The sequence below is a fragment of the Bacillus sp. GbtcB14 genome (assembly GCF_019091205.1).
In the GTDB taxonomy this organism is placed as follows: Bacteria; Bacillota; Bacilli; order Bacillales; family Bacillaceae_G; genus Bacillus_A; species Bacillus_A cereus_AG.
In genome coordinates this window covers 14,187-71,857 of record NZ_JAGXJT010000011.1, presented here as the reverse complement: position 1 = coordinate 71,857, position 57,671 = coordinate 14,187, and the positions used below count along the sequence as shown (strand labels likewise).

Genomic DNA, 57,671 nt, shown 5'->3' with positions numbered 1-57,671 from the left:
TAACAGAAGCCCATCCAATAATAATTTGATCCACTTTAGCTACAATACATGTCTTAAGATCACGGTTCATTTTCCATTTATACCAATCCGGACATTCTGTCTCAAAAGTAGCTGTTTTAGTTAAAATACCCTTCAAGTAAATATCACTAACCTGAGGCCAATCCTTTTCTGTTAGCTGAACAATACTATACTCCATAACTTTCATCCCTTCTACTATTTTGCTTTGAAATATTATAACTACGTTTTAAGGCCCTTAGTCAATATGCTAAGGACCTTAAAGTAATTATTTATTCAAAACTTTCAAAACGGATTCCATTTGAGGCTTTGTAGCAAAACTCACTAATGTTCCATTCACCACTACCGCCGGTGTAACGTAACGCAATACAGAATCTTCACTAATATTCCCAAAGCCACGCTCTTGGATTAACTGACTTAATTTCTTTTGAGCTAATACGCGATCCATTGACAATTCATAGTTATACAAATGAACATTAACCAGTTTATCGAAGTGTTCTTTTAATTGTTCCTTTAATTCTAAACTTTCTTCAAAAAATTGATTGCTCTCTTCGCAGCAACCCTCTTCTGAATTATTATCACTGTCACAACAGTCAGTTTGGTTAGTAACAACGCTAGGAAAAATCTCTATTAAATCATTTTTATTCATAGTCATATCCCCCTTAAACTGTCTCATATAAACGATGTACTGGCTTAGGTGGTAATGGACTAAAACATTCATTGTATGTTTCACTCCAATTACTACCTAACTCTTTATTAATAGCACCGATAGAATCTGCTACAACTAAGTTAAGGATAGCAGGAGTTGCCTCAATACGAATATTTAATACGATTCTAAATTCTTTTCCTTCTTTTACATTTTCAACTGTAAATGTAGGTGCATCACCTGTTTGAACCATACTAGCTTTTACATAGCCACCTTCAAATCCTACATGTACTTTTAAATGAGCGATAGCCATTTTTTCACGGATAAAGTGCTTATTAAGATTATCCAACAATTTTTCAGCCCATTCACGAGGGTTTATATCTTGCTCTGCTTTGATATCTCCTAAAATATTCATCCAAGCTAACTGCGCTTCACCCTCAGCATACAGTTCATAGTCAATATCTAAAACCTTATCTCCGCCTAAATCAGTCGTCAGCCATGTATGAGTTAAAGCTTCTAAGTTATCTCCTCTTTCAGCAGAAAAAGTTTGAATGATAGTTTGCGGGTACCTCTGTTGTAAATATGCTTTCAGTTTAGCAATCTCCTCTTCAGAATAGCGGTCTACTTTATTTAAGGCAATAATATCAGCTTCAGCTAATTGCTTTTCAAAAATATAACTAACTGATTGAGAGAAGAACGGTTTCGTATTTTCATCAAGATTAAGCTCATGTAGCAACCTTGCTGGCTCTACTACAATAGTTAATGGTGCTGTCTTAAACTTATCTGCATAATACTGTTTTAACGGTTGAATAACAGTGGCAGCAAGATCCGTACAGCTTCCAACAGCCTCTGCAATAATTACATCTGGTTGTTTTTCTTTCATTAAAGTATTTAAGTTATTGTATAAGTCATCGAATTGACAGCAAAAGCAGCCTCCTGTCACCTCTTTAGACTCTAATCCATTTGCACGAGCTAATTCAGTATCGATTAACTCTTTCCCTTGGTCATTTGTTACAATTGCAACTCTATAACCTTCCTTTTCTAACTTTAACGCTGATTTAATCATAGTCGTAGTCTTACCCGCTCCTAAAAATCCTCCTAATAAAACAAGTCTTGCTGTAGACATTTATCGTTCCCCCTATTTTCTATTGTTCATGTATAAATTTATAGACTATTGCTGCTAATAACGCTCCTAACGTTGTTGCAACTAGGTATATCCATAAGTACTCAAACGTACCAGAGATTAAAGCAGGTCCAAAAGATCTTGCTGGATTCATTGATGCACCGCTAATTGGTCCACCAAACATTGCTTCAAGTGCTACAGTTGAACCTATGGCAACCCCAGCAAAGGATTTTGTTGCTTTTCCATGTGTAGCTGAAGCAAAAATAACCATCATTAATATAAATGTTAATACAAATTCAAGAATGAAACTTTGTGTCCAGGATTGACTTGGCAATGTTGCACCCAAATTCGCAATGTCCCCAAATATGGAAAGTAAAAATAAACTAGCGAATGAAGCACCAATCATTTGAATTAAAATATATAAGATAGCTTCTCTTCTAGAAATTTCTTTAGCCGATAATAACGCAATTGTCACAGCTGGGTTAAAATGAGCACCTGATATATGACCAAACGAATAGATTAATGCAAGAACTACTAACCCGAAAGTGATTGCTACACCTATGTGCGTTAAACTTTGAGTTATAGAATTAACAATAATTGCGCCCGTTCCCGCAAAAACTAGTGTGAATGTTCCGATAAATTCAGCTAATAATTTCCTTTTTAATTCCTTTGAATACGCAATTTCACGAAAAGAGTCTAATTTGACAGTGGTAACATAAGAACTCGCGACTGATTTATCTCTCATACAAGTTCACATCTCACTAACATTTTAAACAACATCTTTTAAAGATTCCTTCCTCCGGTGGAGTCAACATTTCAAAATATAACTCGTCAATCTTTGAATCTGGATGTTTCCAGTCGTAATGGAACTCATATTCTGTTAACTCTAAGTCTTGAATAGATTGTTTACGCAATAACGGAGACCCTTTATATAGATAAAGTCTTGTTTCATATTGAATTGGATCAATAATATTCCCTAACTCATTGTCTTCTACAAATGATCTAAATGTTGTTAAATCCTCAAAAGTTGTCCAAGGATTGAACATAATAAAAGTAGGATTTAATTTAATATCTATTTCTCTTAAATATGCAATTCCTTGTTCAATATCAGCGACAGAAGTATCTTTTGCTACCGCATCTAAAACCTCTTCTGAAGGGAATTCTAGAGCTGAAGTAATAAATTTAACTCCTAGTTCTTTCATTTCAGCAAGTGTCTTCTTGTTCTCAAGAATGTGATCTACACGAGTTGTAAAATCGTAAGTTAATTCTGGAAATTCTTCGTGTAGCTTTCTTAAAATCTTAATGCCATGATATTTAGCATTAAAGAAATCGGCATCAATAAAAGTTAAATGCGTCATGCCGCCCTCTACTAAGTTTCGAACATCTTGCAAAACAATTTCTTCTGGAACTAAAATAACTTTTCCATCATAAGCGGCAAATACTGAGCAGTATAAACATTTATGATGACACCCTCTTGCAATTTCAGTAGATCCAACCACTTGATCAGATCCAAGTAAACGATTGATTTGTTTTTGTGGATATTTATGTAATGCTGGAAGTAAATGTCTTGAAGGAATATCTAGATGATTGCGTGCCATATATGGATGAACTGATTCTCCTTTAATCGCTTGTTCTGCACTTAAAACTCCAGGTAGGCTCTCTTGCGTTTCTCCTGATAAATGTTTAGCTAACAAAGTTAGAGGATGTTCCCATTCCCCACTTATACAAGAATCACTGTAACGACCCGCAAGTCGATTTGCATTTATAGTTGCATGCTGCCCAAAGAAAGTTATATGAGCATCAGGATTTATCTCAGCTACTTTTTTCGCCACTTCAATTCCTGCTGTAACAGCATCAAATAATGGAACAGAAATAGCAACCAATTGTTTGTCTTTAAATTTCTCTTCAACTAAACCTTCTACATATGTATCTAGGATTTCTACATTAAAGCCCGCTTTAACCAGTGGTGTAGCAGCTGTTGCAATTGTGTTGGGCTGAAATCCTCCTTCAAAATTAGAAACCAATAAGATATTCAACTTCTTTCCCCCTATTTCATACTTCAACAATTTCAATATCATTTGTTATACATAATCAACCAATAACACAGTACGTAAGTTTCTTGTAACGTTAACTTACGGCCATACTGGATCAATTAAAAACACTACAGTTGCTGCAAAAAGAACTACTTTCATCCCAAATAATTGAACTTTTGTTTTCATAAATTATTTCCCCCTGTTATTAACCTTTTTAACATTTTTATAAAATTAGTTTTTTGTTACTAACTTTAACTAAATCATAATTCAACAGGTAATCATTGTCAATACATTATTAACATTTATTTTACATTTACTTTTTGTTCAAAATTGTTAATAATAGTGAGTAAGTAGTAAAACACAATATGATTGGAGTTATAATATGTTAGGTCAACGTATCAAAGAGCTAAGAAAACAAAAAAAACTAACTCAAGAGAAGTTAGCCGATGGTATTATTACACGTAGTTATTTAAGTCAAATAGAAAAGGGATTAATTCAACCTTCTTATGAAGTATTAGAGGCTTTAAGCAATAAATTAAACTGTTCTGTAGAGGATTTCTTCGATGTTGTGGAAAACAAAGAATTAACACTCTCTCAAATAAAAAAAGATATTAAGGCAGCAGAAAACCACACTACAGCAAATCTATGGGATAAAGTTAAGAACTTTATTGAGCAAAAGAACTATTTTAATCACCCAGATGTGAATAAGTATGACGAAGGAATTTTGAATTGGATACACGGTAAATATTACGAGCATATTCATGATTTCAATCACGCTATTCCATACTTTACAAAAAGCATTTCCTTATTAAAAGAGGGTAACTATGTAAATGAACTTGTTAGATCGTTAGATTCTCTAGGATACTTATATAGTAGAATTAACAATCACGAAACAGCTCTCTCTACACTGAATAGAGCTTATAAAATAATAATTCATGAACAAATTAGTGGAATTCTACGTGTTTCTTTACTTGCTAATTTAGGTATTGTTCATGGTCGGTTAAGCGAATATTATTCAGCAATTAACTTCTTAGAAGAAGCAATTGAACAAAACGAACAAACACGAACTCATTATAAAGCAGGCGAAATCTATATGGCACTTGGTATTTGTAATATGGAACTCCAACGCTTCGATCAAGCTAAAAAAGCAAATGAAAAAGCTCTTAAATTTTTCAAGCTAAATGAAAACAAACTTTATGAAGCAGGAACATACACGAATCTTGGTATTCTTTCTTCTTATAAAAAAGAGTTTCATCAAGCTCAGTTATCATTTAAAACAGCTCTTAATCTTTATACTCAAAACAATGCAAAACCTAATGAAATTATGAACGTACAGGTCGAATTAGCTAAAAGTTATTTCGCTCAAAAAGATTATGAATCAGCAAAATCAATTTGCTTCGACACGATTGAAACTAAATCGAAGAATAAACATAAAGCACAAGCTTATGAATTGCTGGGCGACATTTATCTTGAAGAATCTAATGAAGAATTAGCACTAAAGTATTATATGGAGGCAAAAGAAATTGCCGAGTTTATATCGCCAAATAATAAACAAGTTTGTAGACAAATTTGCAAAAAAATTGGAGATTGTTATGTTGTATTGAAAGACTTCGAGAAATCTGCCTATTACTACCAAGAGTGTTGCTAAGTAAAAAAAGAACAGTGAATTCATATTGAATTCACTGTTTTTTATTTAAATGCTAACTAATAAAAAATATAAATTTATATAACTTTATAGATAAATTAAATGATTGCTTTTAAAAGATAATATACAATTACCGCTATAATACCAGCCCCTGGCAGAGTCACTATCCACGACAAAATAATATCTCTAATTACAGACCAATTAATCGTTTTTGCTCCTTGCTTCATACCTGCTCCAATGATAGCAGAAGTACTTACATGTGTTGTTGATACTGGTAACCCTAATTGACTAGAAGACATTACTAAGCAAGTTGTCGTTATTACAGAAGATAAAGAACTATTTTCATCAAGTTTTGTTACTTTACGTGCTAATAAATTTGTTACAGCTAGTCCCTTCACAAGACTACCAATACTCATTGCAACAGTAACTAAAAGGAATAAGGATAGGTGTGATTCATCTCCACCCTCTTGAAATCCATTTAATGTTGCTACGAGTAACGCGATTGCTACTATTTTAGGAGTATCATTAACAGATCGTACAAAACAAATAAGTCCACTAGATAACCAAGCAATACCCTTTCCAGCTTGAGGATTAATATGAATTTTATTAACAAATAGATTAAGTATCCAGGCTACTCCAAGACCTAATACAGGACTCAAAAGTAAAGGCAATACAATTTTGCTCACTAAATTCCCCCATAAAACACTGGATACACCATGAGATATACAAGCTACCAAAATTACTGCTCCTATAATTGCGTGGGTTGTTGATACTGGTAATGAAAATTTAGTAGCTAGTGCCACCCATAAAGTTGCCCCAATAGCCATGGCCAATGCCATAGTAGCTGAAAGTTGATAAGAAGAGTTCATTAATCCCTCTGTAAATAGCTTTAATATTTTTGACGCGAAGAAAACCGAAAGTCCTCCTCCTATTGCAGTCATTATAGAACCATATAATAGTGCTGTCTTTTCCGTAGCAATTTCAGCAGCTACAAGAGGTGCAACACCTTTCGAAACATCATTACCACCGTTCTCTACGGCTAACCACGCTACAATACTTAAACCAATAAAACTCATAAATGAATAACTTGGAAAAATACCCAAAGCATAAAATGCCATTGTAATTACACACGCCAGTACCAATCCTGTCAAAGGATTGGATGTAAAATTAAACTTCTTATTTATTACCGTTTCCTGTCCAGAACTAACTTCAATAGGTTGTTGATACACACTTTCTTTCATAAACCCCATCATCCTTAATATATATTTAGTTTTAATATCCCTTCTATCCATCACCCAAGTTCCAATATGCTATATATTTTCATGTTGTCTCCCCTTACAAACATAAAACTTTCTCTTGATCAACATATTGGAGGAAAAGAACAATGAAATTCATTTTGATTCCACTGCTCTTTTAATTAACATTTCATAAACCGCTGGAGAAACTAACTTCTTGATTTCTTCATGATTTACTTCATAAAAAGACCATTGCGCTTGATTATGTTTTGTTATGATTTTGCTACTCAACAACAGCTTTAAATGATAAGACATCTTAGATTGAGGCATCTTAAAAATTTCTTGTAAATCGGAAACACACAATCGATTATTTTGTGAAATTTCATAAAGAATCTTGAGTCTGGTTTCATCCGCCAGTGCCTTGAATTTTATTACATTGTCATTAAGCATCCTAAACTACATCTCCACTAATTCACTAATAGCTAATTCAAAGCACTCATTCAACGAATCAGCTATCTTTTTTGAACTTTCTTTTTTATTACCATCAACAATATAATAACCGATACGATCAAAGTTACTAGTTGTTTTATTTACTCTTTCCCCTTTATTTACATACCAGTGTATTTCTTTAATAGATTCTGCTCTAAAGTTTTCATTGAAAGATATGTAACCTTCTTTATCAGCAATTAAAAAGCGAATTGAAGAAGAAGGAACTAATTCTTTGTTGCAACAACTATTTTTAATAGGTAAACCTAGGTTAATTCTTAATGCTATTCTACGTAAATCTATTCCTGTCACATACTCTACAAGATCAGTTATTCTATCTCCTCCAGGTCTAGCATTAACCTCAATAACCTTAGGTCCGTCACTTGTCACTTTTACTTCAGTATGAGTTACCCCAAAGTCAACACCTATAACATCTAAAGCATTTATTACAGTCTCGTGAATAGATGTTTCTATATCTTCCTCAAGAACTGCTGGGAAGTTATGTCCCACCTCCACAGACAGGGGAAAAGGAGTTACTACCTTTTCAGTAACACCTACTATAGTAGTTTTTCCATCTATAGTATAAGATTCAATGCTATATTCTGGCCCATCTAAATATTCTTCTACAATTGCTTCAGGATCTAGAGTTTGTCCCACTAGATTTAATTTTGAGTTACTAATTACATCCACAGCTTGTTTAACTTCATTGTAATCTTTACAAAGATATACGTTCTTACTTCCCGAATCATTAGAAGGTTTGACAATTACCGGGAAAGAAAAGCCTTCTAATTTTTCATTCAAGTTATCAAGTTTCCTAATAAGAATAAATTTCACAGAACTTACATTTGAATTATTTAACTTTTTACGAGCTAATTTCTTATTCCGACAAGTAATTGCCGTTTCATAGGATAAGAATGAATTAATCTCTAAAATTTCACCAACTTTTGCGGCAAGTGGAATACGATATTCGTTTAATGTGTAAACGCCTACTACATTGTATTTCTCACTTAACTCCTTACATTTTCCCACAACAATTTCTTCATCATTTAGATCAATTTCTACTGGTACTTCAACACTGAACATTTCATCAAAGGAAATATTCTTTCTTATCAAAATAACGCCATAACCTAATTCTTTTACTAAATCAACTTCATTATCTCGAGGACTAATAACAAGAACATACTGGTTATTCATATTGCTCCTCCTTATTCACAGCAAGTCGATGTTGGTTTTGTTTCTACTTTGATATCAAGTAGGCTTCTTGTTTTTTCTGCACTTACTGCAATAGCAATCGCATTTACATGACCAAGTTCTTCTTTTGTAAATCCAATTTGTCTCGCTTGTAACACAGCACTTTTCAGTAACTTTTCATTACCTGTTACAGTAGCTGCTGTAAGAATAGCTACAACTTTTTCTTTATCAGTCAGAACTCCCCCCTCAATAACCTCATTGAAAAACCCTTCAAATTTCTCATTTAATTTTTCGTTTAATGCTAACATTATATTTCTCCTTTTCATTAACATTTTTAACTTTTTTTAAAAATGTATTATTTTGTTAACTAAATAATACCTATATTATTAACATCAGTCAACAAAAATTCAGAAAAATAAAAATGATAAAAAAGTAAATACGTGTTGACAATGTGATTAGTTGTATTTTACAATCAATTTAGAAACAGTTGCAGAATACAACTAATTGATAACTTTAGAAAAGTGGTGGAAGTATGACTGATATCTTAGGTTATAAAAAAGAAGCTTATCAACTTCGTCAAATGCTTCAAATTTTAATTAGAAGGTTTGGTTTATTAGAAAAAGAAGGCGCACAATGTTGTGGGGTTTCTCTTATACAAAGTCATATCTTATTTGAAGTACAACGTCAGAAAAATCCTTCTTTAAATGAATTAGCTTCTTCATTAGGATTAGATAATAGTACATTAAGTCGTCACATTCAGGGGCTTGTAAATAAGGATCTTGTAGAAAGAACACAATCTCCTACAGATCGAAGATATTTATCTATTACCTTAACTCCTGAAGGTGAGAAATACGAAAATGAAATTGGAAAGCAAATGAACACATATATCGAAGAAATACTATCAAATGTTCCAAAAGAAAAACGTATGCAGGTATTAGAAAGTATTGATTTAATATTGGAGGCTATGCAAAGAAGTAGTTGCTGCTAAAGCCTCCTTCTTCTAAAATCTATAGTTGCAAAATACAACTATTGAAAATAACAATTATATATTAAGGAGGGATTTATATGTCAGAAACATTGACAAGAATATTTTTTGAATTTTTATCATTAAGTAAGAACTTATTAGTTTTATTTATCGGTATTACACTTTTTATTAACTTCATTCAAGCTTATGTACCTTTTGACAAACTTGAAAAATTAATGGGCAGCAAAAATCCATTTATCGGGAATCTATCCGGAGCCATCCTTGGCTTTGTTACCCCTTTTTGCTCTTGCTCTACAGTCCCATTACTTGTCACAATGATAAATCGAAACATTCCGTTTCAAACAGTAATGACATTCTTATTTACTTCTCCACTACTTGATCCTTGGATTTTAGGATTGATGGCTTACATATATGGAGTAAAAATAACAGCAATCTACACAGTAGCTACCTTCTTCTTCTCAATGATTATTGGCTGGATCTTAGATAAACGTGATTATAAGAAATATGTAAAAAAAGTTATGGTTAAAGGGAATCTTGCTGAACAAGATTTAGCAAGAAGAAAGAGTTTAGCCTTAAACATAAAAGAATCTGTTAGAGAAACTGTTGAATTAATGCGTTCTGTAATCCTTTATGTTCTAATCGGAGCATTAATTGGAGCAATTATTAAAGAAGCTGTTCCAATGAATTTCCTAATGTTCATTTCAGATCAAAATCAATGGTGGGTTGTTCCGGTTGCAGCTATCGTGGGGGTGCCATTATATATTCGTCTCTCAACAATGCTACCTATCGCACAAGCGTTACTTATTAAAGGATTTCCGATTGCGCCAACTATGGCTTTACTAATTGGAGGAGCTGGAGCAAGTCTTCCAGAAATTATTATGCTGAAGAGTATCTTCCACAAGAAATTACTTGGTGCATTCATTGTCTCTGTGTTTACAATGGCCACTTTCTCTGGCTATTTATTCTTAATACTAAATTTATAATGGAGGATGATAACTATGGGTTTACTATCAATTTTTAAAAGGGACAAAAAAGAAAAGGATTGCTGTAACATTGAAATTATTGAAATAAAAGATGAGCAAAGTGAGAAAGAAAGTTGCTGCTCTAAGAATACTGAAAAAGAAGATAAAAATTCATAATATCTATTATTACCCTAAATCGGCTAAATCTTCATACGAAGGGATGGGATCAAATTGATCAATGAATATGAGTTTTTAATGTTCGCTAAACAGAAGCAAGAAAAAGAAAGAACTCAGTCAAAAACTTTGGAGTCTAGTTCAACTAGTTCTTATAAAAATAAGGTTATTAATCTATTTGAGAGACGAAGAAATAGCCGAAAATTAAAACCTTGTTGTGTAGAATGTTGCTAAGTAGTAAGTATTAACTATTCACATGAGATACTAACAAAATAGGTATAACAAAGCACCCTGACATTTGAGTTAGGGTGTTTTGTTTTATTTAGGGGATACTGACAGTAACAAACGGGAGGATTGCAGTAGCTAAATCCCAAGAACGATATTTAGGACGGCCACAACTAAATTGATCCATTTTAATACCAAAACAAAATATACATTGATGAAATCCATTCAAAATGGAGTGGCACCTTTATATAAAAAATACATCACTATTTAATATTACTGATTAGTTCAAATAATGATCTTTAGTTATTAATGCCTTTATCGCTAGATTAAGGGTAACAGGTTAGTTTTTTGTCTATATCCATTACAAGACTCTCCATATAATTAGAACGGCCGCTCGGAAAATAGAAGTGGATGCTTTCGTTCTTCTCTAAAGGGATTTTTATAAGATACACAGGAATATCTGCATTTGGATATAAGAGCTCAAACTCCTTTGGATGATGCATTACTTCTAACCATTTAATGTAACGCTCAATTAATAGATATGATGTAATTCTGTTAACAACATAGCTTATAGTACTAAGATTATATTTTAATAAATTAAATCCCCCTTCTCCATTAATAGCAGGTTCTTGCTGAAAAGTGTTTAATATTTCTTTTAAATGAATCATAAAAGGGCCTTTTGGAAAAATACTAAATTTATCATTAAGAAATCTAAAATCAGACAAGCTTGGAATTTGAGCTTGGTTTAAAATTCTTGGATATATTCTTCTTCCTTCACATTCAGATTTCCATAATATAAATGCATAAGCATGTAGGCAGATAGGGCCATCTTGATATGTATCATCAAAATTTCTTATACACTTTTTATGTATATTAATTATTTTATTTTGGATATATCTACTGATTGATTTATATATAATTCTGGTTTGTTTGTAAATTTCAAAGAAGATGCTTTCAGTGGGACATTTTTCTTTTAATTTAAAGTTATGTGTACGATAAGGGAAAATTTGATTATAACTTGCGCTTAAATGATGATAATTATCTTTGATTTGAAAAATATTTTCATTAGAGTAGATATTCATTACTTGAGAGTTATCTATTTTGTTTTCTGTAAAAGCACTGATTAGCAGTTGAGGAATCTCTTTTAAATGCTGAGTCGTATTTTTCTTATCAAATTTAGAATTGTTTTTGTAGTTATAAAAAGGGTAACTTAAATGGTACATATTAATTATATGTTTAGGTAATGCTTTCCATGTATTAACCAAATTACTTTGAACGATTAATTCTTTTTTCCATGAAGAAAAAATGCCCCTTATATTCTTTGAACTTAAAAAATAGTGACCGCAAATACAATTGTATGCATCTATATTTTCTTTGTTTATGGAGTATTCTGGCATTGATCGTTTACATTTTGGGCATGTACTTATTAAATTTTGAAGGGGATGAAATAAACAATGATCAAAAAACTTAATTTGATGAAATATACTATGGTAACCCGTATTTAGACAGGCTGGACAATAATTTAAATGCCGATGAAAATTGTAATCCATGTTACTCCTATTGATAGCAAACGGGTAAAGTGATTTATCTAATAAATAATCATGATATTGTTTTAAATTAACCCCTAGAATTTTTCTACTTAATTTGCAATCAACACCGTGGAAATAAATTAAATCCCGGTGATGCCTACCAGCGTTTGAAATCTCTTTGAAGTTCCTAACTTTTTCATTTCCTATTAACTTTAATACGATATTACCGTTAATAGCATTAGCATACTTGAATTTTTCTATTATCCCCCATGGAGACTCGTATTTTTGAATCCACTCAGTAGACCATGCGAATTGAAAGTTCATAACTTATCCTCCATATTAAATTAACGCTACAGTGTGTCTTAATATGTTGTCTGATATAGTTCGGATTGAATATAACCAGAATTCTTAATAGACTCTTCCCAATGAGTTTTTTCTATTGTTGTTAAATCAAGATTATCAATCCCAAAATTTTTCAATGCATATTCTACCGTTAAAGTTATATGCTGCATTGGAATTTCTACTTTTTGAGATAATCCATGTTCCCTTCTTAAATCAACAAAGACTTGAAACAATTCTTCTGCAGAATTTTGTAATCTAAGACCTCTTATGAAAGAATCGGCAAAAAAGTATTTAGTAAAGGACCAATTACTATTAATAGGATATTCACAATATTCATCGTACCCTGTTAAACAAATTTTTAAATCTCTAGGAGTTTTTATTCCTTTAAATTGATATTCTTGACTCATAAAACGACCAACTATTTGAAATTTCTCTCCACTTATAAATGCTGATCTTTGATGAACTAATTCTTTTTGACCTACTAAAATTGTTGTTAAAGTTATGCCATATTGTTCTAATTCATTGAACAAATCCATTAACCAGTCGTAATGTATTTCAACTAACCTTTGAGCATCATCAATGAAAAAAACAACTTTATTTGTACCAGAAAAATCAGATCGTTCTACAAGAAATTTCAAAAGTCTATTTCTCTTTACATTTGCTTTACCTTGTATAGCAATTGAATGACCAACGGCAAGTAATAAATCTTCAAAAAAGGAATTTTCATTAGGCCGTTTATACGTACGACAACGCACATGATAAATCGGCATATTGTTTCCAAAGTCCTGTGGCAAACAATTCATCAAGTAAGTAATAGCCCTTGTTTTACCTAATCTTGGGCGACCATATATAATAGCACCAGGTATTCGGTTTCCTATCCATTGAAGTACTGTTTGATACATTCTATCTATCTCATTTGTTGAAATTAAATATTTACCTGTTTCAACTGGATGTGTACCTTTAGGAATATAGGGGCGTATGCTATTACTAGTAAGTTGCTCTAACTCTAATTCTTCCGTCATGTTGAGGCCTCCAAATTAAAGAATGATAGTATTTTTTAAAATTCTTTGATCTACTTGTTGGTTGTCATTTGCCTTTTTCTTCGATTGTTCCATTTGGTTTTGTTGTAAATTCCCGCTATTTTTAATAGTATTTTCTTCAATGTGGGTCTCTCTAGGATATCGGCTTTCTCTATTTTTTTTACTTTGATTGAGGCTGGCTAGTTTATTCCTACTAGATTTATTTTTTATGGATTCTTTTTCGAGGTAATTTTGATAAACATTAATGGGATCTTCATATTGATTGAAATGTATCATTTTATTATTTTTAAGTTTATTTATAGCCTTCCTAGTTCTTAGATTATGTGGATTTACACCCCATTTCCCAATAGCAGTTAAATTCCCTAATTCGCTGCCATCTGTTAAAAATGCTTTTATAACCCTTAAATCATCTGTATTGATAAGTAATTCAAGTGATTTATTAATTAGTTGGGGTGAACGAAGTAATACTTCATTGGAGTATTTTACACCTTCGTAATAAACATAAGGTCTTCTTCCTTCTTTGTTATGACCTTTAACTTTCCTTGTTACCTTTAAAGAAAAAAAGTTCATTTCATTTCTCCTTTCTTGAGATAATTGAGTTATTGTCATGCCTCGGTTTATTCTTTGTTGAAAAACTTCTAACGGACTTAGATTATTATTTCCTTCATGGGGTGTTCCGTTATATTCAGCAATTAATACATCTGTTAATTCTTCTAGATGCTCCGCTGATATACGGTATTTAACAGCATTTTCTTCTGGTTTTTTCCTCTTAGTATCTTTTGGATGACTTCCAGTGGTCGAAGGTAGTCGATGAAAACCGTTCTGTTCCAAAGTGCGGAAAAAACGTTCAATTATTGGTCTACGAATAGGTACTGCAACAGGTCCAGTGTTAATAGAACAACCTATTAAATTTACAAGTTTATTTTGTACAATTTTTGCTAGATTTGCTTTTGCATTGTCATAACAGAATTCATCCCATATACCATAGCTTGCTTCTGGTATAGCATTAGATATGAAGTTTGCTGATGAAGAGTATTTTAATCCATTAATAGTTAATTTTCTTTGTTTCCAAGGTATGATTGCATTGCGAATACACATTAGAACATCATCCGAGGAATATTCTTTATTTAGACAAAGATGGTATCCCAATACAGCTCTCGTGGCGACATCGATAACAGAAAGAATCCAAATACGATTCATTACTTCTACTATCTCATCCCCTTCCGGTGTTTTAAAAATTATAGCAATAGATGTATCAATTCTATGACCATCAAATTCAACACGTTCAAGGGGTCTTATGATCATAGGGTTGTTTTTATTGCCCTTTCCTGTATTTTTTGCAATCATAAATGCTTGATCACCATTTCGTTTTGCAACATCAACAAAATGAGATTTAGATAAAGATCTAACAAAGCGTTCGATTGATTTCTTGGCTAAAGTTTTTGTGTTAAATGGATACTCAGTTATTTTTATTCCCAAATGCCGACACTCATCTATAAACTTTTTATGAAGATTTTTGATGTTAATAATAGGTTCAGTAACTTGAAGCTCCTTTGTTTTCTTGCTGAAATACGAATTAATAATTAATTCTTTTAGAGTTGGATAAGTATCAAGTAGTAAGTTGAAAGCACCTGAAAAATTTTTAGAGTCTGCTTTAGTCATTGGAAAATCATTCCGATTGTAATCTTTTAGTCTTTTGTAGGGAACTAGTCCTCTATAGCCCATTATTTGCTCAAATTCGTCCTTTTCTAAACATCTTCTAATAAGCCTATATATTTCACTTCTATGTATCCCTACTTGCTGTTCTATCTCATATATTTTTGTATTTGTTGTCATAAACAAATCAATTGCTTTCTTTCTAATTAAAAATTTATTCAATTCCTCTTCGGTGAGATTTTCAATTAATACTTGGGGCCAATTTGCCATAACTAAATCACTATCTTCAATTTTTAAACCTTCTAAGACCCGTTTAGACATTAACCCATACCTCCGTATTTGTTCCAAAATACTCTTTAGATATGTTTGAGCATATTTCACCTGTTAAAATCATTTGTCCAATGGATATTAATAATCTATTTGAGGGGATTTGAGTTGCTGTAATTATTGAATTAAGTGTGGTTTTTTGTGTTTTATTATGTTTTAGCATCTTCATAACTTGATATCTATCTGTTTCGATTTGTTGTGTTTGTTGTTTATTTCCCTTAACAAGCACCTTTAAATTAGAGAGTAAAATTCGATTTACACATATATCTTCTTCTGTTCTTACACGATGCTGGAACCCATTTTCTGCACACCAATATTTTTGTGTGAAAATCTGATTTATTACTCTTTGTTTGATTAAATCTGTGGAATATTTAATTTCTATAAATTCTTCATTTCCATCTTCATATTTTACCCACATATCGACAATAGAGGTCACTGATTTTCCATTTATACATGCAGTCATAACTAGAGGTTGTTCACAAAAATTTATAACTTTAGGGTTTGATTCTACCATTAACCAATGTTCGTATTCTAAATCACTAAATAAAAAAACTTCTCTTTTTAATTTAAAGCTATACGTTACCCATCTGTTATTCCCGTACTTTTTACTAACATTAGTAACTAGTGGTTTATACATTAACTGCCCCCTTCTTTTGTTAATTCATCTACAAGTATATTTTTGGGAATTTTATACTTTCATGTCTATAGTTTAAAAATTTTTTCTATTCTTGTCCACTGAAAAAGACAAAAAAATACCTACAAACCAGGTTATAAGTAAAGATTAGTCAATATTTTATGTTGTAAATTTAGTTTAGAATTTCAAGTCTTTTTACAACACTCATGCTTGAAATTTTCTAATCAAGTATCTCAAATGTTTGCTATTGCATTGTTTTGGACAATTGATTCTAAAATAATTTTGACAGCATGACGTATATAGTGAAAACAGCAAGATAGAATCCTTACTTCACAGTATTTTTTTGCTATTTTCACTATATACTTACTGAAAATATACAACGATACAAATGTACAAACTCTACGTAAAAAAATGATTTTATAGCATTTTTTAATACCCATGTCCTCCTGGCCAGCCACCGTGTCCGCCTGGCCAACCACGGTGTCCTCCTTGCCACCATCCTTCATAGCCTTGTCTCTGTGAGTTCATTCCTTCGCATCCTTTCTTATTAAAAATTCAAATACTGAAACTGGGTATTCTCTAAATATAATTATGTATCCCAAAAATAAATGTATTCGCAAACATCTCGATTATTGGTAAAGTAATTATCTAATGAAAAACATTTATCTTTATAAATTTAAAAGGCCACTTTTACTAAAGTGACCTTTTCTTGTAGGACCTTAAACTTATCTTTATATCACATCATATCCTTGATCTTCAATAACTTCTTTCATTTTTTCTACATCTACTTTTGTATCATCATATTCTACATTTACAGTTCCCTCTTGTAAATGTACTTCAACATTTTGTACTCCTTCTAACTCTGTAAGTGCATTTGTTACTGACATTTTACAATGATTACATGTCATTCCTTGTACGTTTAATGTGATAGTCATAATAAATCCCTCCATTTAATTTATATTTTGACACGTTTCAAACGAAGCGCGTTAGTAACAACAGATACTGAGCTAAATGCCATCGCTGCCCCTGCTACCCAAGGCTCTAATAGTCCAGCCGCAGCTACAGGAATTCCAATTGCATTATAAAATAATGCCCAGAATAAATTTTGTCGAATATTTTTCATTGTCTTACGGCTTAATTCAATTGCTTTTGGTATGTGTGACAAATCACCACCAACTAAAGTAACATCTGCAGTCTCAATTGCAACATCTGCACCAGTTCCAATAGCCATACCAATATCAGCTTTCGCAAGAGCTGGTGCATCATTAATGCCGTCTCCCACCATCGCTACTCGTTTTCCTTGTTTTTGTAAATCTTCTACAATTTTAGCCTTATCTTCTGGTAATACCTCTGCATATACATGGTCAAGATCAACAAGCTTCGCAATTGCGTCAGCTGTACGTTTATTATCCCCCGTTACCATGTATACTTCGATTCCTATCTCTTTTAATGTTTGAATCGCAGCCTTAGAGCTTTCTTTTACTGTATCAGCTACAGCGATAATTCCAGCAAGTTTTCCATCAATCGCGACAAGCATTGCTGTTTTACCTTGATACTCTAAGTCTTTCATAACTTCTTCATGCTGTGATATCTCAATTGACTGTTCATTCATTAATTTACGTGTTCCAACAAGAACTTTTTTATCTTCAATGTTTGCTTCAATACCATGGCCTGGGATTGCTGAAAACTGCGCTAAATCTTTTAAGTTAATTCCCTGTTGCTTTCCGTATTCAACAATGGCATGTGCCAATGGATGTTCAGAAGCACTTTCAGCTGAAATGGCATAATCCAACATACCTTCTTCAAATTCTAAGACATCAGTAACTTCCGGTTTCCCTTTTGTTACAGTTCCTGTTTTATCAAGTAATACAGCATTAATTTTATGCGTTCCTTCTAGGAATTCACCTCCTTTAAAGAGAATTCCTTTCTCTGCTCCCTTTCCTGTACCAACCATAATAGAAGTTGGTGTAGCCAGACCTAACGCACACGGACAAGCAATTACAAGGATTGCAATCCCAACTTCTAATGCATTTGGTAAATCTCCTGGTGTGATAAAGAAATACCATACAATAAAAGCAACTACAGCAATCGCTACAACAATAGGAACAAAAATACCTGAAATGATGTCCGCTAATCTCTGAATAGGTGCTTTTGACCCTTGTGCTTCCTCAACAATTTTAATAATACCTGCTAAAGCTGTATCTTTCCCAACCTTTTCAGCCTTAATTGTTAGAACTCCATTTGCATTTATAGTAGCGCCAATAACAGCGTCTCCCTCTTTTTTATCAACTGGAATAGATTCTCCAGTAATCATAGATTCATCAACAGAAGATACCCCTGAGGTTACAATACCATCTACTGGTATTTTTTCACCTGGTTTTACAATAATCGTATCTCCGATAACTACTTCCTCGAGTGGTACTCGTATTTCTTGACCATCACGCACAACAAGTGCATCTTTGGCTTGTAAACTCAATAATTTAGAAATTGCTTCCGTTGTACGTCCTTTTGCTAATGTCTCAAAATATTTTCCAACTAGTATTAATGTAATTAAAACTGCGCTTGTTTCAAAATAAAGATCCGGACTGTAGTTTGCGTTTCCTAGTGTTTTCAATGCCTCATATAAGCTATAAAAGTACGCTGCCGATGTTCCTAAGGCAACTAAAACATCCATATTAGCACTTTTATTTCGAAGCGCACGGTAAGCACCTACATAGAAATGTCCACCAATATAAAATTGAACAGGTGTTGCTAATAAAAGTTGAAACCACGGATTCATTAAAATATGTGGCATTGGTATCCCTGTATCAAATGGCATATGTCCAATCATTGTATAGAGTAAGGGCAAGGATAAAATAATTGAAATGATAAGTTGACGTTTTTTTGCCTTAATCACTTCTTCTTTTCGTTCTGAACGATCTACATCTTCACTGCGTATTTGTCCTTTATATCCTGTTTTCTTTATCTTTTCTAAAATATTTTCTGTAGAAATTAAACCTTCATTATATTCAACAACCGCGCTGTTTGTAGCTAAATTAACAGTAGCATTTGAAACACCTTCCATTTTATTTAGTACCTTTTCAATTCGAGTTGCACATGCTGCACATGTCATTCCTTCAATATCTAAAGTGATTTTTTCCTCTGCTACGTTATAGCCTAGGTTTTCAATTTTATTTTTTATATTAGAGATTTCTTGCTGTGATGGATCATATTTAATACTTGCTTTTTCCATAGCCAAGTTTACATTAGCGTCTACCCCATCCATTTTATTTAGCACTTTTTCAATTCGGGTTGCACATGCTGCACATGTCATTCCTGTAACGCCGAGCGTCACATGCTTTTGTTTATCCATTTTATACCCCTCCTATTTTGAAAATTGTCTTATTACACTCATTAATTCTTGAATAGATTCATCTCCATCCCCTTTGTTAATTGCTTTTGCTACGCAATGTTTTGTATGACGTTCTAATAAAGAAAAACCTACCTTATTTAAAGCAGCATTAATCGCTGAAATTTGGATTAAAATATCTACACAGTAACGATTATCTTCAACCATTTTTTGGACACCACGTACTTGCCCCTCAATACGTTTTAAACGTTTTATAACATTTTGAATTTCTTCTTCTGTTCGAGGAACCATTTTAGGATTTATCTCACTGCCTTCACAATGCCCCATCAATATCACCTCATTTATAATATTTATTGTTCTTTTAATACATTATACGGGTAGGGGGTATAAAACGCAACTGTATGTAAACCTATTTTTAAAATTTTTTTTAGAACGTATATGCCAATAAACTAATCTGTATGTATTTTCAACAGAATAACTTCACTCTATACACTCCATAATCTTTATTAAATTCAGGGGAGCTATTACTTTTAATAAAAGCCATTCCATAAAAAAGAACCTACCATGATCAGTAGGTTCTTACATACTCATTTATCAATCATACTTATTGTAATGCTTTTTGAAGTGATAGTATGTTTGATTTCATAACACTTAAATAATCATCTTTATTTTGTATCTCATGCGCTGTTAAACTCTCTAAATTATGAAGTGTTAACGAATCTGCTCCAACTTCTCTTTTTACAACTGATGCAACCTTGTTACTAAGATTAGGCTCAAATAATACATAAGAAATATTATTTTCTTTAGCTAATTCAATAATCTCCTTTAACTTTTGAGAAGATGGCTCATTAGTAGGAGATAGTCCACTAATCCCAATTTGTTTCAGTCCATATACATCCTCCCAATATCCGTATGCAGAATGGGAGACAACAAAGGTTTTTTTTGGAGCCTTTGTAACTATATCTCTGAATTCTTGATCTAGACTTTCTAATTTTAGTTTTAATGCATTGAAGTTTTTTTCAAAATCGTCTTTCGCATCAGGTTTCAGTTGGATTAGAGCCTCTTTTATATTTTCAGCCATTTTAATGGCTCGTATAGGATCCAACCAAACATGTGGGTCTACATCTAGCTCTTTCTCTTGTTTTCCCTCTTGTACTTCAGTATTTTTTGCATTAATCAGCTTAATACCTTCTGCTGCTTTTACAATTGAAACCTTCTCATTTTTTACTGTTTGTTTAATTTTGTCTGCAAAACCCTCCATTCCCGTACCACTATAAATAAACATGTCACTTTGAGCGATTTTCACCACTGTCTTTTGAGTAGGATCGAACGAATGTGCTTCCGTTCCTGGAGGAGTAATATTTTCTACCTCTACATAACCATTTCCAATCTGCTCTGCTAAAAATTGAAGTGGATAAATGGTAGTATATATTTGTAATTTATCGGATTTCACCCTGTTTTGTTGCCCTTTTTCCGTATTCTCTTTTTTAACACCACATGCACTAAAAAGACTAATTACCAATAATAAAGAAATACATACTTTTATTAACTTTCGCATAAAGTTCTTCCTTCCTAATCATATATATGAATTCAATCTCATTATAAATCGTTATCATTACGGTTTATAATGAAGTTATCATATTTGTTTTACACAATAAAGTAAATACTTTTCATAGATTATGCAGATAATTTGCAGATACATATAGGCATAAGTACTCCACATTTAAACATATGATGAAATGAATAAAAGGACAGGGAGGTATCATTATGTCCACCTATACGCTAACTATCCTAACGCTTTGTTGTATATCAGTTATTGTTACAACATACATTTCTAAATCTAAAGGTACCCTAATGGAGTATATGGTATTTATTATGTCTTTTAGTATGTGTATCGGTTTAAGTATAGGATTTTATTTAGGTATTATCTTTAAAGGTGAATTACTATATTCTACTTTGCTTGCTATTTTGATTAGTAGTATTATCGGTCTTTTAGTCGGCCTACGTTTTCATCTATATTCTGCTTTAGAAGGCATGTTTTCTGGATTAATGGCAGGTATGATGGGAGCAATGATTACAGAAATGTTGAATGCTCAACAAGCACACAGTATACTCCTGATTAGTCTCTTGCTTACCATAGCCATTACAACTTCATGTATCATTCAATTCTTGTCAGAAACTTTTTCTTCCTATATTCACCGTAGGTTCCTATTACTACTTTCAATTAGCGTAGTAGTTGTTCTTACTGTATTCATTACATTCCCAGAACTTACTCCTCCATCCTCATCCAAACATGAGCAACATATGCATGAACATTAGCAGTTTATGTCAATAAAAACACCCCAAACTTTTCATATAATCAGGGGTGTTTTTATAGATTTCATTTATTTTATTCTTGAACAGATTTGAATAAAAAATTCTAGTGACCACCATGACCTTTTCCACTTGCTGATACAATTTCCAATTGTTCATCCAAAATACCTTGTGTTTTATTAGAAAGTTCCTTCTCTGTACCTAACAAAAAAGCATGATTATATGGGCCTTCAGTTGGTGATTCTTTAAACATAGGTTTGATAGTTGCTAAGAAATCATAAACCGGTTGAGTAGGTTCTCCTTTATCCAAAAGAATAATTGGTGCATGTTTTCCTAAATGTGAAATAGGTGCCCCCACAACAGCTAGATCTGGAGAATCTGTAGACACAAATGATACTCCATGTCCTGGTTGTGTTATCCCCCAACCAAATTTCGTTTTTGTGTCTCTAAACTTTGCAAATGCTATAGAATTTTCCACAGGGTCTTTACCACTTATCCGAGTAACCGTTCCATGTTCTCCTAACTTCTTCTCTACATCAGCTGAGATAATCGATTCCGGTCCTACCACGTAAATATTTGCTTTTCCTTTACGTTCTTTTAAAGCTTCAATTGTAGCTTGAGGAACTTCATTTTTGGTTACATATAGTAAGGGCTCTGGCATATGAGCAATCCAATTTACAATAGGTGTCGTGTATAGACGCGCTTCTTCATCTGAAGAACCAATAATAACACTTGATGGATATCCATCGGTGTCATTCGCATACAATTTATCTACATCTTTTGCAAACGTCGCACTATCTGTCCCTTTTACTTGCTTAATCTTATAATCCTTTAGAGAATTAATAACAGAATTACTCACATCTCCCATTACCATCACTTGTATCCCATCTTTTGTTCCGACTGGGTTTAACCGCTTAATTTCGTTTAACGTGCTAGTTGGAACATTATCCTTATCAATGTACAAAACCGGTCCGTTATTTGGATGATGAATTAAGTCCGCGCTCGCAATATCTATTTGCCATGATCCAAGTGGTACAAGAATCACTGCTCTGGGCTGATTTTCCTTGTGCGTCGCTGGCCAAATTGTTTGAGAGACCTGTATAGCTAACTGAATTGGATCACTCGTGTTAAGGCGCGTAACATTCTTTGTATTCGTAACCAAAAGTCCATTTGTTGCGTTAGCATTAAAATCAGTTGGAATCATAACTTTATGTTTCATATTTCCTTTATCTTTCATATCATTATTTTCATCTTTATCCATGGAGCCATGATCCAAATCTTTCATATTCTCATGATTCATATTGTTTTCATTACTTTTCCCACATGCAACCACTCCTAAAGACAAGAGCAATATCAGTCCTATTACTCCTAAATTGAATGATTTAAATATCTTTTTCATTTATATTCCTCCTTCGTTTTGAATCATGTATAAATATATCAACACTTTGACTTATACATTTTTCTCTCTTAACATTCCCCACTTTTAAATATTTTTACGAATAAAATGATATTCTGCTTTAAAACATTTTTACTTGTTTTACAGCATACTTATCTAAACAAAGAAAAACACTAGCAGAGCTTTTGCTAGTGTTTTTCTCAGTAATACGAACAAGTGATATGTAACTAAACCTATTCATAATAAATAATATATTCCATCTTTGATAGGCTAAATAGGCTGAATAAGTTATAAGAAATACTTTTTTAGATAAATTTTAAAAAAAGTTCGGATCGTTATTTTTTTTCGTCTTTTTTCATAGACCCATGGTCCATTTTATCCATATCTTTTTGATCCATATTCTTCATATCCTTTTGATCCACTTTTTTCTCCCCATTGTTACTGCATGCAGCTAATCCTAAGGATAAAGTAAATACTAATCCTACCAATCTAATTTTTGCAATACGAGACCTTTTTTTCATATCTCCCTTCCCTTCATTGTAAGGAATAACATTCTGTCTTTCAATAGCTGAAGTAACTTATACCCTTTTAGAAAAGCGGTTCCAAAAATAATGTGTCTAAAAAACTTTGGAATGTACCTTTCATTTTTCAAATGTTATCACAAAATTATGAAGAAATTATGAAGGTTATATTTAATTTTCCTTTTGTCTTGCCTCTCCATAAGAAATGCACAATTTTATTTTAAAGTAAAGGAACCATGTACAAAGGAGGTATTTTATTGAAAATCAGAATTGTTGCTATCCTTGCAGTGGTACTGATATTGGGGTTTAAGTTCCTAAGCCCTACATCTGAAACTCCTAAAGCTCAAGCACCTCAGTCGATCAATACAGACAAAAAAAGTGTTTCTACATTTTCTGTTGGTTTAGAAAAAGATCAACAAGCACCTGAATTTACTTTGTCAACACTGACTGGAGAATCAGTAAAGTTATCATCATTACGTGGAAAAACGGTAATACTCAATTTTTGGACTACATGGTGTCCACCTTGTAAATCTGAGATGCCAGATATGCAACAATTTTATTCGGATTATAAGAAGAACAATATTATTATCATTGGAGTAAACTTAACAGATAACGAATCTAATACAAAGCAAGTAAAGGATTTTACTAAACAATATAAGATTTCGTTTCCTATTCTACTTGATACTAAGGGAGAAATCAGGAAACAATACAAAATTATTACTATTCCTACAACATATATTATTGATTCAAATGGAATAATTGCAGAGAATGTTATTGGTCCTATTACTTATGACAAAATAAAAAAATTAACTTTAAATAGCGCAAACATAAAGAAAGGATGAAACTATACAATGAATCTTTTATCTATTCAACCTTTAAATCGCATAGCAATTCAGTTTGGTCCTTTAACCGTTTACTGGTATGGAATTATTATTGGAATTGGGATTTTACTCGGATTAATCTTAGCCACTCGTGAAGGCAAAAAACTACAAGTTCCTTCTAATACATTTACAGACTTAGTATTATACGCATTACCGATTTCCATTCTGTCAGCACGTATTTATTATGTACTTTTCGAATGGGCTTATTATAAAAATCACCTCAACGAAATTTTTGCTATTTGGAATGGTGGGATTGCAATTCATGGTGGACTCATTGGTGCTATTGTAACCACTATAGTGTTTACAAAGAAACGAAATATTTCTTTTTGGAAGCTAGCCGACATAGCAGCTCCAAGTTTGATTTTAGGTCAAGCAATTGGCCGCTGGGGTAATTTTATGAATCAGGAAGCTCATGGTGGTCCAGTCTCTCGTACATTTTTAGAGTCTTTACGATTACCTGATATTATAATTAATCAAATGTATATCAATGGTTCCTACTACCATCCTACGTTCTTATATGAATCCATTTGGAATATAATTGGATTTGTTACTTTGTTAATACTTCGAAAAGGAAGCCTAAAACGAGGTGAAATATTTTTAAGCTATCTAATTTGGTATTCTATAGGTCGATTTTTCGTTGAAGGACTGCGAACTGACAGTCTAATGCTTACATCTTCCTTACGTATGGCTCAAGTTATGTCAATATCCCTTATCATCATTTCGCTTCTTCTTATGATTTATCGTAGACGAAAAGGTTTAGCAACTACACGTTATAATGAACTAAACAATAATGCATTAGAATAATGGACATAATCATAATATCACCCTATCCTTTGTTATCTTTTATATCAAAAGATTTAGCTACTCTCTCTTCATGAGAAATCTCATAAAAAATAGCAATATAAATAACAGCCCAACACAATAAATGTTGGGCTATTATTACTCGTTGTCAAATAATACCAATAAATAAACTAATAAAAAATCCCGCATAATTATTGGAGATAAACGCACTTTAATAGAGGCATGGATAATCCATTTTCAACAACTATAAATAAACTATTAGAAGGAGAAAAAAACAATGCAAAATATGTATCAAGCTTGTATCGAGGAATGTTTAAAATGTATGGAAATTTGCAATTCATGTTATAGTGCATGTTTGCAAGAATCAGACGTTAAAATGATGGTAGAATGTATTCGATTAGATCGAGAATGTGCTGATATTTGTGCACTTGCTGCTAAATCAATGAGCAGTAATAGCCCTTTCGCGAAAGAAATTTGTCAGCTGTGCGCTAAAATTTGCGAAGCATGTGGAAATGAGTGTAAAAAACATGAACATCAGCATTGTAAAGAATGTGCCGATGCTTGTTTCCGATGCGCAGAAGCTTGCAAGCTAATGGCGAGTTAATCTCAAATCATTAACTGCTTAAAATCTCCTAGAAATATTAGCCATTCAATCAACACGAAAACTAATAATTTTGTACTCAAAAAGCTGTTTACTATATCTTGAAGTAAACAGCTTTTTATAGTAAAGTCTCGCTCGCTACAAATTGAACACCTGAGTTTTGTCTTCATAATTATCCTCTAAATATTCTTTTCGAATTTATTAGGTTATTAACTATAAAATTTTTATTTTAGTTATGATTTTCATGATTATTTGCAAATGGATCATATACACCCTTCAACAATGAAATAGATAAGAGTATACTTAGCACAATCAATCTGAAAAAAGTGAATCATTTTTTGTTTCGTACAATGAATGCAAGTATCCCTAATAAGATTGTAATACCTAAACCAATATTTATTTTTTCACTCCTTTTATTATCGATACGTAGTTATTACATTCCTGAAAGAAGCAATGCAAACACAAAAAAAGTAGTCATCACAAAGGACAGAAGAATTATTAGTATAGGCAATTCTTTTTTACTTTCTTTTAGCAGCGATACAAAACCAAATATATATCCAATCACTGTAACTACCATCCATAAAATATCCGCGATGAATTCAGGCAATCTAGCTAGTGCTGTGCTGAAAAATAAAATAATACAGAACATTTGTAATAACAATACAAATAATAAATATTTATTAAACTTTATATACGCCACCCCCTACGTAATATTTAGAATTATGCTACCATGCATTAAAAATATATCAACCTTTTTTTGTTAAAGCGTTTTAATCTAATGAAGTATAGTTATATAGATTCCAAGTTGCTAGAACTAAACATCTTAATAATTTTTTCTGGTTATCTTTAAATTAATAATAAACTGTTTTAGAAGTATGCAAAGGATTTATTATGTTCTGGTAAACACATAAAACTCTTTAATGTATAAATCATTAGAAAGAGTATAAAAATCGTCATTTTCTCCATAATTTCTTGATAATAGTTTTTTATACTTAATTTATCAAGTTGCTGGCACAGCATTAAAAATTGACTATTGCCTCCACGCAATCTTTACTTTACTTTCCGTGTACCCTTCCTATTAAAATTTATATACAGGTATTCGATTCTAAATCAATCGAATACCTGCTTTTTTATTGCAATTATATTTTTCTTTCCCAACGTATTTTGGGATTCACACTATCCTCAGCTTCATAATTTCTCGACAATTTTTCATTATACTTAGAGCATTAATTGTATATTAGAAAGGAGACGCAACATTGAAAAAAATATTAATCAGTAGTTTAGCTATTACATCTATCTTTATAGTCACAGCTTGTTCTAATGGACAAGAACCATCCCAAAAGAAAGAAGAGGTTTCCCAAGCTAGACGGGATACAAATAAAGAAAATAATGTAACATCAAATGTTATTGCTCAAAACTTGTATAAAGAAATTTCATCAGGAAAAATTGAACATATACATGGGATTGGATACCCTGGAAACCTAACCGGAGTTTCAATTGCAACTCACAGTGGAATAAAAATATATCAAAATGGAAAATGGTTAGAATCAAAAGAGCAAAAACATGATTATATGGGCTTTCAAGCTACAAAAAATGGATTCTTTGCAAGTGGTCATCCTGAACCAAGTTCGGATTTAAAAAACCCATTAGGATTAATTAAAAGTAATGATGGAGGAGCAAGTTTTAAAAAACTAGCTTTTTATGGTGAATCGGATTTCCATAACCTTGCTGCAGGATACAATAACGAAACTGTATATGTATATAATGAACGCCCAAATTCTAAACTGAAAAATGGATTTTATTACAGTACAGATAACGGAAATGCGTGGAAGCAGGGTAAATTAGATGGCATCTCAAGTGCAGTTAGCTCATTTGCTGTACATCCTGATAAATCCAGTGTTGTTGCAATGAGTACCAAAAATGGAATCTACTTATCTACAGACAATGGTAATACATTTAAATTGTTCTCTAAATCACAAGAAACAACTGCACTAACATTGGGAAGTGAGGATGTTATTTACTCTTACATAACTGAACAACAACAACAACAATTGATGAAGCAACCCCTTGCTACGAGTCAGGGAGCAGATTTAAACATTCCAGCTTTAGATTCTAAAGATCAAATCATGTATATATCTCAAAATCCTCAAAATCCTGCTGAAATAGTTTTTGCCACCATAAAAGCAAATGTATTTCTTACTACTGATGACGGAAATACATGGAAACAAATCGTTAAGAATGGGAATTTAGAATATAACTAATCATTAATATAAAAAATAAATAGAGTGATACTTATATATCCCAAATATAATTCAGAAAGGTGAATACAACTTGTTTTCAACAATTAGTCAATGGAGTTATCAACTCATGTCACCCTTTATAGACATCGCTAACTCCACTAAATCAATACCTATTCTTTTTTCGTTTTTATTAGGTGTAGTAGGTACTCTTGCACCATGTCAATTGACAGGAAACATTAGTGCAATGACTCTCTATGGAAATCAGTCTCTACAGAAAGGTATCTCTTGGAAGCATATTTTGTTATTTACTTTAGGGAAAATAGTAGCTTTTACGTCCCTTGGATTATTAGTATGGTTTCTAGGGAAAGAAGTACAACAATCATTAACTTCATACTTTCCATGGTTTCGTAGATTTATAGGTCCGTTGCTAATATTTATCGGACTCATATTAGTAAGAATAATAAAAATAAGAAGTTCTTTCTCTTTACATGTTCCTATTCTTGCTTTTAAGAGGAAAAAAGAAGTTGGTTCATTTTTTATGGGATTTATCTTTTCTTTAGCATTCTGCCCTACCATGTTTGTTTTATTTTTTGGAACACTAATTCCTCTATCTTTATCATCTAACAATGGATATTGGTTTCCAATGTTTTTTGCAGCAGGAACTGCTATCCCAGTTATCCTTTTACTTTTAATTATTGCATATCTTGGCCTAAGTGGCTCTTTACTTAAAAAGAGTCGAAGAGTTGGAAAAATAATTCAATTTACAGCGGGTCTCTTTATGATTCTTATAGGGATTTACGATACTCTTCTTTACTGGATATAAAAATTAACAGTTAAAATACTTTACCGAATTGATCGTATACATAAAATGTAATTGTTGTAATAGTGCAGCAATCTGTTGTTATGGTATTAGAACTGGAATTGGACCATGACAACGCTTCTAGAAAACTGGATATTTCCCGTATCTCCACTGTAGTAGAAGATATAATTGCTATGAAGGGAAACTTCGGAATATTAAAATAGATTTTCATTGGTCAGTATAAACTCATCTAGCAAAAAGAAGTAAATATAAAACCAAACCCCATCCCTTCAGCTTTGAACGGCTGGGGTTTGGTTTTTACTTATAAATACAAGAACTCCTAATAATAATTTATATTAATTTTGTAGAAGACATTAAGCTACTTTTCGATTTATCTTAGCTTTATCCTTTAAGCCTGAACCTATATCCAAAAACACTGCTAAAAATACTGTTAAAGTAACCTCATTTATTCACTCAAAGTATGTGTACCATGAGATGAAATATCTGGTTCTACCAAAAAAGGAACGCTGCTTGGATCAAACACTATCCAGATTCCTAATACTATTAGCCCTATACCAATTATTTTTGAAAAATATTCACCTGAGGGGAGTATCTTCTCAAGAAAAGTAAGCAGAGTTATAATCCCCATCCAGAACAAATTCATAATACCGACTGCAAATAAAATAACCATCAGCCCCCAGCAACAACCTACACAATGAAATCCATGTTCGACGCCCATACGTATTGCCCCAAGCCGGCCGCTACGCCAACCGTTTAATACATAATGAAGAGGATTTCGACAATGTCGTAAACAAGCTTGTTTGAGTGGTGTAAGCTGGTAGAGTCCTCCTAAAGCTACGGTGAGACCGGCAACGATAGGCCCTTGTTGATTCCATGCAAGGAAACCAAGATTCAATAAGTCAATGATCAAATAAAGACCATATGCAATTAGGCCATATGTAGTCCAAGCTATCAGATATCCAATAAGGAAAACCCATGTGGATACAAGTGGAATCTTCAGATTTCGGGTACGCTCTGCTGACACGCGAGCAAAGGTAATGACCATGGGTGTGACGGATGGCAGCATCATAGCTGCCGTCATCGTTACCCACATACCCACATACCAGCCAAATGTACCTAGAACCATGCCATTACTACTAGTCATATTATAGTGATCCAGCATAATCATCCAAGCAATAATTGTTATCGTTAAGAGAATTGCTGTCAAAGGAATATTACCTATCGTTCGTGATCGAATTAATCGAATAATTAGTGGCTGTTTTTCTTGGGTATTCATCAAGAGCCTACTTTCCAATCAAAAGGAATATGTTTACTGGATTTTCCTTTATATTCATGAGAGAAATCAAATCCAATGGCTTTATCCTCTTTTACAACACCCCAAGTGGCAATTTGTCCTGGACCCGTTTCAGAACCCGGCGGATTGTGTAGTTGAACTCGACGCTTTGGATCAGCTGTTGGACCTGTAAGAGCTTCAGCACCAACGGATACCTTATTTGGAATTTCTGCTCGCCAATAGGCTAAATCATCTGCAGCATCAAACTTGATGGGGGCATACTCAATTCCACGTAGTTCGCTAATGAGGCTGCCAAATTCCCCCGCCCAACCTCCAACCTTTCCGGTGAAAATTTGTTCAAGAGCCTTACGCTGATCTTGATCAGCACGTTCATCAATATAGAACATCAACTTCATCGTCGCATCGGGATCGCCAATCCACATATTCCCTGCAAATTCACCAAGGGCTACTACTCCGAAACCATCTAATCGTATGTCATTGTAATACCCTTCGTGGACTTGCCATACCAGTGTAAAGAGACAATCCCCGTTCGTAGGCTCTTGAGCAAATGTACAGGGACAAGGAAGTTTGCAACTGCAGACATCGAACCACTCACCTTTTAAATGCCACTTCGTTTTAGACATATCAATCCCTCCATCCGTTTTAATAAAATCACTTTTTCTCTTCCTTCAACATGACAAATATATTCTCACTGATAGCCATATAGTACAGAAGTTATTGTGGAATTATCTACTGAAAGCAAGAAAAATGTTAATGAAGTTGCAGTTTGATTTTTCTATTTAGTTGAAAAATTCCCTATAGAAAATGATAGCCTTTTAGAAGAGGAGGAATAAAATTGAATATCAAAAATTCGACTTTAGGTATGATAAATTGGAATAATATTTTACCACCAACCAATCAACTTCACAGATTCCAATATATGATGAAAGGACATACTAAGTTACTGTCAGCTATCAATTCTTTTACTTATTCGCTCCCTTTAGCGAACACACTTCGTACGATAGCAATCCTTCCATCTAGTTTGAATATGCTATCTACTATTCCTCAAATGATTATTGATACTATTAATAATTGATCTACAAAAATATTAGAATTTCCAATCAATATAAAGCAGAACGCATCAGCTATCTTTCTATTTTTGATTTTCATTTTGCTCTTTATCTATCAACTTTGTATAGCACCAGCTATACAAAATATATATAAGAGGAAAGTTCTTTGTATTTCTGAATTTACAGAAAATAAACCTTGAGAAAATGCAAAACAAATAAAGACTTCTTTAGAACAAGATTTCGGGATTGTCCTCGATATTATAAATAAAATTCGAGTTATCAATCGAGAAACACCAGTTTTCCGATCATACCACCGTATTTTTGATACAATTTATACCCTTATAATAAACCTGTAATAATAATAGAAAAAATGAAATAGGTCATTCGTAATATATATGAATTCAATAGGTGAAGAAATGAGTGGATGAGTTTTCACAGGAAACTTAGCAAAATAAAGTGGTAACCAAAGGTGTTTTTACATTCAGAAAACACCTTTTCAGTTTATAATTCTATTTCTATTTCTAAAGTCTAAGCATTATTGAGCAAAGTAATAATCAGCATTAGGAAAAATTCTCTTGAAATCTATTTAGTATCGTAAAGATATATTTTCTCGAATATATCTTTTGTTCTTAGTTTTTGAAAACCTTAGCAATAATAAATAATAATATTAACTGAAGTGAAAAACAAAAGACATTGTAAACGATGCACCTATATTAACAAACACTACTTTAGGCGAAGCAACTTGTGCAATGCCGATATAACTATGAAAACAGTAGATGTTGTAGGTCATGTTGAATTGGAAAACTCATACAAAAGCACTATTTCTCCATAATTCCACAGAAAAATAGCGCTTTTGTAAATTGGAAATAATACCTTTTTTTAACTTGATGAGTGACTGTTAGTTTCGTTATTTAAATTAAAAAGCATTTTACTTAATATATAGTTTTGGATTTACAGCATTACTCTTTTGAGCATTCCACTCACCTTTATGAACTTCAAAATGCAAATGTTGTCCCTCGGATTGACCGGTATTCCCCATAAACCCAATTTGTTGTCCTTGTTTTACGCTTTGCCCAGCTGAAACAGAACGACTATTTAAATGAGCATATACAGTTGTGTATGTTTGTCCATTCATATTATGAGAAATAAACACGACATTCCCATAACTTTCCGAATAGTAAGAACGTGTAACCACTCCATCTGCTGCTGCTGAAACGGATACCGTGCCAGAGGCAGCAATATCTAATCCATAATGCATTTGTCCACCGCGTTTTTCAAATCCAGAAGTATAACTTCCAGCAGCTGGCTTAATGAAACCACTTGCTGTATTTTCATTTGTTGTACCTACCTCTGAAGGTGGTTGTTCCTCCACGGTAGCTACCTTTGTTTTTGAAAGATAGTTCATACCTACAAATCCTGTTTTTCCATTGTAATTGATTTTATACCATCCAGCCTGCTGTCCAACAACTTGAATTTTTTGATTAGGCTCAACAACTCCAATTACTTCATAATTCATACCTGCTCCACTTCTGACATTTAGAGAACTAGACTTAACATAGTAGTTTTGAGCAGGTTCTTGTTTCTCTTGCTCACGAGTTGGTTGTTGAACTACTTCTTGTTTCTCTTGCTCACGAGTTGGTTGTTGAGCTACTTCTTGTTTCTCTTGCTCACGAGTTGATTGTTGAGCTACTTCTTGTTTCTCTTGCTCATGATTTGGTTGCTGTGCTTGTTCTAGTTTCTCTTTTGTTTGAGTTTGCTCTTGAGTAGAAGAACCTTTTAAAAATTTTACAAATTCACCACTCACATACCCTGTACGGTTGTTATACTTAATTTTATACCAACCGTTTTCTATATCCACTACTTGTAAACTTTGTCCTTTTAGGACTCCTCCGATAACAGGATGATAGTTTGCGGGACCTGTTCTAACACGTAGAACAGCAGCATCTACTATGTATGTACCGTTCTGTTGAACAGATTCTGTCTGTATCGATTGTGGAAGGTTAGCGGTATTATTTGTTCCGCGGGATACATAATCTTTGTTTATATAAGCAAATCCCTCATTCAATTTTACTCTATACCAATCTTGGACTTCTCCTACCACTTGCACAACCTGACCTTTGTTCATTACACTCACTACTGGATGAGACATACTTGGACCTGTTCTAACTCTAAGAGAAGATACGTTCACTGTATAACTTCTACTTGCTTGCACCTTTTGTTTTTTGGATTTTACTAATGATTTATTAATTGATACATAGTCTTTACTAACATAAGCATCCCTATTATTATATTTAATTTTATACCAACCATCAGCTTCCCCAGTGACCTGTAATATTTCTCCTTCACCTACAAGTCCTAAGATAGAGTTGGATGTACTTGGACCTGTTCTAACACGTAAAGTTGTAGTACTTACTTTTATATGATTAGGAGTTGCATACTCCTTATTTACATAGGCTTCCGTGTTATTATATTTAATTTTATACCAATCTTCAGTTTCATCTACTACTGGTACAGATTGTTCTTTTGATACCAGTCCTAGAATTGTATTAGATGTACTTGGGCCTGTTCGGACACGTAATGCGTCTACATTTACTGTTACTCGATTTTCATGCGTTACTACATCAGAAGCTTGCTTGGATTGCGTGTCTTCTGGTGCTATAGATGTTTGTGCTTGAGCAGTACCAATAACTGTGCCTCCTGCAACAGAAGCTACTGCCATACTAGCTAGGATTTTTTTCATAAGTGTAAGGCACCTTCCCGTAAATATATTTTACATTTCTTTAAGTAAAAGAGTTTAAATACATGTTGATCTCTATCAAGTTATATAGCTATTGATGTTGATCCTAGAAATCCATTTAATTTTACTTATAACATCAAAAAAGAATAAGTCTTATACTGATTTGAAAAAATATTGTATCCTTAAAACAACACTTCATAAGCGTTTTATTTAGTTATTACCTTCTCTCTTATATCATTTCACCTACTCCCGTATATGCCATTTTAAATAGAGGTATCATTTTCTGTTTATACAAAGTCATCCTTTGTAAGCTAATATAAGTTAGAGAAACATGCACATTTTGAGTAGTGTTCATATTTCTTACTATTCTCCTGCTGCTCCCAACAGTAGATAAACAAAGTACAATGGTAATTTTCATTTTAACAGCTTATCTATATACCCCTTAGTTATTATACAAAGCAACTTTGCAGAACCTGTGCAAAGTTTCTATATTAGAAAAGAATAAAATTTCCCCTTTAACTTTTAGTAACCTAATTAATAAGGGATTTTCTGTTATGTGCTCTTAAATAAATATATCCTTATATAATATTAATTCAATTGAGTAATACTTACGCTACTTAATTAAAGTAAGAAGAGAAGGGGGCTCTCTCCCTTCTCTTCTTACATAGATACATATTTACAAATAAAAATTCATTCGAATTTTTAATCTGGTTGATTTAATTGTATTCAATAGACTTTTACAAAAAACAAAAATCAATTCATAACTCTTTTTATTTATGCATTATAATTATTTTTGATAAAACTTACAATTACATCTTCATTGGGAGCAGGAGCAGTGACACGATCAACTTCTTTTCCGTTTTTCAATAATACCAGTGTCGGTATACTCATCACACCAAACTTTTTTGCTAAATCGATTTCTTTGTCAACGTTAACGTCAAAAAATACAATTTGATTACCAAATTGCTCAGAAACACTTTCAACTACTGGCGCTAATTGTCTACATCCAGGACACCATTCTGCAGTAAACTTTAATAATATCGGTTTACTTATTACTGAAATTTGCTGTTCAAGCTCAGTTAGATTAATTTCCTTTAGCATGCATAATACCTCCTAAAAATTTTAAAGGTCTGACTAAAAACAATCATCCGACAATTTGACTTCTAAGATTCTCTAATCCAAATCGATTAATAAACCTTGAAAAAGGCTCTCTCTTTTTACCATGTTCAGAATAGATATCAATTATCTTTTCAACTGCCTCATAAAGCTGTTTAGGTAATAATTGCTCCATAAATAAAACCCCCATTTGAGCATCCTTTCCTTTTGCTTTACCACCAATATATAAATCATATCCATTTCTTATTTTCATTACTCCAATGTCATTTACAAGAGGTTCACCACAGCCAACCGGACAACCAGTATAGGCAGGACGGAGTGTAAAAGGTACTGGTTTCCCAGCAATTCGTTTATTTAATTCAATTGCAACCGGCATACCTTCTTCTTCTTCTCCTTTACAGAAATTACAGGTTCTTAGACTTTTGGTAAAGTTGCCCACTGGATAACAAGATAAACCAACTTCCCTAAAACTTTCTTTCACTTGTTCTACATTACTTTCAGGTACTTCAATGTAAAGTTGTTGGAAAGTGGTTAGCTCCAGTTCATCACCATCATTCAAATATTCAGCAATTGCTAGCAATTGTTTTCCGTTCAACATTGCACCGAATGATATACCACCATTAACAGCTATTTTAACCATTTTTTCATTTGATTTCATTTGGATTCACAACCTTAATTTTTATATTAATTTATAAACATTCATTACCTATTCTCGACTGAAGAGGGAATATTTTTCTTAGTTAAACTTTTTGGTAGTCTTAAAAGTCATTGATGAATATGGTATTTCCAATTTTGAATAAAACTCATAGGACCTCACTCAAATACATTCCCGATTTTTCACTATCTTGATCATCTATATTAGGACCACATTTGCACATGTAATACAGGTTCCTTTATCAACAATTAAAAAATTCAATAATAAATAACCTCCTTTCTTTTGTTAAAAGTATAATACCATACCCTAGATAGGTATAAAATAGGTTTTTGTTTCATTTTAATGAATCAATTCCATTTCTCATTGAATTTTATATCTCCATATTTGCTTGTTCATACTTACTCAACATTTAAATAGCCCTTGCACATTCTCTACTCTCGCTATAGTACTTTAGAAATTAATTCTCCCTTACATTATTCTTCAAGACAATAAAATCCCATTAAAATCTTTAATCATATATATGTATTTTTATAAAAAATTATATTTTTCTTTTCAATTAAAAAAACATGTAGTATACTAACTTCAAAATCAGAGGAGAAAGGGAGCAAACAACTATGCTTACAAATACAACTTTAGTTACATTTGCACAAAAACAACATCATCATCACACTTAACCCTTGAAACCTAGCGGAAAAATTACGCGTAGGTACAAGGGTTATTCCCGTTGTACCTACGTCAGGCAAAGAGCCATGTAGGTATTTTTTATCTACATGGCTCTTTTTTATTTTCAAAAAAGCTAGAAAAAATGATAAGTGAACAAAACTAATACAAAGGAGTTATACAGCTATGGAAATGAAAAGTAGACTTTATGGATTTTAATAACATTTGTTTGTTGTAAGAAATGCCTAAAATTCGGTATTTACTAAGGCTCAAATACTGTATCTACAAAATTCATAAAATGTCAGGGGAATTCCTAAACTAAAGAAAAATAAAACTCAGTTAAAGGTGGTATTTTATAAAATGAAACGTCTAATAACTATAATTTTAATAATAGCGGCGGTATTTTCGGTTATTACAGGCTGCTCTAAACCGAAAGAAAAAGAGGATAACACATTAGTAATTGGTATCGACGATAAATTTGCACCTATGGGGTTCAGAGATGAGAGTAATAAAATTGTTGGTTTTGACATTGACTATGCTAAAGCAGCTGCAGAAAAAATGGGAACAAAGGTTAAGTTTCAACCCATCGATTGGAAAACAAAGGAGTCTGAGTTAAGTAGTGGTCGAATTGATCTCATTTGGAACGGCTACACAATTACAGATGACCGTAAAAATAAGGTTCTTTTTACAAAGCCTTATTTAAAGAATGCACAGGTGGTTGTCACTTTGGCTGATTCACCTATTACTAAACTAAATAATTTAGAAGGAAAAGTTGTAGGTCTTCAATCCCTTTCTTCTGCATCAGATGCTTTGAATTCTAATCCTATCAAATCTAAAATTAAGACCGTTACAGAGTTTGCCGACAATGTTTCTGCCTTAAATGATTTAAAGAGTGGTCGTTTAGATGCAGTAATTATTGATGAAGTCGTTATTAATTATTATATGACTAAAGAGAAAGATACTTTTAAGATATTGGACGAGTTTCTTTCTCCAGAAGAATATGGAATAGGTGTTAAGAAAGGTAATGATGCCCTACTTAAGAAACTTCAAAAAGCACTTGATGAGATGAATGAGGATGGTACTGCTACAGAGATCTCTAAAAAGTGGTTTGGAGAAAATAAAATACTAAAATAATTAAGAATATAGAGCAAAACAGGATTTCCCTATGGTACCCTGTTTTGCTTTTGGGGGAATCCTTTTATGTCTTTTGATTATATTAATTCAATTCTTATGCCAATGCTGGAAGGAGCACAAATGACAGTCCTCTTATTTTTGATTGCCATTGTGGTGTCAATTCCAATGGGTTTTTTATTAACACTGGCTGTAAGAAGTAATTTAAAGCCACTGTCTTGGCTTGCTCAAGGTTATATTTACGTATTGCGTGGAACTCCACTATTACTTCAATTACTATTTATATGCTTCGGATTGCCGTTGCTACCTGTGATTGGTGAATATTTGGTTATGGATCGATTTGTCGCTGCCTGTTTAGGGTTTATTTTGAACTATGCTGCATATTTTGCAGAAATCTTTCGTGGCGGTCTTTTAGCGATTGATAAAGGCCAATATGAGGCATCTCAAGTTCTCGGTTTGAGTAAATGGCAGACGATGAGAAGAGTTATACTTCCTCAAATGTTTCGTATAGCACTTCCCGCTGTAGCTAACGAATCTGTAACACTCATTAAGGATACCGCCCTGCTCTATGCGGTTGCTGTACCAGAATTGTTACATTTTGCTCAAACTGCTGTCAATCGGGACTTTACAATCACACCATTTTTCGTGGCAGGTCTCATTTATTTAATCATGACGCTCGTATTAACTATGTTCTTTAAATGGTTGGAACGTCGATTCAAATTTGAATAGGAAGGAGTGGTAAGTATGGGGATTATTGAAATATCCAATTTAAAAAAATCATATGGCAATCTAGATGTGCTAAAACGAATTTCTTTTGATATAAATAAAAATGATGTAATAGCAGTAATCGGTCCTTCTGGCTCTGGAAAAAGCACGATGCTTCGCAGTCTCGTCTATCTCGAAGAGTTAGACAACGGTAGCATCTGTGTATCTGGCGATTATCTAGTGAAAGATGGAGTATACGCAATACCTCAAGAAATTAGACAGATTACTGGTAAAATGGGGATGGTCTTTCAGCATTTTAACCTTTTTCCACATCTTACGGTCAAAGAGAACTTGGAGCTAGCTCCTAAAATGTTAAAAAAGGAACTATCCGCTGACATTCATCAGCGAAGTGGTGAACTCCTAGAGAGAATTGGACTCTCTGATCGGGCAAATGCATACCCCGCTAACCTTTCAGGTGGACAAAAACAAAGAGTCGCAATTGCTAGAGCGTTAATGATGAATCCAGAATTCATGTTATTTGATGAACCGACTTCTGCCTTGGATCCAGAATTAACTGGTGAAGTATTACAAGTCATGAAGGATCTAGCTCAAGAGCAAATGACAATGATTGTGGTTACGCATGAGATGGGGTTCGCTAAAGAAGTGGCAAACAAGGTTATTTTCATGGACAATGGAGAGATTGTTGAATCGGGTAATCCTACGGACTTATTTATGAACCCAAAGTTTGAACGAACGAAAGCTTTTTTAAATCGTAGTTTGAAATAAATATTTAAACGCTTCAGCATTTGTTCTGGAGCGTTTTTTGATTCATAGTTTGGTTTGAACCTTATATTAGAAGCTATGCCCAAAAACATACTATAAGGGGTAACGCCCCACCTATTTAGTAAATGCACACGGTCTTTTCACAACTCAAAAAATAATATATTCTTTAATTAAACTTGTTGTATTCTAAAAAGTTATAAATGAATAAACTGTTGTCACCTTTTAATAAAACTTTTAAGACCTCGCTTTAATACATTACGATTTTTCCAATATCATAATCATTTATATTAGAATCACACCTTCACGTGTAATATAGGTTTCTTTATTACACTTATATAATCTGGTAATAAAATAAACTTCTTTCTTTTTCGATAAACCAATAAACTATCCCCCCGATATGTATTAAATAGGGTCTTGTCTTGTTTTATTTTAATTCATCTCCTCAAAAAAACTGCTGAATTAAATTCAACAGTCTACTGGATCTAACGAATAGTTATCATATTGATATCCAAGAGATGTATGATCTAGTACGTCTTTCGGAGTTAATGTATTTTTTTCTCCTTCTCTAAATTCATGCATTGGATCATCTAGTCCCAATTCATCTGCACCTGTTGTACCACTAGTTGGTAAATAAGGTTCATTAAGATGTTCTCTTTGCCATATAGCCCAAAGACGATCAATATTGCTATGATGCAACCAAAAAACTGGATCTTCGGGTGATCCTGCTCCTGCCATAACTCCTCCAACCCAATTATGAGGACCATTATGCAACTCTTCTAATGCACTTCTAAAACCACTTGTTACCTGCCTCCAGGGAGCTGTATCATAGGGCGTTGTATCTATAGCTTCCTTAACTTGAGTACGAGTTGGCAAAAAAGGATTTGCACCTAATTGACGATTCAGCCCTGTAAATGCTCCCATAAAGTTTCCTCGCCATATTGAAGATGTTATTGAATTATCAACCGTCCAATCCCAATATGGAATTGTCACATTTCGATTAACTTTTTGTAATTCAATTTCGAATTTATGAAGAAATTCACGATGCCATGGGAGAAACATTGCACTTTGATGTATAGGATGAAAAAAATGTTTACGATGTACATCAACATAGGGTTGATATTCTCCATTTCTTTTTAGTTCCTGAATTGCATCTACAAAAGCTGCCTTCTCTTCATCTGTCAAACATGCTTGATTTTTTCTTATTCCCATTTTTTCACCTCAAACGATAGTTTTTATATCGTTTGTTAGTTATTTCCTATTACATATTAATCTATTCTAAATATTTTACAGTTTAAACGAGCTATATTTTATTCTGCTATCCCAAAATTACATTCTTTTATTAAACTATTCAATAAAGCAGCTATCTTAGAGATAGCTGCTTTAGATTAGTATATAGTAAGTTATGTGATTTTAAAATTACTCTGGCATATTAGGAATATTAGGGTTTGGAACATAATCAGATTTGTAATCTTTATATTTCACTTCTGTTACCATCCCCGCTGAAGCATGATGTAAATCGTGACAGTGGAACATCCATTCACCTGGATTATCTGCTACAAAGGCTACTTCATATTCTTCTCCTGGTTTCAAGTTAAGGGTATCTTTTATAATTGGAGAACCTTCTATTGGCTTTCCATCTTTACTTAATACTTGGAAGAAATGACCGTGTAAATGCATTGGATGATCATCTGTTTTAGATTTGTTTACTAATTTTACTTTTACTAAATCTCCTTTTTTCACCTGAATTGGATCAATATCAGGGAATGTTTTTCCATTAATTGTGTATACCATTTCATTTCCATTCATTTGAGTGTTTAAATCCATTGTATATGTGGCAGTATACTGTTGGTCTAATGTAAAACCTCCTAATTTCTTTGCACCGTATTTTGTCATATCTAATTTTGGAAGTTTTTCTTTTTCATTTGCTTTATCTTTCATCTCTTTGCTGCCATCATATTCAATAACAGCTTTCATTCCTTTTGCCCCTTTATCTTTTGCATGATCCTCAACATACCATTTTCCAGGGTTGTTAGCTGTAAACTCAACGTCGTACCGTTCACCTGGTGCAATTGAAATTACTTGGTCTTTTATAACCTTTGGATCATTAATTGGTTGGCCATCTGTCGCAATCACTTTAATATCATGACCATGAACATGGATATCATGTGATAGATAACCAGCATTAACGAATCGAAGTCGAACCTTGTCACCTTTTTTCACTTTCAATGGCTCTATTAAATCCCCACTTTTACCATTGATTGTGAATAAATCATACATACTCATATCATGGCCTTCCATTTGCATTCCATTCGACTCTTTATTTTTATCCATCTTCATATTTCCATGGTCCATGCCTTCCATACTACCAGAGTCTTTTTTGTCACTTCCCATGTCCATACCCGAATGATCCATGCCTTTCATATCATCATTCTTTTTCGCATCACCGTCTGTTTTTTCTACTTTACCTTTTGTCATTTCTTTTATTTGCTTATCAATTTCTTTTTTATCTGTTACCCATTCATCTAACATTAATGTGTAATCTTTATCATACTTTTCATTTGTATCTTCTACAACAAGAGCGCCATACAATCCTCTATCTAGTTGATTAACAGAGTCTTGATGTGAATGATACCAATACGTTCCTGGTACGTTTGCTTCAAATTCATAGGTAAAACTTTTTCCAGGTTCAACCGCATCTTGTGTAACTCCCGGGATGCCGTCCATATTATTTGGAACCGGATACCCATGCCAGTGAATAGACGCAGGTGCAGATAGTTCATTCTTTAATGTAACTTTAACCTTGTCACCTTTTTTTACACGGATTTCTGGTCCAGGAGATGATCCATTAAATGTCCATACCGGAACAACAACACCGTTGCTTAGTTTTTGTTTCTCTTCTTTCGCCACTAGAGTAACTTCTGGCCCTTTTACAACTTGTAACGGCTTTGTTGCCGTTTCAGTTTGTGTTACCTTTTTATCATTCATATTTTTTTGATCACTTGTTGTATTTGTAGTCGCAGAACATGCGGCAATTAAAGATATTGCGGAGACTGTAACTGCTGTTAATACAAATCTCTTCATGAAAAACTCCTCCTTCTGTTTGTTCAAGGTTATTATATAAAACGATTATCGAGAAATTATGGAGATGGAAAATGGGCAAATTAAAAAAGACCTGCACAATTTTTTCAATATTTTTTAGTAAAATATCTTTTGCTTAGGTATTATCTTATTTAAGGAGGATTTTTATGATAGACATTCTATTGGTGGATGATGAACCACGTATGTTAGATTTACTTTCATTATATTTAACCCCACGGGGATATCACTGTATAAAAGCAACTTCTGGTAAAGAAGCAATTTCTTTAGTGGAAGCAAAAGAATTTCGCTTACTATTGTTAGATATTATGATGCCTGAAATGAACGGATGGGAAACTTGCAACAAAATCCGTGAATTCAGTAGCGTACCAATTATTATGTTAACTGCTCGTGATGATACACAAGATGTTATACAAGGATTAAAAAAAGGTGCTGATGACTATGTTACAAAACCATTTCATGAAGAAGAGTTATTAGCCCGCATAGAAGCTGTTCTTCGTAGGACAAAGCGTCACCATAAAATTGAATATAAAGGATTAATTTGGGATGAAGCCAGACACACTGCGGCTATGAATGGAAATGAACTTTTATTTACCCCAATTGAATTTTCACTACTTGGTTTATTTTTAAATAATTTAAATTACGTATTTACTCGTGAACAACTGATTGAACGTATTTGGGGGCATGCGTCAGAAACTGAGGATCGAACTGTAGATTCCCACATTCGAAACTTACGTGAAAAATTAAGAAAAGCATCATTTCCAATTAATGAGCACCTTAAGACTATATACGGAATTGGATATCGCTGGGCACATGAAGAGAAAGATATATGATATGATCTTATCAAACAACAAGGATAGTGGATTTTTATGAAGCGTATTTCAGTTAAATTTGGATTTTATTTTTTTATTTGCACCTTTCTAATTGAAAGCATATTATTTCTCTTATTGTATTACAGTTTAGTCGATACAAGAGTTCAAGAAGAAGTGAAATCGCTCCTTGCCAGAGGAAATAGTCACCGTGATGTTTTGGAGAAATACTTTGATAATCCAACGATATCCCATGTAGCTCTCATGGAGTCTGAAGCTGAAACAAAAGTTGTAATCACTTCTAAAACTGGTAAAATACTTGCAAAATCAAGCGATGTAGATGCTTCCATGGAAAAACATCTATATACAAAAATGCCTGATGTTAATACAAACGGTAGTGTTGCAGAGGACCACTGGAAAACATCTAATTATATTTGTACCATTAGTCCCATTCAAATCGATAATGAAATTAAAGGCTATGTATACATGTTTTTAGGTACTGACTCCATTAAACAAATGATTCAGCGCTTAACGTATCAATTTATATTTGTTGGAGCTATTACTTTCATCATTACGGTTATAACTATGTTCTTATTATCAAGATTTCTAACAAAGCCTCTAATTAGAATGAAAAAAGCAACAGAAACAATGAGTAAGGGTGACTTATCAGTGTCTTTAAATATTAATGGAAAAGATGAAGTGGGAGAATTAGCACACTCTATTCAAAAGCTAGCAGACGATTTAAATTATATGAAAAAAGAACGAGGTGAATTTCTAGCAAGTGTTGCACACGAACTTCGAACACCTTTAACATATATTAGAGGGTATGCTGATATTATTTTAAAAACAAAGATGTCTACACAAGATCAGAAGCATTATCTTTCTATTATTAAAGAAGAAGCTGATCATGTAACAGGCCTTGTTCAAGATTTATTTGAATTAGCTAAAATGGAAAAGCATAACTTTATTATCAATACAAAGCAAACTAATCTATATGATTTGTTAAAACATATAGTAGCAAAAATTCAACCAGCTTATACTGAAAAAAATATTCATATCATTTTCTCATGTCCAGAAGATCTTGTTCTTCTACTTGATGAACAGCGCTTTGAACAAGTTATACTCAATCTGTTAAACAATGCATATTCCCACTCTGAAGTAAATTCTAAAATATTTGTTATGGTTACAGATAAAAAGGAAAGTATCCAAATTATAGTGAAAGATGAAGGAGAAGGTATCCCTGAAAAAGATCTTCCTCATATTTTCGAACGATTTTACAGAGTTGATAAATCTCGTACTCGCGCTACAGGTGGTAGTGGTCTAGGTCTAGCAATTGTAAAAGAAATTATTGAATTGCATAGAGGGAGTATTTCTGTAAAAAGTGAATTGGGTCACGGGACTATCTTTACTATTCTTCTTAAAAAGTAAAGTATTTTCCTAATGAAAGGCTCGTCAATAATTTGACGGGTCTTTCATTATAGGGTTTAATAACAATTTATAATAAATAAACTGAGGTGAATTATGTGCAATGGTTAAGCCTTTTCATCATTATTCTATTCCCTATTTTAATATTTTCCATTATAAGATTAACAAATAAAAATGGTTGTTGTCATACAAACAAAAGAAAAATTAAGAAATGGTATACCAATAAAGAAGAATCTTAATTCATTATTTTCCATACTTTTTCTGCATAAGTTCTTTAAACTTCTTTTTTATAATGTAACTACAGGAACTTCATCCTGTAATTAACACGGCATAAACACTACTTATCAGATGGAGGTTGAAAATATGCAATGGTTAAACCTTCTCCTTATCTTACTATGCCCTCTCATGATGTTATTTTGTATGAAAGGTATGCGTAAAGGAAACCATCACTCAAAAGGAGGAAACCACAATAACCAAACAGATACGGATCAAAAATTATTAGCTGAAAACAAGCAACTTCGACATGAAATCCAGCAGCTAAAACACGCAACAAATCATAATGACATAGCATAATTTAATTATTAATATCAAAGTCAATTCCCCCAGACACAAAAACGTACATCCCAAAAAGAGATGTACGTTTTTTGGTGAAAAACTCTACTAATTTTTTAAAATCTATCTCTTTTTCATAGTCTGATATAAAGAGCTTGTACATATAATTTAGAGAGAGGAGGGGTATATTGGCACTTAACTATACCTATAAGAAAAAAATAAGTATTAAAAAAGGAATCTTAACGTTTATCTTTTGTATTCAACTATTATTTCTCCTATCTGCTATTAGTGTTTCTCTCTTATCTCATTTAAAAGCTTCCTTTTTACAAAACTGGTCACAAACTCAATCATTGACTAGTTTTTTATATGCACTTGAAACAGAGAACCATTATTTCACACAAGAATTTAAGAAACAAACAAATTCATTGAACCTTTCCTCTACCATTTTTTCTTTAGTAACCAATATAAAATTAAACGATATACCAACTCTCATAAAGAATGAACTTCCTGGATTCTCAACATATTATTCAGAAATTGCTGTAGCTGGAGAAGGAACTAATGAAAGTAATATTCCTAAAGAACCAAATGTTTCATTAGAAGAACTTACAAAACAAAGAAACGCTAATTTAGATGCTACACAAAAAAAACAATCCGAAAATTCAACAAATAATATTCAGCAAAAATCCATTTTCATTTACCATTCTCATAGTCGAGAATCCTTTCTTCCCTTACTCCCTGGTACTACTGATCCTAATGCAGCATCTAGCGATAAAGTGAATGTGTCCTTGTTGGGAGACAGGTTAAAAATCAAACTTGAAGAAAAAGGAATTGGTGCTATAAATAATAAGAAAGACATAGTAGATATGTTATTAAAACGAGGATTAAGTTATCCTAGTTCATATAACGTTTCCAGAGAAGTTGTCCAAGAAACTCTTGCACAAAATAGGGATATCCAGTACCTCGTTGATATTCATCGAGATTCTTCTCGAAAACCGTTAACGACAAAAATGATAAACGGGAAATCGTATGGTCGACTCTATTTTGTTGTTGGTAAAGAAAATAAACATTTTCAGCAGAGTTTACAATTTGCTAAAGCCATCAATTCTTATCTAGACAAAAATTATTATGGTATTAGTCGAGGTATATTCGTAAAAGATCGAAGAGAAGGAAATGGTGTCTATAATCAAGACTTATCTCCACATGCTATGCTAGTAGAGATTGGCGGTGTAGATAATAATTTGGATGAACTAAATCGGACTGTAGATATATTAGCTGAAGCCATTAACGATTACTATCAAAAAGCAAAAAAGTAAATAAGTAATAAGAAATTACAAGTGAATTGTAGAAGGTACTCATGGCACACAAATCATAATCGATAACGCGGTTGTTAGCTACTTTCATTTTATTGTATTATTACTGACTAAGTAGTTTAGAGTTTCTTGTCCTTTGTTCAAAAAGTTTAGACTTTCATGTCCCAGCACTGAGACATGAAAGTACCTACAAATTTTATGATAATGGCTGTTTATCAACGATTGCTCATGATATTTTAGTTTAGAGTTTTATGTCTTTTTACAATAATCAAATTTCCCACTATGAAAGGATGTTTTTTACTGTGAGATCTAATTTTGTAGATATTGTAGGGTATCAGTTTGAAAAAGTTCATACAGGTGCTATAAAATGGTTGTTAGACTCAAGCAATGAATTGATTGATCACAACGAAAAATCAAATGTGCTTCGCAATTTATATAAAATGTGTGGCATCCTCCCCCCTTTCAAAAGTTCGGATATTGATTTTATAGAGTGTAAACCCGAATTTTCTATCGGAAGTGGAAAAAGAGTGGATCTTGTTATTGAAATAACACTAAATAATGGTGACCTAAAATATATAGTAATCGAAATGAAAGTTGACACTATAGCCAAAAAAGACCAACTTACTGCAACCTACGATGGTTTTCACAGCAGCGAAGATGCTATATTTATTCTTTTCCTGTTTGGATCTTCTCAAATTTGTCAGATTCCAAAACATAAGCACTTTAATACTTTTTGCTTAAATGATATCATGTCTGCCTTTAATAACATTGATAGTGAGCACTATATATACAGGGATTGGATGGACTCTTTGCAAGTCGAGTTAAAAAAAGGTAAAACCATTAAGAACTTACTTCCTACTTTAACTAATATTAAAGATAAAGATTCTTGGCGCAAGAACGGGTATCGTACGCATTTCACTGCTTTTTATTACCTTTACAAACATCTAAAATCCAATTCAAAAAACGAAATAGCCTGGAATATTTACAGTGGTAATAATAATCCAATTATGAATTGGGAACCAGGATGGTTAGATAAAACCATTTCTAATAAAAAAATAACATTCTATTGGGAATTTAATTATCAAGATCTTATTTTAAAAGTTAAATTACCAACGGAAGGGTATCTTTCAAGTCAAGAATTACATCAATTAAAATCAAATATTATTTCAATAGTATCTAAAAATCCCCAAATTAAGGGAAATATTGCTCGTAGGCAATCAATACCTAGAGTATATAACTCCCTATATAAATGGAAGTTTGACTTTTTAACGGAGAGTTTTGAAGAGATAATGATGAAAGCAGAATTAATTATTCAAAAAATTCATCCCGAATTAAAAAAATCTAATTGGGAATTTCCCAAAAGTAAATCAGTATAATACTCCAAAGTATTAGAGGTGTATAAAATGAGTAACAAAGAAAAAGAACGCTTTAAATCACTTGTCGAAAAGCACAAAAAAAATATGCCCTGGTATGTAGTAGAATATATAGAAATGAAAGCAATGCTCTCCCCTGCTACTTTATATGGATATATAACAGAATTTGAAAAGTTTTTTAAATGGATGATTGAGAAACGAATAGCGGTCATAAATGGAAATGTCGCAACTGAAATACATGAAATTCCAATTGAATTGTTAGAAAGCCTACCTTTAAATGAAGTGAATCGATTTCATATGTACCTTAAGAGTGAAGGTATTGAAATCAAAGCAATTAACAGGACCTTTTCGGCTTTAAAATCTCTTTTTAAATACCTTTCACAAAAAACTGAAGATGAATATGGGAATAGCTATCTTTCACGAAATGTAATGGATAAAATAGAATTACATAAAGAAAAAATAGATGCTGCAGCAAGAGCAGATGATGTAGCGAATATGATATTTAATAATAATGATGATGCTGCATTCCTGCGCTTTCTAGCAAACGATTATGAATTTATTCTGAAAGAAACTTCTACTCGTAAATACAATTACTTTTTACGTGACAAAGAACGTGATATTGCCTTAATTAGCCTTATTTTAGGTACAGGGCTACGTGTATCAGAATTAGCAAGTCTTAGCCTATCTAGCGTTAATTTCCGCCAAAAAACTATCAAAGTGATTCGTAAAGGGAATAAAAAATCATCCATACTTGCTACTCAATCCAGTCTAGATGATGTACAAGAGTATTTGAAAGTACGCCAAGAAAGGTATGGTTGTCCTCCAGAAGAAGAAATTATGTTTGTAACAAGGTACCAAGGAAAATACACCCAGCTTTCTGTCCGTGCCATACAAAATTTAGTAGATAAATATACAAGTGCATTTGATGAAAAACGCAGTCCTCATAAACTACGACATACCTATGCTACAAATCATTATAAAGAAAATAAGGATCTAGTATTATTACGCGATCAACTTGGCCATACCTCTGTTGAAGTTACTAGTATTTATACTAATATTAATAACGAGAAGAAACGCGAAGCCATTGATCGATTAGAAAAAAGACAATTTGAATAAAAACAGGATACTTCCTTAAAGAAGTATCCTGTTTTTATACTGTTGAATTTATTACTCAGTGATAAAAAAACTTACCAGCCTGAAACACCAGTTAATACAGCTTGATTGGCTGAATTACATTTATTATACACTTCCCAATAAGCATCTACGATCCAACCTTTTTTATACTCTCTATCAGCTGAGAACGCTGCATATAGTGCTGTGCCTAAATTCACTAATTCGAATTGAGATGCTGACTCAATATTCTTGACTCGTTCTTGTAAATTAGCTGAAAAGGCTTCAATATCCTTTTGTGATGTTAACTGTTGAATTTGTTGGTATAAGTAATTTGAAAGCCCCTTAGCGGGTATATTATTTGATAATGCACTTAAAATCTTTTCAAGTAAACTCTTTTTCATTCTTGTTCAACCCCATTTCAATTTATGTAAACTAAACGTATTAGGTTTTTATATAATACATTATATCATTATATTATGTATTATATATGTAATCACGAAAAATCACCGTTCAATTTTTCTATCCCCCCTTAACTAAATAAAGGTGAAATTTTCATATTCACTTGGAGCAGTTGCCCTTAATCCCAACCACTTTTTCTCTTTTCTTGTTCTATTGTTATGCGTTCTTTATATTCATAAGCCTTTATTTCATTACCTACATCAATTTGGTTAAAAACATCACTTTTCACGTCTATAATTCGCATCTTTTCATTCGTATATAATGTAATAAGATGTTTGTCTGGAGAACCTGTATCACCCATAAGAGGATTTCCAGGATCGCCTTCAATAAATTTTTTATCGATAACCTTCGCCTGTACTAACCTTCCTTTTTTTACTGTCTCTTCTTCAATTTCATATTCTGTCATAGCTGACTGTATTGCCGGAAAAATAAACCACACAATTATAATCGTAATAATAGTTATAAAAAAACACACTATAACATTTGCATTGGTTTTTTCATTAGATTTATGCATTATATTTATCCCTTCCCAGTTATGAAAATCACTTCTCTCTTACTTCTACAATTCTTTCTTTACTGAGTTGAATTCCTTCTTCTTCACTTATAGCTTATTAATATTCATCTCGGCACTCCCCCTTTCAGAGTATTAATTTTAGAATAATATATATATAAATTATATATTTTATATATACGAAAAACAACAATAAACTTAATGAAGTTTATTGTTGTTTTTTGAGCGATGAGTGAATTAACTTTTTTTTCAGAATTTTATTGATAAATAAATTAAAATTACATAATATATCCTGCTTTTCTGCTATGATGGTAATAAATAGGATACTCTATAGGATGGGGGAATATATAATGATTGCTTCGATAAAGGGTAATGAGCAAATCACAAAAATGTTAAATGACTGGTATATAGAGATTCGTGCCAGACATATTGGAAAGGCGCATAAATTAAAAGTTGAAATTGATCAAAAAATACACAATATTGAAGAGGACCAAAACCTGCTTTTATACTATTCTCTTTTAGATTTTCGTCATCAATATATGGTTGATAGTTTAAGCATTGGAAAAGACAGTTTTGATAAGGTTGAATCATTAGAGGTGCCTGCAGATCAGTTTTTATCGTACTACTACCATTTCTTTAAAGCTATTCATTCAAATATTACAGGTAACTTTACAAGTGCGAAAGAACATTACAACAAAGCTGAAGAACTATTAAACCATATCCCGGATGAAGTTGAACATGGAGAATTTTATTTCAAACTATCCACTTTCCATTATCATATCTATAAGCCATTGGCGGCTATCAAAGAAGCAACTAAGGCAAAAGAGATTTTTAAAAAGCATGCAGGATATGAGGCTACTATTGCGTTATGTGATAATTTAATTGGTTTAGCTTGTACACACTTAAAACAATTTGAAGAAGCTGAAGAACACTTTATTACAGCTATTAATACATTTAAAAAATCAGGTGAAGAAAAATTTATTACGTTTGTTCGTCACAACTTAGGATTAATGTATGCTGGCCAAAATTTATCTGAACTAGCAATACGATACTTATCTGAAGTAATACAAGAACTCCCTAAAGACTATAAAGCAATCTTTATTAAGGCTAGAGAGCATATGGAAATGGGAGATTCAGAGGAAACTTCTAACCTTATAGATAAAGGATTAGAAGTTTGTAAAGAGCTTAAAAATGAAGAGTACGAACATCACTTTTGGATTTTAGAAAAGTTAAATCAAAAAGTAACCGCTGACGAATTAGAAAAGACAATTAAAACAGGAATCTCTTATTTTGAGAGAGAAAACCTACATGAGTACGTACAAGAATACGCTAAAAAATTAGCAGTTTTATTCCATCAAGAGAATAACCGTTCAAAAGCAAGTGATTATTTTTACCTTAGCCATCAAGCCGAAGAAAAAAACTTTGAGAAGGAGGCTTTAAAATGAGAAAAGTAATTTTTAGCTTAATCGGGATTACAGCTGCATTCACATTTATTTTGAATTCTAGCCATGCAACTGATACACAGAAAGCGCTTAGTGAGGAAAAAATTGTACAATATGCTCACGGCCATACTGGCGGATGATAAAAAACAAGGGTCTTCACTTCATTGTGAGGACTTTTATTTTTATATGGGGATCCCTATTATAAAATTACAAAATACAATCATTTCAGAATCTTAATATAGAAATTAAAAGTAACTGGTTCCTTTTGCATCCATAAAAGGGAGCTTAAAATTTTAAGAGAGGAATTAACTATTAATGCATACACAAGAAGATTTCTATAAAAAATTAATAGAGGAACAAAGACTAGTAACAATATTTTTAATAAACGGAGTAAGAGTACCTGGCATTATTATTGCTGTTGATAAATTTTCAGTGCTAGTCTCCAGTAACGGAAAGCAACAATTCCTTTATAAACAAGCTATTTCAACGGTTTCTTTATAAATATAAATCTGCTTAAAATTGAATTTTTTTAATTTAAAAAGTGGTAAAAACAAAAAAGGAATCCTTAATAAAAGGATTCACCCCAGGAAATATAGATAAATAAAAAGAATTAAGTTTATTATAAAATAAAAGCATACTAAACATATTGAGAAACAAAAAATATTGAAGGTTGAAAGCAAAGAATAATGTTTGCTATACTAAATGCGCACAAATATATGCAAAATCACAAATAAAATAAGGGCAGCTATGCTAGGCTGCCCTTATTTTATTTTTAATTTCATAATCCGCTATTTAATTTGAGGTATTTATAAACCTAGTACACTAACAATCTGACATGCTTTGGAATTTGCAATATGATAGTACATCTCTAACCCTCTTCTTTCCGAGCGGAGAATCTTGCCACGCATCTTAGATAAGTGCTGAGATACAGTTGATTGAGGGACATCTAATAGCTCTGTTAATTGTGTTACATTACAAATTTTGCGGTGTTCTAGCTCCTTCACAATTTGTAACCTAACTGGATGGGCCATAATCTTTAATAATTCTACATCCGCCTCTGGGATTTTGTACATTTCATTACTTGCTTGAATAGTTGTCATTTTAATTTCTCCTTTTATAATTTTGTTTTATTTTAATTATCTATTTTTAAGTATGTTGTGTTTACTTGAGTACATTGTTCATAACCACTATAATGTTTATTCTTTTGTCTCTCTATCAGATTCAATATATATAAGTATTATGATGACTAAAAATCCAATAAAAGATAGCATAGGTATCGAAATGAAACCGAATAAATTTAAGTAATCTTCTGTACATGAAACTCCTACTGAACAAATCTTCATCTCATTAATAGGAAATGCTTGTATTGTAATTTGATATACAGATAATATTAAACCGATACACGTAAATGGAAATGCATACATGCTGACGCGCGGATCTTTTCTATACATTCCTATCCCCAATATTAATACTAATGGATACATGGCCATTCTTTGGTACCAGCATAAATCACATGGCGGCAGCTTCATCCATTCACTAAAAAATAAACTAATTAGCATTGCACTAGTAGCTATCATCCAAGCAATTGCAATGTGGTACTTACGAATCCATTCCATTTTATGTTCTCCTCACACGATTTTAATTGTATTGAAGGTTTTATAATAAGGATGCAATATTATCTCAATTATCTATTTAGAATGTCACTAATTTATTTCCGTATTTGGAATAACCGGTTTCAATGGATAGTATCCAATCATTTAGATCTTCCCAGTCATACCCCTTATCTTTCAACTCTGGTGGAAAGCAATTCTCAAAATCATCACGCATTCCGTACATAGTTTCTAATGCTGTTTCTAGTGGACCGAATCTATATACAATATGTGTTTTCACTCGTTTGTTTTTCTTTTCTGCTACAGCCAAATATACATATCGTCTTTCCTTTGCTAAAACGAACTTCAAAAACCCTGGAATTTGACTCATCTAAAAAATGCCCCTTTCGGTTTTCCTTACCCCTTTCTTTTGTATACGAGTAAGGAAAACAAGCGTTTTTGCCGTATTAATTTAAGAGGTGTCTCATTTTTTTGCTTTGAAAATACAAGACCACACTCATCATCACAATATTTATTACACCGGCTGCAGCTCCAATTTTTGCAATAACATATACAAATTCATTACCGCTAAATGGAAATAGACTCAAAAAAATAAAAAAAGTAGAAATAAAAAAAGATAAGAGCATGTTTCTTTTGTTCCCATTCATTCAAGAAACCTCCTTTTGGAATAAGTATTGATATTAAGCTGCATCATTACGGTTATAATGCCGATTCTTTTCATCTACAAATCCTTTAATGCCCCACACACCAGCCTTTAATTCTTTTGCTTCTTTTTCTGCTTCTAGCATTTCAGGTAGAAATGTAGTATTAAGTCTAGAGATATAGGCTATAATCCCATAACCAGACTTGACCATTAATTCATTAATATGTATTCCGTTACAAAATACATAAGCCAATTTCCTACCGTATTTGTCTTCTTTTTGTCCCCGATCATAAACCAAAGTTACACTTTTCCCTTCTAGTTGTTTCTTTAAAAAGGAAGAGGCTTCTTTTCCCATCTTTTGTGGTGGGATTTTTTGAGATACAGACTCAGGAGTATCCAATAACAGTAACCGTACCGTCTGTTTCTGCCTCTTTACGTTCACGTCTATCGTATCTCCGTCCTTTATATGTAATACCTTCCCTTTAACAGTCTCTAAGTCTTTTATTTTTCCCTTATAAGCTTCTGGAACATCAACAATACCTTTCCCTTCCATGTGCTGTTGTATCCCGTTTTGTACTGCTTGGGCAGGTCTTGATTCATTATTTATTTGTGTCGAATTGCTACATGCTGCCATTTGAAGTACGAATGATGTTAAACAAATAGCCTTAATCCATATTTTCATATCGAAATTTCTTCCTCCTAATCAAAATTCGTAAATAGCTGCATCTCAAAAACAAATAAAAAAGGACACACCTATGGCATATATATGCGTAGGTGTGTCCTTTTGCAAGATAGTTTTAGAAGTATTTTGTTACTTTCATCATATCATATTTCTTATTAATTTTATATATGAAATTTAAGATTTTGCGATATTATTTCTTCTTCTCATATATAAACGTGACTCTCTTCTGTGTAGAGTCATATGTTAATTTCGCATCGAATGATTTTCCTGTTTTTTTCGATATGAATCCTTTTATTGTATCCGTCATATTCTTTTCTAATAATTTCTTGATTTGACTAGCTGTAATTCTTTTTTCAAGTATCATTCCTGAAACAATGAAATCACAGCCCTTCTTGTACTGTTCGCATAGATAGTTTGTTTTCCCTATTATGACTCTACTCTGGCATAATGGGCATTTACCTACTGTACGATCCTCTGCAGTTGGAAATTCAAAACAAATACTAAGGTCCGGGTTTAATCGAATCGCAGCTGTGAATTCTCCTTTTTCTCCACTAAAACCACTAATGAAGTCTGTTACATTGTTATTCACTAGTTTTTTAATCTGGCTATCGGATAATTTCTTTCCTTTAATTTTAGCCGGCAACATAAAATCGCATCCGTTTTGATATTCTGAGCACCCAAAAAACGTTTTACGGTTTAGGATTTGTCCTTTTTGACACTTTGGACACTGACCTAGCGATAATTCTTCAACTGAAGGCAAATTAAAGCTGACTTCACCGTTAACGAATGCTAAATAAGCAGAAAATTCTTTGCCATTAGATTTAAATCCTTTTATAATGTCCGTTTTATTTTCTTCAAACAGTTTTTTAATTTGTGCTGCAGGAATCGTTTTTTCTTTTATTCTTTTGGGTAATCCAATGTTACAGTTTGGATGATTGCTACACCCGAAAAATTTCCCTCTATCTAAAATTATTCCATTTCCACAAGGACATTGGCATACTTCTATTTGTTGCTTCCAGGTCTCTATTAGATTGTGCGAAACCGTGTCAGGTATTCTTATAATCTCTTGTGCTATTTTTTGTACAAATGTATTTGTTTGGGCAATGAAGTCTTCATAACTCATTTCATTCTTTTCAATACGGTGTATCATTCCTTCCATTTCAGCTGTGTATAGTGGATCTTTAATTTGTTGAACAGGAAATTGTTCAATAAAGGCACGTCCAATTGGAGTCGTAGTAATTTTCCCTTTTTCAATGGCTATATAGTTCTTCTCATGTAAAGCTGGAATAAAGGTTGCTTCGGTTGCAACGGTTCCAATTCTTTTCCCCTTCATTAATTCCTTTAAATGTTCATCGTCTATTTTACGTCCTGCTGTTTCCATAAAGGTCAGAATGGAGCTTTCTGTGTGTAGAGCAGGTTTCTTTGTTTTGGATTCTAGTAATTCAAAATCGCAGATTTGAAGTTCCTGTCCTTTCTGCATAATAGGAATTTTAAATACTTCCACACTTTCTTCCTCTACTTCCTCTTGAAACACTTCTAGAAATCCTTTTTCTCGAAGTACACTTTCTTTTGTTTGATAGATATTTCCCATCGCGTCAATAAGTAATACTTCTCTTACCAGGTATACTGCAGGACGCATGAAATTACCCACAAAACGTTTTACTACGAGGCTATATAGTTGTTTTTCAATCTCTGGACGACCTTCCTCTTGATATTGTTTAGTCGTAGGTATAATAGCAAAATGACTTGATACAAGCTCATCGTTGAATGTTTTATGTTTCACATCAATTGCTTCAATATCTACGGATTGTACCAGTAAAGAATACTGACTCTTAGCTAGTGCCTGCATAACACCTTTTACACGCTCTACTTGCTCTGTAGGCAAATGCCTAGAAGATGAACGAGGATATGTAATAAACCCTTCTTCATACAAGTTCTGAATATGTTTTTTTACAGTTTCAGCATTAATTTGCAATTGCGCATGGGCATCTTTATACAGATCTGTTAAGTTATATAGCAATTTAGGATTTTTCTTCCTGGTTCCCTCTTTAAATTCTTCTACTACAAGATATTGCCCTTTCAAATTTTCTCCCAAACTTCTTAATGGCGATGGGTTTAACACTTGATCTTCTGTTTTCATAACCGGTGTAAGTCCTAAATCTGTTATTAGCTGCAGATGATAATAAGATTGCTCTCTATAGTTTTCAATTGCTAATTCGCGTTGGCGTATCTCATTTAATAAACACATTTGTACACGGCCAGATGACAATAAGAATTTATTTTGTGCTAATTTTGTGGTACATCCCCTGGTTATATTCATCCCTAATAGATAATCCAGATACTGCCTTGCTTTAGCAGAATACGCCAGTCCATCGTATTTAGATGCGCTTTCTAATCGATTGAGAGCTGCTTCAAGTTCTGCAGCTTCAAAAGAGGATTTAAATACGCGAGATTGCTTTTTATTCACACCTGCATATTCGTACACTTCCCTATAGATTAACTCTCCCTCTCGGTCCGCGTCACATACGTTCACCGCATGGTCAACATCAGGACGTTGCAGTAGTTTAACAAGGATTTGTAATTGTTCAGCATTTTCTTGTATCACTTTATAAGCTGGCTGATAAATTAAAGGTAAATGTTCTAACTTAAACATTTTATACTCTGGATCCATCTCTTCCGGATTTTTTAGTTCCAGCAAATGTCCACGGCACCAACTGACAATATAATGATCATTTTCATAATAACCATAATAAGGCTTGCTACCAATGTACTTTTGTGAGTGACGGAATCGTGGCGATTTCATAATTTCATTGGCCACTTTTGATTTTTCTGCAATAAATAATGTTTTCCCCATAACTTTTTCCTCCTTAAACAAAAAAAGGACACACCTACGCTATGGTTATGCGTAGGTGTGTCCTTTTGCAATATGATTTTTTCAGTATTGGATTACTTATATAATAACATTTACTCTATTTATATACAAATCGAATCAAAGTTCAATGAGACTCCTATATATCTATCGTGTTGTTTAAACTTCGCAATGATTTTGTGAAGTGCCGAGCGTCTCCCCAATTTCAATACATCTATTGTTTTGTTTTAACAAGGAATAGAAAGGAGCAAAATATATTGTGGGTAATAATTTCAATACATCTATTGTTATGTTTTAACCAGTTTCTCTTATCGCCTTATAAAAACAATACATATTTCAATACATCTATTGTTATGTTTTAACGAAATACTGAGACGAATGAATTATCTGTCGCTATACAATTTCAATACATCTATTGTTATGTTTTAACGAAATACTGAGACGAATGAATTATCTGTCGCTATACAATTTCAATAC

56 protein-coding genes (1 of these 56 only partly in view) are annotated in these 57,671 nt (G+C 32.7%); 22 read left to right on the top strand and 34 right to left on the bottom strand.

Annotated features, from left to right (window positions below):
* The 5 genes from KVT31_RS24525 to arsL form a co-directional block, all read right to left on the bottom strand.
* Nucleotides 1-196, bottom strand: the start of a protein-coding gene (locus tag KVT31_RS24525; RefSeq protein WP_000456785.1) for a GNAT family N-acetyltransferase. Its footprint begins 299 nt before the window's first position; 196 of the gene's 495 nt are visible here — the first part of the coding sequence; its start codon is at nt 194-196; its stop codon lies off the left edge, out of view.
* A gap of 87 nt (nt 197-283) precedes the next feature.
* Nucleotides 284-664 (bottom strand): ArsD-related vicinal cysteine protein VcpD, encoded by a 381-nt coding sequence (vcpD, locus tag KVT31_RS24520; protein WP_001038621.1) that lies wholly within the window; start codon nt 662-664, stop codon nt 284-286.
* 13 nt (nt 665-677) lie between these two features.
* A complete protein-coding gene (locus tag KVT31_RS24515; RefSeq protein ID WP_000100984.1) occupies nt 678-1,787 on the bottom strand; it encodes a GTP-binding protein in 1,110 nt (369 codons plus the stop codon).
* Nucleotides 1,788-1,806: 19 nt separating this feature from the next.
* Nucleotides 1,807-2,529, bottom strand: a complete 723-nt coding sequence (locus tag KVT31_RS24510) for an MIP/aquaporin family protein (RefSeq protein WP_001205149.1) — start codon at nt 2,527-2,529, stop codon at nt 1,807-1,809.
* 16 nt (nt 2,530-2,545) lie between these two features.
* Nucleotides 2,546-3,820: an arsinothricin biosynthesis radical SAM protein ArsL gene (gene arsL, locus KVT31_RS24505; protein WP_001023736.1), complete on the bottom strand. Its 1,275-nt coding sequence runs from the start codon at nt 3,818-3,820 to the stop codon at nt 2,546-2,548.
* A gap of 379 nt (nt 3,821-4,199) precedes the next feature.
* Here arsL and KVT31_RS24500 point away from each other — a divergent pair, with 379 nt between their 5' ends.
* Nucleotides 4,200-5,465: a tetratricopeptide repeat protein gene (locus tag KVT31_RS24500; protein WP_000901452.1), complete on the top strand. Its 1,266-nt coding sequence runs from the start codon at nt 4,200-4,202 to the stop codon at nt 5,463-5,465.
* A gap of 95 nt (nt 5,466-5,560) precedes the next feature.
* Here KVT31_RS24500 and KVT31_RS24495 read toward each other — a convergent pair whose 3' ends face one another.
* The 4 genes from KVT31_RS24495 to KVT31_RS24480 all read right to left on the bottom strand — a co-directional run bounded on the left by KVT31_RS24495 (nt 5,561) and on the right by KVT31_RS24480 (nt 8,682).
* Nucleotides 5,561-6,703 carry an inorganic phosphate transporter gene (locus KVT31_RS24495; RefSeq protein ID WP_000665209.1) on the bottom strand — a complete coding sequence of 381 codons (1,143 nt, stop codon included), beginning with the start codon at nt 6,701-6,703 and terminating at the stop codon, nt 5,561-5,563.
* 150 nt (nt 6,704-6,853) lie between these two features.
* On the bottom strand, nt 6,854-7,147 hold the full coding sequence (locus KVT31_RS24490; RefSeq protein ID WP_000930885.1) for an ArsR/SmtB family transcription factor: 294 nt from the start codon (nt 7,145-7,147) through the stop codon (nt 6,854-6,856).
* A gap of 6 nt (nt 7,148-7,153) precedes the next feature.
* The gene (locus KVT31_RS24485) at nt 7,154-8,377 is read right to left on the bottom strand and encodes an ATP-grasp domain-containing protein (protein ID WP_001064922.1); all 1,224 of its coding nucleotides are present in this window, start codon (nt 8,375-8,377) and stop codon (nt 7,154-7,156) included.
* 11 nt (nt 8,378-8,388) lie between these two features.
* Complete coding sequence (locus KVT31_RS24480; RefSeq protein ID WP_000880520.1) at nt 8,389-8,682, bottom strand: carboxymuconolactone decarboxylase family protein; 294 nt, start codon at nt 8,680-8,682, stop codon at nt 8,389-8,391.
* A 224-nt stretch (nt 8,683-8,906) separates the two neighbouring features.
* On the opposite strand from KVT31_RS24480, the gene KVT31_RS24475 reads away from it, so the two are divergent.
* The 3 genes from KVT31_RS24475 to KVT31_RS24465 all read left to right on the top strand — a co-directional run bounded on the left by KVT31_RS24475 (nt 8,907) and on the right by KVT31_RS24465 (nt 10,498).
* Entirely contained in the window at nt 8,907-9,362 is a 456-nt protein-coding gene (locus KVT31_RS24475; RefSeq protein ID WP_000129743.1) for a MarR family winged helix-turn-helix transcriptional regulator, read from the top strand.
* Between the two features lie 77 nt (nt 9,363-9,439).
* Nucleotides 9,440-10,342, top strand: a complete 903-nt coding sequence (locus KVT31_RS24470; RefSeq protein ID WP_000005252.1) for a permease — start codon at nt 9,440-9,442, stop codon at nt 10,340-10,342.
* A gap of 15 nt (nt 10,343-10,357) precedes the next feature.
* The gene (locus KVT31_RS24465; RefSeq protein WP_000523765.1) at nt 10,358-10,498 is read left to right on the top strand and encodes a hypothetical protein; all 141 of its coding nucleotides are present in this window, start codon (nt 10,358-10,360) and stop codon (nt 10,496-10,498) included.
* Nucleotides 10,499-11,046: 548 nt separating this feature from the next.
* Here KVT31_RS24465 and KVT31_RS24460 read toward each other — a convergent pair.
* The 8 genes from KVT31_RS24460 to KVT31_RS24425 all read right to left on the bottom strand — a co-directional run bounded on the left by KVT31_RS24460 (nt 11,047) and on the right by KVT31_RS24425 (nt 21,155).
* Entirely contained in the window at nt 11,047-12,573 is a 1,527-nt protein-coding gene (locus tag KVT31_RS24460; RefSeq protein ID WP_001010919.1) for a hypothetical protein, read from the bottom strand.
* Between the two features lie 38 nt (nt 12,574-12,611).
* A complete protein-coding gene (locus tag KVT31_RS24455) occupies nt 12,612-13,613 on the bottom strand; it encodes an AAA family ATPase (protein WP_000134102.1) in 1,002 nt (333 codons plus the stop codon).
* Between the two features lie 15 nt (nt 13,614-13,628).
* Nucleotides 13,629-15,608, bottom strand: coding sequence for a hypothetical protein (locus KVT31_RS24450; protein ID WP_000044817.1), 1,980 nt, complete (start codon nt 15,606-15,608; stop codon nt 13,629-13,631).
* Nucleotides 15,601-16,251 carry a TnsA endonuclease N-terminal domain-containing protein gene (locus tag KVT31_RS24445; RefSeq protein WP_000277808.1) on the bottom strand — a complete coding sequence of 217 codons (651 nt, stop codon included), beginning with the start codon at nt 16,249-16,251 and terminating at the stop codon, nt 15,601-15,603. The genes KVT31_RS24450 and KVT31_RS24445 overlap by 8 nt, the downstream gene beginning before the upstream one ends.
* Before the next feature lie 728 nt (nt 16,252-16,979).
* Nucleotides 16,980-17,183: a copper chaperone CopZ gene (copZ, locus tag KVT31_RS24440; protein WP_000156565.1), complete on the bottom strand. Its 204-nt coding sequence runs from the start codon at nt 17,181-17,183 to the stop codon at nt 16,980-16,982.
* Nucleotides 17,184-17,203: 20 nt separating this feature from the next.
* On the bottom strand, nt 17,204-19,600 hold the full coding sequence (locus tag KVT31_RS24435; RefSeq protein WP_000360777.1) for a heavy metal translocating P-type ATPase: 2,397 nt from the start codon (nt 19,598-19,600) through the stop codon (nt 17,204-17,206).
* 12 nt (nt 19,601-19,612) lie between these two features.
* Nucleotides 19,613-19,924, bottom strand: a complete 312-nt coding sequence (locus KVT31_RS24430; protein WP_000509716.1) for a metal-sensing transcriptional repressor — start codon at nt 19,922-19,924, stop codon at nt 19,613-19,615.
* 277 nt (nt 19,925-20,201) lie between these two features.
* Nucleotides 20,202-21,155, bottom strand: coding sequence for a metal ABC transporter substrate-binding protein (locus tag KVT31_RS24425; RefSeq protein WP_001228573.1), 954 nt, complete (start codon nt 21,153-21,155; stop codon nt 20,202-20,204).
* Nucleotides 21,156-21,364: 209 nt separating this feature from the next.
* On the opposite strand from KVT31_RS24425, the gene KVT31_RS24420 reads away from it, so the two are divergent.
* The gene (locus KVT31_RS24420) at nt 21,365-21,916 is read left to right on the top strand and encodes a hypothetical protein (protein ID WP_000109258.1); all 552 of its coding nucleotides are present in this window, start codon (nt 21,365-21,367) and stop codon (nt 21,914-21,916) included.
* 100 nt (nt 21,917-22,016) lie between these two features.
* On the opposite strand, the gene KVT31_RS24415 is transcribed toward KVT31_RS24420, so the two are convergent.
* On the bottom strand, nt 22,017-23,309 hold the full coding sequence (locus tag KVT31_RS24415; RefSeq protein ID WP_000718097.1) for a cell wall-binding repeat-containing protein: 1,293 nt from the start codon (nt 23,307-23,309) through the stop codon (nt 22,017-22,019).
* Between the two features lie 332 nt (nt 23,310-23,641).
* Complete coding sequence (locus tag KVT31_RS24410) at nt 23,642-23,827, bottom strand: hypothetical protein (protein WP_000747418.1); 186 nt, start codon at nt 23,825-23,827, stop codon at nt 23,642-23,644.
* A gap of 257 nt (nt 23,828-24,084) precedes the next feature.
* On the opposite strand from KVT31_RS24410, the gene KVT31_RS24405 reads away from it, so the two are divergent.
* The 5 genes from KVT31_RS24405 to KVT31_RS24385 all read left to right on the top strand — a co-directional run bounded on the left by KVT31_RS24405 (nt 24,085) and on the right by KVT31_RS24385 (nt 29,173).
* Entirely contained in the window at nt 24,085-24,669 is a 585-nt protein-coding gene (locus KVT31_RS24405) for a peroxiredoxin family protein (RefSeq protein WP_000702218.1), read from the top strand.
* Nucleotides 24,670-24,678: 9 nt separating this feature from the next.
* The gene (gene lgt / locus KVT31_RS24400; protein WP_001050886.1) at nt 24,679-25,512 is read left to right on the top strand and encodes a prolipoprotein diacylglyceryl transferase; all 834 of its coding nucleotides are present in this window, start codon (nt 24,679-24,681) and stop codon (nt 25,510-25,512) included.
* Nucleotides 25,513-25,786: 274 nt separating this feature from the next.
* Nucleotides 25,787-26,113, top strand: a complete 327-nt coding sequence (locus KVT31_RS24395) for a four-helix bundle copper-binding protein (protein ID WP_001180616.1) — start codon at nt 25,787-25,789, stop codon at nt 26,111-26,113.
* A 1,253-nt stretch (nt 26,114-27,366) separates the two neighbouring features.
* Nucleotides 27,367-28,371 (top strand): F510_1955 family glycosylhydrolase, encoded by a 1,005-nt coding sequence (locus tag KVT31_RS24390; RefSeq protein WP_000721963.1) that lies wholly within the window; start codon nt 27,367-27,369, stop codon nt 28,369-28,371.
* A 70-nt stretch (nt 28,372-28,441) separates the two neighbouring features.
* The gene (locus tag KVT31_RS24385) at nt 28,442-29,173 is read left to right on the top strand and encodes an urease accessory protein UreH domain-containing protein (RefSeq protein ID WP_000493107.1); all 732 of its coding nucleotides are present in this window, start codon (nt 28,442-28,444) and stop codon (nt 29,171-29,173) included.
* A gap of 442 nt (nt 29,174-29,615) precedes the next feature.
* Here KVT31_RS24385 and KVT31_RS24380 read toward each other — a convergent pair whose 3' ends face one another.
* The 5 genes from KVT31_RS24380 to KVT31_RS24360 form a co-directional block, all read right to left on the bottom strand.
* Nucleotides 29,616-30,446 (bottom strand): DUF2182 domain-containing protein, encoded by an 831-nt coding sequence (locus tag KVT31_RS24380; RefSeq protein ID WP_001095946.1) that lies wholly within the window; start codon nt 30,444-30,446, stop codon nt 29,616-29,618.
* Nucleotides 30,446-31,087 (bottom strand): DUF1326 domain-containing protein, encoded by a 642-nt coding sequence (locus KVT31_RS24375; protein WP_000047658.1) that lies wholly within the window; start codon nt 31,085-31,087, stop codon nt 30,446-30,448. Before KVT31_RS24375 ends, KVT31_RS24380 begins: the two co-directional genes overlap by 1 nt.
* Nucleotides 31,088-32,441: 1,354 nt before the next feature.
* The gene (locus KVT31_RS24370; RefSeq protein ID WP_000721639.1) at nt 32,442-34,253 is read right to left on the bottom strand and encodes an SH3 domain-containing protein; all 1,812 of its coding nucleotides are present in this window, start codon (nt 34,251-34,253) and stop codon (nt 32,442-32,444) included.
* A gap of 771 nt (nt 34,254-35,024) precedes the next feature.
* A complete protein-coding gene (locus KVT31_RS24365) occupies nt 35,025-35,351 on the bottom strand; it encodes a thioredoxin family protein (protein ID WP_000910569.1) in 327 nt (108 codons plus the stop codon).
* Between the two features lie 43 nt (nt 35,352-35,394).
* Nucleotides 35,395-36,024 (bottom strand): NAD(P)/FAD-dependent oxidoreductase, encoded by a 630-nt coding sequence (locus KVT31_RS24360; RefSeq protein WP_000839996.1) that lies wholly within the window; start codon nt 36,022-36,024, stop codon nt 35,395-35,397.
* A gap of 1,017 nt (nt 36,025-37,041) precedes the next feature.
* On the opposite strand from KVT31_RS24360, the gene KVT31_RS24355 reads away from it, so the two are divergent.
* The 3 genes from KVT31_RS24355 (at nt 37,042) to KVT31_RS24345 (ending at nt 39,303) form a co-directional block, all read left to right on the top strand.
* Nucleotides 37,042-37,815: an amino acid ABC transporter substrate-binding protein gene (locus tag KVT31_RS24355; protein WP_000825672.1), complete on the top strand. Its 774-nt coding sequence runs from the start codon at nt 37,042-37,044 to the stop codon at nt 37,813-37,815.
* A 66-nt stretch (nt 37,816-37,881) separates the two neighbouring features.
* Nucleotides 37,882-38,541, top strand: coding sequence for an amino acid ABC transporter permease (locus KVT31_RS24350; protein ID WP_000007171.1), 660 nt, complete (start codon nt 37,882-37,884; stop codon nt 38,539-38,541).
* A gap of 15 nt (nt 38,542-38,556) precedes the next feature.
* The gene (locus KVT31_RS24345) at nt 38,557-39,303 is read left to right on the top strand and encodes an amino acid ABC transporter ATP-binding protein (RefSeq protein ID WP_000511339.1); all 747 of its coding nucleotides are present in this window, start codon (nt 38,557-38,559) and stop codon (nt 39,301-39,303) included.
* A 462-nt stretch (nt 39,304-39,765) separates the two neighbouring features.
* On the opposite strand, the gene KVT31_RS24340 is transcribed toward KVT31_RS24345, so the two are convergent.
* Both KVT31_RS24340 and KVT31_RS24335 read right to left on the bottom strand, forming a co-directional pair.
* Entirely contained in the window at nt 39,766-40,509 is a 744-nt protein-coding gene (locus KVT31_RS24340) for a tyrosinase family protein (protein ID WP_000512863.1), read from the bottom strand.
* A 207-nt stretch (nt 40,510-40,716) separates the two neighbouring features.
* Entirely contained in the window at nt 40,717-42,381 is a 1,665-nt protein-coding gene (locus KVT31_RS24335) for a multicopper oxidase family protein (protein ID WP_000820021.1), read from the bottom strand.
* Between the two features lie 164 nt (nt 42,382-42,545).
* On the opposite strand from KVT31_RS24335, the gene KVT31_RS24330 reads away from it, so the two are divergent.
* From KVT31_RS24330 to xerS, 6 genes are all read left to right on the top strand, one after another.
* Nucleotides 42,546-43,229: a response regulator transcription factor gene (locus KVT31_RS24330; RefSeq protein WP_000565448.1), complete on the top strand. Its 684-nt coding sequence runs from the start codon at nt 42,546-42,548 to the stop codon at nt 43,227-43,229.
* A 36-nt stretch (nt 43,230-43,265) separates the two neighbouring features.
* Entirely contained in the window at nt 43,266-44,633 is a 1,368-nt protein-coding gene (locus KVT31_RS24325; RefSeq protein ID WP_000822722.1) for a sensor histidine kinase, read from the top strand.
* Nucleotides 44,634-44,993: 360 nt separating this feature from the next.
* Nucleotides 44,994-45,203 carry a DUF2933 domain-containing protein gene (locus KVT31_RS24320; RefSeq protein WP_001198645.1) on the top strand — a complete coding sequence of 70 codons (210 nt, stop codon included), beginning with the start codon at nt 44,994-44,996 and terminating at the stop codon, nt 45,201-45,203.
* A gap of 167 nt (nt 45,204-45,370) precedes the next feature.
* A complete protein-coding gene (locus tag KVT31_RS24315) occupies nt 45,371-46,495 on the top strand; it encodes a stage II sporulation protein P (protein WP_001207347.1) in 1,125 nt (374 codons plus the stop codon).
* 287 nt (nt 46,496-46,782) lie between these two features.
* Nucleotides 46,783-47,868 carry a PD-(D/E)XK nuclease family protein gene (locus tag KVT31_RS24310; RefSeq protein ID WP_002073815.1) on the top strand — a complete coding sequence of 362 codons (1,086 nt, stop codon included), beginning with the start codon at nt 46,783-46,785 and terminating at the stop codon, nt 47,866-47,868.
* Nucleotides 47,869-47,895: 27 nt separating this feature from the next.
* Nucleotides 47,896-48,981 carry a tyrosine recombinase XerS gene (gene xerS, locus KVT31_RS24305; protein WP_000066152.1) on the top strand — a complete coding sequence of 362 codons (1,086 nt, stop codon included), beginning with the start codon at nt 47,896-47,898 and terminating at the stop codon, nt 48,979-48,981.
* A 71-nt stretch (nt 48,982-49,052) separates the two neighbouring features.
* On the opposite strand, the gene KVT31_RS24300 is transcribed toward xerS, so the two are convergent.
* Together KVT31_RS24300 and KVT31_RS24295 are read right to left on the bottom strand one after the other, a co-directional pair.
* Nucleotides 49,053-49,379, bottom strand: coding sequence for a hypothetical protein (locus tag KVT31_RS24300; protein WP_000749219.1), 327 nt, complete (start codon nt 49,377-49,379; stop codon nt 49,053-49,055).
* 176 nt (nt 49,380-49,555) lie between these two features.
* Nucleotides 49,556-49,951, bottom strand: a complete 396-nt coding sequence (locus KVT31_RS24295) for a hypothetical protein (RefSeq protein WP_000549611.1) — start codon at nt 49,949-49,951, stop codon at nt 49,556-49,558.
* Between the two features lie 347 nt (nt 49,952-50,298).
* Between KVT31_RS24295 and KVT31_RS24290 the strand changes: the two genes are divergently transcribed.
* The 3 genes from KVT31_RS24290 to hfq all read left to right on the top strand — a co-directional run bounded on the left by KVT31_RS24290 (nt 50,299) and on the right by hfq (nt 51,891).
* A complete protein-coding gene (locus KVT31_RS24290) occupies nt 50,299-51,393 on the top strand; it encodes a Rap family tetratricopeptide repeat protein (protein WP_000561969.1) in 1,095 nt (364 codons plus the stop codon).
* Nucleotides 51,390-51,530, top strand: coding sequence for a hypothetical protein (locus KVT31_RS24285; protein WP_001233271.1), 141 nt, complete (start codon nt 51,390-51,392; stop codon nt 51,528-51,530). The genes KVT31_RS24290 and KVT31_RS24285 overlap by 4 nt, the downstream gene beginning before the upstream one ends.
* A gap of 175 nt (nt 51,531-51,705) precedes the next feature.
* Nucleotides 51,706-51,891, top strand: coding sequence for an RNA chaperone Hfq (gene hfq / locus KVT31_RS24280; protein ID WP_000557400.1), 186 nt, complete (start codon nt 51,706-51,708; stop codon nt 51,889-51,891).
* 305 nt (nt 51,892-52,196) lie between these two features.
* On the opposite strand, the gene KVT31_RS24275 is transcribed toward hfq, so the two are convergent.
* The 6 genes from KVT31_RS24275 to KVT31_RS24250 all read right to left on the bottom strand — a co-directional run bounded on the left by KVT31_RS24275 (nt 52,197) and on the right by KVT31_RS24250 (nt 57,179).
* Nucleotides 52,197-52,490: an ArsR/SmtB family transcription factor gene (locus KVT31_RS24275; protein WP_000207870.1), complete on the bottom strand. Its 294-nt coding sequence runs from the start codon at nt 52,488-52,490 to the stop codon at nt 52,197-52,199.
* Nucleotides 52,491-52,586: 96 nt separating this feature from the next.
* Complete coding sequence (locus KVT31_RS24270) at nt 52,587-53,006, bottom strand: disulfide oxidoreductase (RefSeq protein WP_000454806.1); 420 nt, start codon at nt 53,004-53,006, stop codon at nt 52,587-52,589.
* A 76-nt stretch (nt 53,007-53,082) separates the two neighbouring features.
* A complete protein-coding gene (locus KVT31_RS24265) occupies nt 53,083-53,370 on the bottom strand; it encodes a hypothetical protein (protein WP_000078380.1) in 288 nt (95 codons plus the stop codon).
* A gap of 76 nt (nt 53,371-53,446) precedes the next feature.
* On the bottom strand, nt 53,447-53,647 hold the full coding sequence (locus KVT31_RS24260; protein ID WP_001014120.1) for a hypothetical protein: 201 nt from the start codon (nt 53,645-53,647) through the stop codon (nt 53,447-53,449).
* Nucleotides 53,648-53,680: 33 nt separating this feature from the next.
* On the bottom strand, nt 53,681-54,325 hold the full coding sequence (locus tag KVT31_RS24255; RefSeq protein WP_000708141.1) for a thermonuclease family protein: 645 nt from the start codon (nt 54,323-54,325) through the stop codon (nt 53,681-53,683).
* Between the two features lie 190 nt (nt 54,326-54,515).
* Nucleotides 54,516-57,179 (bottom strand): type IA DNA topoisomerase, encoded by a 2,664-nt coding sequence (locus KVT31_RS24250; RefSeq protein ID WP_000520749.1) that lies wholly within the window; start codon nt 57,177-57,179, stop codon nt 54,516-54,518.
* Between the last annotated feature and the right edge of the window lie 492 nt (nt 57,180-57,671).

Bases quoted from the DNA above. Each gene is read 5' to 3' on its own strand.
- KVT31_RS24265 (WP_000078380.1), bottom strand. From the start codon at position 53,370: ATGAGTCAAATTCCAGGGTTTTTGAAGTTCGTTTTAGCAAAGGAAAGA.
- KVT31_RS24350 (WP_000007171.1), top strand. From the start codon at position 37,882: ATGTCTTTTGATTATATTAATTCAATTCTTATGCCAATGCTGGAAGGA.
- KVT31_RS24300 (WP_000749219.1), bottom strand. From the start codon at position 49,379: ATGAAAAAGAGTTTACTTGAAAAGATTTTAAGTGCATTATCAAATAAT.
- KVT31_RS24395 (WP_001180616.1), top strand. From the start codon at position 25,787: ATGCAAAATATGTATCAAGCTTGTATCGAGGAATGTTTAAAATGTATG.
- KVT31_RS24255 (WP_000708141.1), bottom strand. From the start codon at position 54,325: ATGAAAATATGGATTAAGGCTATTTGTTTAACATCATTCGTACTTCAA.
- KVT31_RS24430 (WP_000509716.1), bottom strand. From the start codon at position 19,924: ATGGGGCATTGTGAAGGCAGTGAGATAAATCCTAAAATGGTTCCTCGA.
- KVT31_RS24490 (WP_000930885.1), bottom strand. From the start codon at position 7,147: ATGCTTAATGACAATGTAATAAAATTCAAGGCACTGGCGGATGAAACC.
- KVT31_RS24330 (WP_000565448.1), top strand. From the start codon at position 42,546: ATGATAGACATTCTATTGGTGGATGATGAACCACGTATGTTAGATTTA.
- xerS (WP_000066152.1), top strand. From the start codon at position 47,896: ATGAGTAACAAAGAAAAAGAACGCTTTAAATCACTTGTCGAAAAGCAC.
- KVT31_RS24285 (WP_001233271.1), top strand. From the start codon at position 51,390: ATGAGAAAAGTAATTTTTAGCTTAATCGGGATTACAGCTGCATTCACA.
- KVT31_RS24510 (WP_001205149.1), bottom strand. From the start codon at position 2,529: ATGAGAGATAAATCAGTCGCGAGTTCTTATGTTACCACTGTCAAATTA.
- KVT31_RS24450 (WP_000044817.1), bottom strand. From the start codon at position 15,608: ATGTCTAAACGGGTCTTAGAAGGTTTAAAAATTGAAGATAGTGATTTA.
- KVT31_RS24435 (WP_000360777.1), bottom strand. From the start codon at position 19,600: ATGGATAAACAAAAGCATGTGACGCTCGGCGTTACAGGAATGACATGT.
- KVT31_RS24320 (WP_001198645.1), top strand. From the start codon at position 44,994: ATGCAATGGTTAAACCTTCTCCTTATCTTACTATGCCCTCTCATGATG.
- KVT31_RS24470 (WP_000005252.1), top strand. From the start codon at position 9,440: ATGTCAGAAACATTGACAAGAATATTTTTTGAATTTTTATCATTAAGT.
- KVT31_RS24355 (WP_000825672.1), top strand. From the start codon at position 37,042: ATGAAACGTCTAATAACTATAATTTTAATAATAGCGGCGGTATTTTCG.
- KVT31_RS24445 (WP_000277808.1), bottom strand. From the start codon at position 16,251: ATGTATAAACCACTAGTTACTAATGTTAGTAAAAAGTACGGGAATAAC.
- KVT31_RS24290 (WP_000561969.1), top strand. From the start codon at position 50,299: ATGATTGCTTCGATAAAGGGTAATGAGCAAATCACAAAAATGTTAAAT.
- hfq (WP_000557400.1), top strand. From the start codon at position 51,706: ATGCATACACAAGAAGATTTCTATAAAAAATTAATAGAGGAACAAAGA.
- KVT31_RS24420 (WP_000109258.1), top strand. From the start codon at position 21,365: ATGTCCACCTATACGCTAACTATCCTAACGCTTTGTTGTATATCAGTT.
- KVT31_RS24310 (WP_002073815.1), top strand. From the start codon at position 46,783: ATGTTTTTTACTGTGAGATCTAATTTTGTAGATATTGTAGGGTATCAG.
- KVT31_RS24275 (WP_000207870.1), bottom strand. From the start codon at position 52,490: ATGACAACTATTCAAGCAAGTAATGAAATGTACAAAATCCCAGAGGCG.
- KVT31_RS24410 (WP_000747418.1), bottom strand. From the start codon at position 23,827: ATGAAAAAAAGGTCTCGTATTGCAAAAATTAGATTGGTAGGATTAGTA.
- KVT31_RS24340 (WP_000512863.1), bottom strand. From the start codon at position 40,509: ATGGGAATAAGAAAAAATCAAGCATGTTTGACAGATGAAGAGAAGGCA.
- KVT31_RS24270 (WP_000454806.1), bottom strand. From the start codon at position 53,006: ATGGAATGGATTCGTAAGTACCACATTGCAATTGCTTGGATGATAGCT.
- KVT31_RS24465 (WP_000523765.1), top strand. From the start codon at position 10,358: ATGGGTTTACTATCAATTTTTAAAAGGGACAAAAAAGAAAAGGATTGC.
- KVT31_RS24515 (WP_000100984.1), bottom strand. From the start codon at position 1,787: ATGTCTACAGCAAGACTTGTTTTATTAGGAGGATTTTTAGGAGCGGGT.
- KVT31_RS24475 (WP_000129743.1), top strand. From the start codon at position 8,907: ATGACTGATATCTTAGGTTATAAAAAAGAAGCTTATCAACTTCGTCAA.
- lgt (WP_001050886.1), top strand. From the start codon at position 24,679: ATGAATCTTTTATCTATTCAACCTTTAAATCGCATAGCAATTCAGTTT.
- KVT31_RS24480 (WP_000880520.1), bottom strand. From the start codon at position 8,682: ATGTTAGCATTAAACGAAAAATTAAATGAGAAATTTGAAGGGTTTTTC.
- KVT31_RS24460 (WP_001010919.1), bottom strand. From the start codon at position 12,573: ATGAACTTTCAATTCGCATGGTCTACTGAGTGGATTCAAAAATACGAG.
- copZ (WP_000156565.1), bottom strand. From the start codon at position 17,183: ATGACTATCACATTAAACGTACAAGGAATGACATGTAATCATTGTAAA.
- KVT31_RS24380 (WP_001095946.1), bottom strand. From the start codon at position 30,446: ATGAATACCCAAGAAAAACAGCCACTAATTATTCGATTAATTCGATCA.
- KVT31_RS24365 (WP_000910569.1), bottom strand. From the start codon at position 35,351: ATGCTAAAGGAAATTAATCTAACTGAGCTTGAACAGCAAATTTCAGTA.
- KVT31_RS24425 (WP_001228573.1), bottom strand. From the start codon at position 21,155: ATGCGAAAGTTAATAAAAGTATGTATTTCTTTATTATTGGTAATTAGT.
- KVT31_RS24360 (WP_000839996.1), bottom strand. From the start codon at position 36,024: ATGAAATCAAATGAAAAAATGGTTAAAATAGCTGTTAATGGTGGTATA.
- KVT31_RS24260 (WP_001014120.1), bottom strand. From the start codon at position 53,647: ATGAATGGGAACAAAAGAAACATGCTCTTATCTTTTTTTATTTCTACT.
- KVT31_RS24455 (WP_000134102.1), bottom strand. From the start codon at position 13,613: ATGACGGAAGAATTAGAGTTAGAGCAACTTACTAGTAATAGCATACGC.
- KVT31_RS24485 (WP_001064922.1), bottom strand. From the start codon at position 8,377: ATGAATAACCAGTATGTTCTTGTTATTAGTCCTCGAGATAATGAAGTT.
- KVT31_RS24370 (WP_000721639.1), bottom strand. From the start codon at position 34,253: ATGAAAAAAATCCTAGCTAGTATGGCAGTAGCTTCTGTTGCAGGAGGC.
- KVT31_RS24495 (WP_000665209.1), bottom strand. From the start codon at position 6,703: ATGAAAGAAAGTGTGTATCAACAACCTATTGAAGTTAGTTCTGGACAG.
- KVT31_RS24335 (WP_000820021.1), bottom strand. From the start codon at position 42,381: ATGAAGAGATTTGTATTAACAGCAGTTACAGTCTCCGCAATATCTTTA.
- vcpD (WP_001038621.1), bottom strand. From the start codon at position 664: ATGAATAAAAATGATTTAATAGAGATTTTTCCTAGCGTTGTTACTAAC.
- KVT31_RS24345 (WP_000511339.1), top strand. From the start codon at position 38,557: ATGGGGATTATTGAAATATCCAATTTAAAAAAATCATATGGCAATCTA.
- KVT31_RS24415 (WP_000718097.1), bottom strand. From the start codon at position 23,309: ATGAAAAAGATATTTAAATCATTCAATTTAGGAGTAATAGGACTGATA.
- KVT31_RS24295 (WP_000549611.1), bottom strand. From the start codon at position 49,951: ATGCATAAATCTAATGAAAAAACCAATGCAAATGTTATAGTGTGTTTT.
- KVT31_RS24250 (WP_000520749.1), bottom strand. From the start codon at position 57,179: ATGGGGAAAACATTATTTATTGCAGAAAAATCAAAAGTGGCCAATGAA.
- KVT31_RS24500 (WP_000901452.1), top strand. From the start codon at position 4,200: ATGTTAGGTCAACGTATCAAAGAGCTAAGAAAACAAAAAAAACTAACT.
- KVT31_RS24325 (WP_000822722.1), top strand. From the start codon at position 43,266: ATGAAGCGTATTTCAGTTAAATTTGGATTTTATTTTTTTATTTGCACC.
- KVT31_RS24375 (WP_000047658.1), bottom strand. From the start codon at position 31,087: ATGTCTAAAACGAAGTGGCATTTAAAAGGTGAGTGGTTCGATGTCTGC.